This window comes from Chlamydiifrater volucris (genome assembly GCF_902806995.1).
Classification (GTDB): Bacteria; Chlamydiota; Chlamydiia; order Chlamydiales; family Chlamydiaceae; genus Chlamydiifrater; species Chlamydiifrater volucris.
Genome location: NZ_LR777654.1, coordinates 922,743 through 979,518 on the forward strand (window position 1 = coordinate 922,743; position 56,776 = coordinate 979,518).

Below are 56,776 nucleotides of genomic sequence, written 5' to 3' on the forward strand. Positions count from 1 at the left end.
TTGCAGAGGTGTCACTCCTCGAATGACTGCACTATGAGGATAATTACCCGCCTTATATCGACAATCCTTGGAACTTAAGCACTGATAGAAGAGTTCACAATCAGCACCCATAGCCCTCAATCCAGACAAATACTTTAATCGATTTTCATGAACGGTTTCATGAATTACAGAAGATCCTTTTGCTTGAGTTAACAATACAGCAAAGGGTTGTTGCCAATCCGTGAGAAAGCCAGGATGAACATCCGTCTCTACAACAACACCTCCTTTTAAAGTTCTTTCCCGGAAAAACTCTATACCATCGTCCTTAACAACAAACCCTCCACCAATTTCTCTTAATCCATTAAGGAAAGGTAACATATCAGAATGACGAGCTCCTTGTACAAAGATCCTTCCATCAGTTACCACAGCAGACATTCCAAAAGATGCAGCCTCAATCTTATCAGGGATCACTGTGTGATCTACCTCGTTAAAACTTTGGGATCCAAAAATTTCTATAGTCCTATCATTGTCTGTGGTAATAGTTACTCCCATCTTCTGGAAGAACATGATCAAATCTATAATTTCTGCCTCCAAAGCAGCATTTTTGATTAAAGTTCTGCCAGAAGCCCTTACAGCAGCAAATATCAAATTTTCAGTGGCACCTACGGAAGGATATGGCAACTCTATGTGAGCTCCTACCAAACCCTCTTTTGCGTGCGCACAATAACCCCTCTTGTCCAGAAACGCTTCAGCTCCTAGACACTTAAGACCTTCTAAATGAAAGTTGACTGTTCGCTCTCCTATGGCATCCCCACCCACTATAGGAACTATGACTTGCTGCCTTGTTCTTGATAACAAAGCTCCTATAAGCAAAACCGGAATGCGATTAACTTTAGAAAAACATGAGGATATATTAGTTGTAACTATCTTGGGAGTTTGAATTTCAATAACCTGAGATCTCTTATCCCACTCGATCTTGGCCCCCACTTCACGACACAGGTCTACTGTGAACCGCACGTCTCCAATATCAGGAATGTTTCTAAGAACACATTTTTGATCAGACAGTAATGATGCAACCAATAGTTTTGTTGCAGAGTTTTTAGCTCCAGAAACTTTAACTGTTCCTGTTAAAGAACATCCGCCAAACACCTCTAATGTTTTCATAATTTTCAGTTTCTCTCGTTCATCGGCAAGGCCTGCGCAAAACTAAATATCCCTAATTGTCGTGTATTTTTCCATACCAAACTTCTATCACTACTCAAATTATTAAAAACAAAACCTATGAGTTTATTTCGAGTTTTTTCAAAAAAATTAAGGTTTAATTAAAAAAATTAAATTAAATTAAAATCAAATTAATAAAACGTAATTATTTTTTGAAATATGTCATCTCCCATAGGAAATAATCAAGGCGTCAATGTCGATATACCAGTAACTCCAACAACAACAACAGCTACAGGCGGTATTGGCGAACATTCCGTAACAACAACAGCTACAGGACAAACTTCTGAAACAGCAACAACAACAAATACTGTAGCAACAGGATCCTTGGAACAAACCGGGGGAACAGGCAATGTAACCGTCACTTCTTCTGATGGAAATGTTTCAGGAGTGACAGTCAACGGAGAGTCTGTAAAAGTTTCTACGTCCGGTAGCACCGAAGCTACTTCTACAGCCGACAAAACAGAATCAGCATCTAGTTCCGTACTATTCTTTAAAGAAGGCTCTGGGCCACAAAGATCTGAAACCTTAGATGCCATTAACGAAGACCTAGGAGGACCCACAGAGGCTGCCGGAGGACGTCGCGATTCTGTCTCCAGTACAACAAGTGAGGGATCTCTGGATTCCCTATACGGACTCAGGGGATCAGAAATGAGTGATACTGAGGCCGCTCATCAAGTAGGACCAGGAGGACTACCACAAAACGCTATACCCTCCTATGACCCAACCAGCAAGTCCTCCATCATTGAATTTTTAAAAAATCCCAATGTCCAAGGAAAAATGCAAACAAAGGCTGGACACTATGTATACGTAGATGAAGCCAGATCCAGTTTCATTTTCGTAAAAAATGGAGATTGGAGCACTGCCGAATCCATAAAAGTCACTAATGGAAGAACAAAGGCAGATCTTACAAATCCCAAAGTATTGGAAGACTGCATAGCTAAATTCTGTGTTGGATTTAAAGAATTAGAAAGTAGTTGGAATAACGTTGTGAAACCGGGTCTAGAAAGCAAATCCGGAGCCACTGGCGATTATTCCCATTTAGTACTCAATATGAAATTCAAGACGGCTGTTGCTTACGGACCGTGGAATACTAAAGAAAATTCGGCCACCTATACTCCCTCAGCATGGAGACGTGGCGCAGAACTTAAAGTTAATAAAGAAATATTTAAAGATGTTGGTGGATTAAAACCCATTAGCTGGCAAAACACACAACGACCTACGGACGCAGACTTCCACTTCGATTCAGAGACACCATCTCCCCAACAACCTCAGCCTCAACCCTATCCTCCCTTCCAAATGCCCGCTATCAATATCAATATCACTAACACCAATAACAATAATGTTGGTGGTGGAGATAACAATACAAAAGGCAGTGATAATGTCGATAATTCTAATCAAACACAAGAAACAACAAAATCTGAAGAAGTTGTTGAAGGTAAAATAGAAGAAGAAGGAAGCGGTGCAGAAGATGAATCCCCACCACCACCACCAGTAGGAGGAGGAAGAATAAACGTAAACGTGTTGCCTTCTAATGAGTTAAAAACTCTTCTCTCACATGTTCGTCAACATCTTGATACCGTCTACGATGAAAACGGCAATCATCACTTAGGAAGCCAAGATTTAGGTAACGTTGTCAGAACTAGTGAGAACGGAACATGGGTCCCAACAGTAAGACTTCCTGAGGAAGGAAATAATACTTCTGAAGTCAATGGTCCCCAAGATCCCGACACAGATGATGGAGGTGTTGGAGGCGTCGGAGGAAATAATGATGATGTCCAAGAGACTTCTTCTGAAGACGATACATCAAAAGCTGAAGGTACAGATGAAACAGATTCTTCCACAAAAGCCTCCGATGATTCAGGAAAAGGTAAAGGTGTTGGAGGAGACGATAACGGCGCAGAGCTCTTAGATATTTTAAGTAGGGTCCGTAACCACTTGAATGTCGTATATCCCGGAGGCGGTCATGAGGGCCCTGTGAACGTTAACAGAAACTTGGGAGAAGTTATCTCCGAAGCTGAAGCCGGAAGAGCAGATTCTGGAACATTCGCCACAGGAGGTCCTGGAGGTGGAAATGAAGGCTTTGTTACAGCCACAATTTCCGGCGGTATAGCTAAAACAGCCCAGCTGGTAAGAAATGAAGCAACCAATCCAAGCGACGATGGTTCAGGAAAGGGTGTGTCCAACAAAAAGGGTTCCCCACCTCCCGTACCACCAAAACCATCTAACCTTGCAGCAAGAATAGCAAAAGGTGGAACTGGGACTGGTCAAGCAACAGCCACTCCTCCACAGCCTGCCAACACTGCTGTTAAGATGATGGGTAAACAATTTGGATTGCAAACAAACACTAGAGATTTACTAAAAGAAGTCCGAGGGCATCTTGACAGCGTTTATCCAACGGGAGGAAGAGGACAGCCACGAAATGTAGGCTCATCTTTAGGAAGCGTCGTATCCAGATTCAGAGAGGAAACGGGGTCCGGAGGCATCGTACATACGGAAACAGTACGAACTGAAGGACAAAGTAGCGCGCCTTCTACCAACGAACAAATCAACGCTCAAGGAGGAGCGGTAAAGGCCCTCACGAAAATGTTCGAAAACGCTTCTAAAAAGGATCAATAGCTAAGTTAGAGAGATCTCTTTTCAAAAGGAATCTCTCTTTAGAAAATCTTATGCCATATTGTGATAGACGGCATCTACGTCGTCAATTCCTTCTAGCCACTCAATGAGGGCAAGATTATTTCGCCCATCCTCTTCATTGCAATCTATCATCCTTAAAGGCTTGTAAACTAACACATCTTCGGAGACCTTAACTCCTGCTTCAACGAGTTTTTCTTTAACTTCAGAAAGCGCGGACACTTCGGAAAACACTTGGAAAAACTCCTCGTCATCCGAAGTAAGATCTTCTCCTCCCCCTTCTATAACAAGAGAAAGCAAAGACTCTTCATCAATAGAGTCCTTAGGCACACTGCAACAACCTTTCCTTTCAAAATTATATAAAACACTGCCAGGTTCTACTAACGCCCCTCCTCTCTTGTTAACAGCTATACGCATATCGGAAGCCGTTCGATTTTTATTATCTGTCATAGCTTCGACAACAATACCCACTCCACCGTATCCATAAAGCTCATAAACAACGGATTCAAATCCTTTTTGTTCTGAGGAGGAAGCTTTTTTAATATTTCGTTCGATGTTTTCGTTAGGAATGTTTTGATCCTTAGCCTTTTGAATGATCATCCTAAGCCTAGGATTCCCTTTAGGGTCAGGGCCACCAGCTTTCACTGCTGTGATCAGCTCCTTTATGATACGAGAAAAAATCTTACCTTTTTTATGATCGGCTCTTTCCTTCCTATATTTAGTATTAGCCCACTTACTATGTCCTGCCATTACCTACCTAGCTCATTAATAATATGTGTTGGTGTTGCTTCTCCCAAGCTACTGCTTCTTGATATTTCTTAAATAACTTTTCTCTTTCTCTAAACTCTACCGAATGAATGTTACGTCTACCAGAAATTCCTTTGTTAGCACCCACGACTCCATGAACCATTTCGTGATAGATGACAAATTCTAAAAAAAAAGAAGGAACTTCTTCCCGATCTAGAGAACGATGTATCCTTATCATCTTTTCTTCACAATGAAACGTCCCTAGTGTAATGGAATTACGTGTCTTCCCTAAAATTCGACCGAACCACCCAATACGAAACCGCAAATTCCCATCAAAATACTCTTCATTTACTCTCTGATATAACTCATCTAGATTATGAACCCTTCCAGGCGAAGTATCTAGAGGAATAGGCGCAGGATTGGAAAAAACATGTGCTTCTAACTGTTGCTTTATTTTTCTACAAAGTTTTTTCCCTTTAATGAAGTCTGCAATAATCTCTGCCATCCACAACGGAGCAGATAATAGCTTCTCCTGAAGAGAAAGTACTCGTCTACGAAAGCAAAAAGAAAACAAGGTGGAAACCCCCTTATGAGTGCGCACGCGAACAGGTTCTGTCACCAATGAACAAATCTTTCGAACAAACAATTCAGAGGATTTCATGAACCTACAAATCTCTCTCCATAGTTATTTTGGCCAAATATCCTTTTTCATCCTTGTAAAAACGCTTCTGTCTTCCGACTTCTTTAAATCCAAATCGTTCATACAAAGAAATGGCCCGATTTTCCGAGTAGACTTCCAAATAGAGGACCTCTAAATGAAACGTATTTTTAGCAAGATGGATAAGGTTATTTAGTAGCACAGTCCCTATCCCCTTACTTCTATAAGGTTCACCAACGATAATAGAAATCAATGCGTGATGAGCAACCTTGACGTAGGGATTCAAAACTAAAGTAGCAACACCCGCAACTTCTCCGTTCATAAGAGCAGTCAAGCTGCTTTTATAGCGGTAAAACCCGACCCAAAAATTTACTGCATCCCGAATTTCATTTTCTGTCTTGAGGGGGAATCCTCTTAAAATTTTAGGATCATTAAGCCATTTTTTCATGTACTCCCCATCTTCAGCAACGGTGTACCTAATGGTTAAACCTGGGATGCTAAGCCTGAAAGTTTCTTCTTTCATCACGCTATTCTCCAAACATTGTTAAGTATGCGTTTATAAAATCATCCAACAATTCGCCGTCCATCATAGCGCGAACATTTCCCACTTCATAACCAGTCCGAACATCTTTAACGAGCGTGTATGGCTGGAAAACGTAGTTCCGGATCTGAGATCCCCAAGCAATTTCTTTTTTGTCTTTCCTATCCAATGCTTGCTTTTCCATACGCTCCTGAAGTACTTTTCGGTACAACTTAGCTCGAAGCATTTTTATGCAACTTTCCCTATTTTGTAACTGACTCCTTTCATTTTGACAGGACACAACAATCCCCGAAGGAAGGTGAGTAATCCTCACAGCAGACTCTGTGACATTGACATGCTGACCTCCTGCACCAGAAGATCGGTAAGTATCTATACGCAAATCTGAGGGATTAATTTCTATTTCTATCTCCTCGTCAATTTCGGGGAAAACATCCACGGAAGCAAAACTTGTGTGTCTTTTAGCATTGCTATCGAAAGGAGATATACGCACTAATCTATGCACTCCCCTCTCGGCTTTTGCATATCCGTAAGCGAACGGGCCACAAATCTTCAGGGTGATATTCTTAATGCCCACAACTTCCCCGTCCAAGCGATCCAAGACTTCTGTACGCCATCCCTTGGAAGTAGCCCATCGATCGTACATACGCAACAACATCTCGGCCCAATCACAAGCCTCCGTACCCCCTGCTCCAGCATTAATGCTTAAGAAACAATTGTTAGCATCAGCTTCTCCTGAAAGTCTCTGCTTAGCTTCCAATTCTGTAAGTAACTTCCCGCAAACTTCAACCTCTACGAGCAGCTCATTGACGAGATCAGCGTCCTCCAACGAATCGGAATCTTCCAAAAAAAATTTGACCGAATCAAATCTTTTTTGGACCTCTTGGAATGAAGATAATCGACGTTTTTTCTCCGCCAATCCAGAAAGAACATCCTTAGCCCGATGCGGATTATCCCAGAAATTACTTTCTTGAGTTTCTAGTTCTCCCCGCTCTATGTCCTTAGCCATTCTCTCGGGGTCAAAGAGACCTCCCGACTGCATCCAGTCGTTGGCTCAAAACTTGCAACTGCTTAGAAAGTTTGTCATCCACAACCCTTACCCCAAGAAATTTACTATCACGTTAGGAGAGAGGGATTTTAGGAATAGGAATTAATAAAGTCAATCTACGAGGATTCAATATATTTTACTCTCGTGTAAAAGAAAAATTTCTTCCAAATTGCACCGAAATACCTCTAGAAATAAAATTATATCGACTTTTTGCTTTGACGATAAACCATGGCTAAAGATAAAAAGTTTGCGACGAAGGGCTAAGACCTTTCTTACATATTTACTAGGAGCGAAACCGATGAGTCAAAATAAGAACAGTGCTTTTATGCAACCTGTAAAAGTCAGCGCCGAACTAGCTGCAATTGTGGGTAACGGCCCTATGCCAAGGACGGATATCATAAAGAGGCTTTGGGAATACATAAAGAAGAACGGCCGCCAAGATCCAAAGAATAAAAGAAATATTTTGCCTGACGAAAAGTTAGCTAAAGTTTTCGGAACTTCGGCTGCTATCGATATGTTCGAGATGACAAAGCGTTTGTCCGTACATATTGTTAAATAAACGTCATTTCTAAAGATGTATTTGCAAGATAAGAGCAGTCTTGGTTTTTGAGTCTGCTCTTATGGTAATCCCTAAATGTTTTTAAAGTTCTTTTTCCCCACTGCTTCCGTTTGTTTAGGAGCGGCCTTTTGGGCTTCTCTTGTTGAGCCAAATCTTATTCAGGTGACTTCCAAAACGTGGAAGCTCCCTAGGAAATACTCTCAGCTAGATGGGCTCAGGGTCGTTCAAATCTCTGATTTACATTGTGGAGAAGAGGTCCCTCGAGGGTTTTTAAAGAAAGTTGGCAGCATAGTCCGAGGTCTACACCCAGATGTCGTCTTGTTCTCAGGGGATTTCCTGCGGAGAGGTCAGATCGAAGATCGTGATAAGCTTCTCGGCTTCTTATGCTCTTTGGAATCCAAGCTGGGAGCCTTCTGTGTTTTTGGGAACCATGACTATTCCAAATACATCTCAGGAACAGCAAAAGGCTTGATAGATATTATCGCTCCAGACAAGAGTCACGCTGTCCACAGAGCTCTCTCTTCCATATGGGGGTGCTTAAGAAACAGGCAGCAACCGTTGAAGTTTTCTCCAGAAACAGCTCATGTGCCTGTGCATAAAGAACTTTCTTCTTTGCTTAAAGAGACTCCTTTTACCCTGCTACATAATGAATCAGTATTTCTACCTATAGGACTAAATATTGTTGGATTAGGAGATTATTTTGCTCAAAGATGCTTACCCAAAGAGGCTTTCGCTAATTATAAAGAGGACTTCCCAGGGTTCATTCTCACTCACAACCCTGACAGTGCGTTACTACTACAAGATTATCCCGGGGAATGGGTTTTCTCCGGTCACACACATGGCCCTCAAATTTTCCCACCGTTCATCATGAAGAAATTTTTCCAAAGACTTTCTGGCTTGCAAAATATAGAATACTGCCGAGGAAAACACATCCTCCCCGACAGTAAAATTTTATATGTGAATCGTGGATTAGGCGGACTTAAACGAATTCGTTTCGGGTCAAAACCTGAAATTCTCTTCTTAGAATGCAAGCAATAACAACGTTAACAAAGCATGTCTCTCTGGTTCTTCTTGCCGGAGGCAAAGGATCTCGATTCAAAGCAGATATTCCTAAGCAGTTTGTACCACTTCAGGGGGAACCGCTTATTTTTCATTCCCTAAAGATATTTTTGACCATTCCCGAAATTGCAGAAATTATCGTTGTATGCCCACGCGAGTACCAAGAACTTTTTCACACTTTTCCTGTTCTTTTTGCTGACCCAGGCACAGAAAGGCAAGATTCGGTCCTCTCCGGCTTACAAAAAACGACTCACTCCCTCCTACTTATCCACGATGGAGCGCGTCCTCTTGTTTACCCTGACGAAGTAAAGGAACTCATCCTTACAGCACAAAATTGTGGTGCATCCACTCTCGTATCCCCCACTGAGTACACAATAAAAAGGCGGTGCAAAGTTAACGGAAAAGTCCAAACTCTTGATCGTTCAGAATTATTTGTGGCTCACACCCCTCAATGCCTTAAAAAAAATATTCTTTCTTCAGGAATACAAAAGGCAAAAATATTAAATAAAATTTTAACAGATGATGTTTCTGCTGCAGAACTACTTGGTCTCCCCGTGCACTTTGTACTAACTGAACGACCAAATATAAAAGTCACCCATTCTAAAGATCTTAAACTTATCGAGTCGATCTTATGACCGAGGCTAAACCAAAAATTTGCATCCGATTAGAATACGACGGTACACCATTTTGCGGCTGGCAGAAACAACCACGACAATGCTCTATCCAAGAATCCTTAGAAAAATCTTTGCTACAAATATCTAGAGAAAAAATCTCCGTAATCGGCTCTGGGAGAACTGATGCTGGGGTGCACGCTCGCGGTCAAGTTGCCCATTTCTCAAAAGGGAACGCCCCCATCTTTAACTCACCTTCTAAACTCCTATTAGCGCTAAACGCTATTCTTCCTAAAGAAATTTCTATAACATCAATTGCGGAAGCCCCAGCTTCTTTTCATGCTCGGTATAGTGCACAAAAAAAAGAATATCGCTACTACATTTCTTTCTTTAAAAAACCCCCTCCTTTACGTTACAATTTCGTTCATAACCTTCCCATTCAGCCCGATATTCAACTTATGCAAAAAGCTGCCTCCTACTTCTTAGGAAAACACGACTTCGCGGCGTTTGCCAACAGTGGTCGGACATATGCATCCACAGTACGCACCATTTACTTTTTATCCTTGAATTTCATTGATGAAGCTTTACTAGAAATACGTTGCCTGGGGAACGGATTTCTTTATAAAATGGTCCGAAACATAGTAGGCACTCTGATACACATAGGGCAGAAAAAGAGCCCCCCAGAACTTGTTTTGAAGCTTTTGTCTACGAAAGATAGAACACTAACCCCAGAAACAGCTCCAAGCAAAGGGCTCACACTATTCCAAGTTTTCTATTCCCCCGACCCTTTTCAAAAACTTTAACCTACTTCTTCTAAGGAACGTAGGTAGTAAAAATTCCCACTTTTTTTACCAAGAATAGTTTCATCTACTGGATTGTTTCTATTCACACAAACTATATCTGCATCTATATAGGAAAGTGCTTGAACCCCCTTAATAGAATCCTCAAAACCCACTACACGATCATTAGAAGATACATACCTGCTGTAGGCCAGTATATAAGAATCAGGGTGCGGCTTGGGATTGGAATAATCTTCTCTCACTACGCGAAAAGAAAGCTTTCGCAATACTGGGTGGTCTTTTGTTACCTTATCCACAAAATGACCTGAAGAATTTGTGACAAGTACGCTGATCTTTCCTTCAGCACTGATTCTTTCTATTAAATCCTTTGCTCCAGGCATTAATTGCGGTGGAGAAAGCGTAAGTAATTCTCGATAGATTTCGTCTTTTTTACAATAAATCTTATCCCAAAGAGAGTCTGCTTCTGGGAAAAGTTCTACAAGGTATTTTTTTAAAAAAAACCTACCCTTAGAAATAAGCTGATAATACAAAGAAAAGTCAGCTGAAAAAGAAAAATCAAACTCTGAACAGGCTTTCTGAAAAGCAGAAAAATGATGTGTCTCAGTATTTACTAACAAACCATCGAAATCAAATAGAAAAACCTGATAATTCTCCACCTTAATCTTCATAATCGAACCTCAAAAGCTTACCCAGTTGATTTGATTTTCATTCTCTCTAATATTGCCTCACCATCTTATTCGTTTGAAGATATTTTATGAGGCTAAACAAATGAAAAATTTTTAATAATTAAGGATAAAATCTGTGAGGACTCTTTGATTGATCATTTGCATAACATTGCTAGGCGAACTCTTTATTTTTCCTCTTTGCTAGTAGCCTTGTCTTCTCTATCAGGCTGCCAAAATCATTCCCATTTTAGAGGAGTTACTGTAGCCGAAAGAATTACCTCGCAAAAGGGCTCTGGAGTGATTTTTCATCCCGCCATCTACCCCATGCCACTCCCTCAATACACCTGGCAATCTCCTCACTCTCAAATAATTACCAAACATTCCTTCTACTGTAGGGGAGCTGATAGAATATCTGAACATCCTCCTTTCCAAGATTGCAAAGGTCTGTTCTCTCACGGACTCCCTATAAAAAACGGCAAAGAATTTATTAATCCCCAGCTTATTCGTTCGGTATCTATTATATTTCGCACCTTTTGTAAGGAACATACCATAACCATCGAAGAAGGGTATTCTTGCAAACGACACTTCTTATTCAAAAAATCCGTAGGAGATCCTTTACACCCTAAACACCTATCCGGAGACGCAGCTATCTTAACTATTCTTTCCTCCGATCCCGGTAGTGATAACTCCCCACTCTTCTTTATAGAAAAAATGCTTCCCGAGTTGAAAAAAATGTATCCAAAAAACTCCTCTACCGAACATGTATTCTCTTCTTCTCCCCGGCACATCAAGAATAAAGAAATTTCGCTTACCTTTGAGCCCTTGGTAAACGGAGTTAAAGTTTTTATAGAAACCTCCTATGGAGAAGACGCTGTACCCACTGTGTAAAACTTCTCGGCAATTTCCTTAAAAGACCTTGCCTTATATATTGCTAATCTCCTATCCTTGTAGACTCTTTGTGCCGGTGTGGCGGAATGGTAGACGCGGTAGACTCAAAATCTACTCTTAGCAATAAGGTGTTGGTTCGAGTCCGATCACCGGCAGTTTTTTTATCCCTTTACCCCTTTTGTCTCAATAACCTCTGTTTTGTTTCGTTTTTTCAAGTTGCGATAAAATAACAGGTAGTCTTTTCTAAGGGAAGACGATCTCTAGAAGTTCTTTGATACAATGGACGAAGAATCTCCACTATATCTTCTGAAGAAAAAGAAGGGATTCTTCTTAGCTGTATTAAAGCTTACAGAGGCTGAAAGTTCTCTTTCACTCTCAGACCTGGAACAATCTCTACGACAAAAAAGAATACTTCTTTCTTGCATCAAACGTGTCGACGAGGAATTAGAATCTTTCCAGAATTATCTCAAGGAAACCTCTTCTCCAAAAATTCACCAGGAGTTGATAGAGATCCGTCTGCTGATAGAAAAAGTTTTATCTTTGGATGAAACCCATTATACCCAAAGAAGGCAAAGCATTAACTTATGAACGATAATGTCCATTCTACAAAAATATGTTCTCGTTCTCATACACCTAAATCCTCTGACCTTGTTTCAGGAAGAAAAATTAGATCAGAATTAGACTCTATAATCTCCAGGTTAAAAAAATCTTCACGAGAAACAGAATATATTCTCTCGTCTATCCCTGATGGAATTTTCCTAATCTCCGAGAACGGAGCTATAACCGTATGTAATACAGAAGCAAAAACAATCCTTGGATTTCCAGAAAACTACCCCCTATTACATCAATCTTTCTTCGATATTTTCCCTGACTCCTTCCTTGGATTCTCCGTCTCTGAAGCACTAAAACACCTCCCTGCACCCAAGACAGTGGCTCTTAATTTGGAAGATGGAGAGTTATCAAAAGATCTGGAAATTTTTGTTCGAAGGTGCGGAGGAAATGATCTCGATGATTCTCCTTACTTGTTTGTCATGATCAGAGATCGCTCTATGTATAAACAGCTTGAAAACGCTTTAGAGCGATATAAAAATATATCAGAAATCGGTCGATTAGCCGCAACTGTAGCCCATGAAATCCGTAATCCATTAACAGGCATTGAAGGCTTTGCCTCTCTTCTTAGGGAAGAGCTTACGTCCCCCAGACATAAACGTATGGCTCAATCTATTGTCGATGGCACACGATCCTTAAACTCTTTAGTGTCATCTATACTCGAATACACTCGACCCAATCCATTAAATTTAAAAACAACAAATTTATCTGACTTCATATCTTCCCTACACCCTCTACTGTCCTCATCCTTCCCTTCTTACAAACAAGAAATAAAGGTCAGCACCCCTATAACAAAATCTATAGACCCAGACAGAATGAAATCTGTGTTATGGAACCTTGTAAAAAATGCCTGCGAAGCTTCTTACCCCAATGCCCCTGTTGTTTTAAGCTTAGAAGAAAACGGTGATATATCTGTCACCAATCAAGGAGAAAACATACCCCCAGAAGTGCAAAAAAATCTCTTCACTCCTTTCTTCACCACAAAATCTTCGGGAAACGGTCTTGGACTCCCTGAAGCTAAAAAAGTCATCAGCATGCACGGAGGAGAAATTGTTGTTTCTTCGACGAACAACGTAACAGCTTTTGTGATAAAAATACCCTAAGTCTTTGATACATGATCATAGAATCTATTCTCATTGTCGATGATGAACCAATCCTTAGGGATTTCTTGCAGGAGTTGTTGAGTTCCAGAGGATATGTAATTACTACAGCAACAAATACCAAAGAAGCTCGGTCTTTCATTCGTAAAAATACCTTTGATCTTATCATCTCCGATATGAACATGCCTGATGGATCTGGCCTTGATGTTCTTGCTGAAGCTCAAAAGAGCGCGCCAGAAACTCCCGTCCTTGTCATAACAGCTTTTGGAACTATTGAAAATGCCGTAGAAGCTATTCAAAAAGGTGCTTTCAACTACCTAACAAAGCCCTTTTCTTCCGAAGCTTTGATGGCTTATATAGATAAGGCTAAAGAACATAAAGTTATTTTATCACAAAATTCTTTCTTCAAATCACAAGCATCTGAAAATTCCGACTACCCACTAATAGCTGAGAGCGAGGAGATGCAAAATCTTCTTCAACAGGCAAAAAAGGTAGCGCAGACAAAAGCTAATGTTTTTATTCATGGCGAATCCGGTTGTGGGAAAGAAGTTGTATCTCAATTCATTCACAATAATTCCCTCAGAGCCCAGGGGCCTTACATCAAAGTAAATTGCGCAGCAATCCCAGACACTTTGATGGAGTCGGAATTCTTTGGACATGAGAAGGGTGCTTTCACAGGGGCCGCAACAAAAAAATCTGGGCGATTCGAACTTGCTCACCAGGGAACTTTACTCCTTGATGAAATCACAGAAGTCCCTATCAATTTACAACCCAAACTCCTAAGAGCTATCCAAGAGAGAGAATTTGAACACCTCGGAGGAACCAAGACAATTTCCGTGGACGTGAGAATCCTAGCAACTTCAAATAGAGATTTGCAGGAAGCCCTAGAAGATAAATCTTTTAGAAAAGATTTATATTACCGCCTTAATGTCGTTTCTATCCATATTCCTCCTCTCAGGGAACGTCGTAAGGATATCCTTCCCCTTGCCACTTTCTTTCTAAAAAAATTTTGTAAAATGAACGGAAAAAAAATTAAAAACTTATCGCAAGAATCAAAAGAAGCTTTGTTGGATTACCATTGGCCAGGAAATGTCCGCGAACTCTCAAACGTGATAGAACGTGCTATTATTTTAGAAAACTCTGAAACCATAATTCCCGAAAGTTTAGCATTAAACTAGTGGTTTTTAGGAGTTTTTCTTGAGTTTCTCTATTTCTTTGATTACACTTGCTCCCAAGGTTGGTTCTTTGAGCACCGATAGCTCAATTGGATAGAGTACCTGGCTTCGGACCAGGTGGTTAGAGGTTCGAGCCCTCTTCGGTGCGTTTCTTCTGGTCTTAGGGTCAACATGAGTTCTGTTTTACTATCCAAAATTTATTTAACAAGCATAATGAGGGAAACTCTGTTGTTATTGTAAGCCGTATTGATGGAAAGCTCCAGATCTTTATCTTCTTAGTACCCTCCAATTTGACCATGTTCTCAGAACAAAACCCGCTTATCATCCAAACACAGACTTCTGATGCAGAAGGTCAATCCTTAAGACCTGAAGAAGTTGTCAGACAAAAAGTTATTCAGCTGCTCACTACAGAATTGGGCTACCCTAAAAATCTTCTCATCTTGGAAAAAGAGCTACGTACTTTGTCCATCCTTTTCACTAAAAATCAAAACATCAAGCTCCCTCATAGGAGAATGGACATCTTGGTTGTTACTCCTAAATCTTACAATTACCAGGGCGAAAAAAAACTCTGTGTCCCTTTTCAACCTCTATTGTTGATTGAATGCAAGTCAAAGGTGTTAAACAAAAAAACAGTCTTTCAAATTCTGGGGTACAACGCCTTTATTGGTGCTCCTTGTATAGCACTAACATCTTCCAAACAACATTTAACAGGGTTCTTCAACGCAGAAACTCAAACTTTCGAATTTTCTAAAGGACTACCTCATTTTTCAGATTTAATGAATTATTACTTCAGTATAAACCCCAAAAATAACGATGTAGCTTTCTGATTTTCTATGCTCGTAAGAATCCCCGGAATCTCTCTCAAAACGGTCCCTATGGAAAAGCAAGGCTGCATAGCCACCATATTCACCCCCTCAGGACTTATCACTGTGTTTGCCAAAAGCGGACTATCTCCTAATTTTACGGAAAGAGAGACCTTACTTCCCATTACCCAAGCTTACTATACATTTACCTATCACCCACCTAAAATGAGACGCTTTACAGAAGCTGAAATCATTAATCCTTACCTAGAAATTAAAACAAACTACCGAGCGTTACTAGCTGCAGGGAAAATGATCGAAGCTATTCTGACTACCCAGTGGAAAGAAAAACCTTCTAAAGACTTGTATATTCTATTCGCAAATCTTTTGTACCGAATGACAAAAGTTAAATATCCTCAGACTCTAGCATCAGCTTTTTTATTGAAACTCATGAAGTACGAGGGGATCCTAGATGCTTCCCCACACTGTCGTTCTTGTGGGAAACATTTGGCAGATGCAGTACGGCGCTACAAGGGGTACCGGTTTTGCCCGGAACATGGTCCCAGTGGAAGTATCCTCTTTTCTCGAGACGAAGAGCGATTCCTGCTAGCCCTAATTACCAGCAAAAAATTTGCTGACCTTGAAGAGTTAGCAAATTTTGATGTGTGCCTCAAAGACTCTATATCTGAACTTTTTAACACTATCATAGAAGATTAAACTTACAATATCGTGATACTTCCTCCATCACAAGTTTGTATGTCAAAAGTGATCGTCGGAAACGTTCCTGCTAATTCATTATAAAATACTTTATTTCGAAAACCTTTTTTCCTTTGCCGATACTCTTGAGAAATATTCACTTTGCCTCCAAAGGAAGTACGCGTCTGAACTATAACCCCGACAGTTTTAGGTAATCGCAGACAAATGGGCTCCGAACGATTACGGATATTAACTACCGCATCTTTTTTCCATAGCCCCTCAAAACTGAGATTAATCTTGCAGGAAGTACAACGGATGGATAAATAGTCCAAAGCTTCGTAATTTCCAGTAAAATTTCCATTCAGTACTCCGAACGTTCCCTCATAAGAAATCGTTTTCAGAAGAGGAAATTGTCCAGAACAATCTAAAAAAACTCTCTTATTTCTTCTGGCATCAATATCGATGTCCTGTAAATCAGGATATTTTCCTGAAAAATCAAACCTCTCCACATAGAGTTCTTCTTCTCCATAAGAAAAATTTTGTGAGTTTCTAAAGACCCCAACATTGAGATCGCGTCCAGCAACGATATCACCAAAGAGAACTAACGGAGAAAGACTTACACAGAAAATCAGTAAAAAACGTTTGAAACAAGTAACGAAGAACCGGCGCATCTCCAAACAACTCCTGAGACAATCCAAAAGCCTACCATCTCAAGATATCCCGTTATTTGGCAATGACAAAAACACAGCGAAAAGATGCTGCGAGAGAGGGGACTCGAACCCCTAAGGATTGCTCCACTGCCACCTCAAGACAGCGCGTATACCAATTCCGCCACTCCCGCAAAGGAATCCGGGTCTACCGAACTCAGCAAGAAGAAAGCTTACAAAGCTTTACCTGTTTTGAACAAGAAAAAAAACATTTCCGAAGATAAAGAAATCAGGTACATTGGGGGTAAAAAATTTTATAATTCATCATGCGTTGCACAGCTTATTGTACCGCTTCCGCTTATAATCTACATGTCCTCTTTCATTTGCTAAAAGCTCACTACACAACTACTCTTTCGAGAGAATACGTGCTTATAGTTTCTAACGAGAACCCTGACATGATAGCTGTTTTCTTTTCTTACGGAACAGCTGTTTTCTGGGGGTGGAACGAACAGGAGGAAATTCGATTGCTACAGACGCTAACCTCCTCCTCCCAAGAAATTATTAAACACCCAGAGATTGATAAATACGAATTCGATTATGGCGAAAAATTACTAATACGAAGAGATAAGTTAGTTCTATCCGATTCTTCCATTAACACCAAGTTAGCAATTTCTTTTGGATTGGCCCAATCAGTCAAGCTAACCATTTTTGAGGAGACTATTTATAAAACTATAGAAAATTCTAAAAGACTGCCCAAAGATTTGGCCACTAAAGGGCATATCCGAATGTCTAGGAGAACAATAGGGAAAAGGATAGGTCAATTATTCCTGGATAAAGCTTCTGTAAATTTGCACTCAGATATTCTTGATGAGCCTGACTTTTTCTGGGAACATCCAGAAACTCAACCCATCTACCGAGATGTGTTCCTTTGTTTAGATATAGAATCTCGCATCAATGTGCTCAATCATAGGCTTACAGTCCTTGGAGATCTATTAGAAATTTTAAACGATCAACTGAACCACCAACATTCTTCATCTTTGGAGTGGACGATAATATGCTTAATTATGTTAGAACTCTCAGTAGCTCTTTTGAAAGATGTTTTCAATGTTATTTAAAATGAAAAAAATCTTAGTCAGTTTAATAAAGATCTACCGCCAATTACTTTCCCCCTTCTTCGGGTACTCTTGCCGTTTTTTCCCTTCTTGCTCCTTCTATGCCCTACAAGCACTTCATCACTACGAAACCAAAAAAGCCTTATGGTTGATCAGCTGCAGGATAGCAAAATGTGGTGGGTGGCACCCTGGAGGTCCAGATTTTCTCCCTGGAACTTCCGTAGAAGAAGCTCTCCAAGAGGATCCTCCCCTATAAGAATCACCCGCAGGGAATTTTTAAACGATTGCCAGGAAGAATTTTGCTAGTCTTCATTCCATTAGCTTGGGATAGAGCATCAACGCTAACACGAAACTTTTTAGCCACAGACCACAACGAATCCCCTTCCTTGACTATGTATTCCTTCGAGTCCCCAAGGGTATCCCCACTTCTAACATTTCTCTTCCTAACATCTTCTTTCGAGAGCAAAGCTTGAGCAACCACTTTCACCTCTGAAGAACGTGGAGAGGAAAGAATTTGACAACAAAACTTTTCTGCATAAGGAGAACTCATTGGTAATATTCGCAGAAATTTTATCAGCCTTTCATCCGGGAAAGTATGAACAACGTAGTCTGAGTCGTGAACCAAAAAAAGAAGCGAAGCCAAGGGAAATTCTGCTCTAAGATAAGTGGATAAACATTGTCGACGAGCAGCATCAGAAATCAATGTTGCCCTAGACTTTTCCGAACAAAGTGAAAAAAATACCTCTTCTCCCCCCAAAATTACCATACGAACCAAGGATGCTAACGAGGAAACCTTCTCTTCCGCTCCAACAAGTAAATTACGAAGATAAAGAAACTCAGGAGTCGAACAAAATGCTACTATCAATTCTTCAGAAACATTTCCTGACTGTAACCCTTGATTTAGTAAAATAAACAACCCTCTTGAGGTGTAAGGATATTTTTCCTCAGCAAAAAATTTCTTTGCCAAGCTGTACTCCAACTCCTTCAATCCCTCGGGAACGAGAATTTTTTTCCCTTTCTCTTCCAGTTCAACCATAGAAACGGGCTTTTCAACAGCCTTGACTATGTCAAAATGATGAAAAGAAACCGCTGCCCCCAATGCAAACTGTTTCAAGGGCCTCCCGTGAACTGTACCCTCAGAATCCAACAAGGTAAATAAATCTCCAAGAGGGAGGGAAGTCATGATTTCTATAAAATTATCTGGGAATACAGCAGAAGATCGTGTCCTAGCTATCATAGGCCCATTGAAAAGGTTCAGCTTATAAATATCTTTGCGAAAAACGGCCGAGTATAGCAGGAACAAAAAAACGACATTCAAAGCAATGCTAAGAATCAGAGACTGCGACAACCATTTCCCTTGCCCTGACTTGCTCATTCTTTACAAGATCTCCCAGCTTGGAGCACAGAAACATTAAAACTCTTGCCACTATACATTCTCTCTCGTAAAATCTCCTATCAAAAACGTTTGCAGGCTATGCTCATCCCTCTACAGGCATTACAACGCTACTTTAGCTCCCCTATCTCTCTGAAAGAAATCCTCCGTGCCTGCGATGCCATCGGCATAGAGGTCACCATATCAGAAAATCGTGAAAAATCCTTCTCTGATGTTGTTGCTGTCAAAATTTTAGACGTTCAGCCGCACCCTAACGCGGAAAAACTACGAGTAGCGATGATCTATGACGGGGAGAATACTATTCAGGTCGTATGTGGCGCTCCTAACTGCCGGGAAGGAATTGTCACTGCCTTTGCAAGGGTAGGCGCTGTCTTAGTTTCGCCTGAGGGAGAACCTTATAAAATAAAAAAATCCAAAATCCGCGGTGTAGAGTCCTTCGGCATGTGCTGTTCTACTGCAGAATTGGGCATCACTGACGATAGTTCTGATGGAATCTTAGAACTACCTAACAGCACTTTGCTCGGAGAAGACCTCTCCACAATATTAGGGGATGTCTGTCTTGAACTGTCCCTTACTCCAAACCTAGGGCACTGCGCCTCTCTTTTGGGGGTGGCTAGAGAAATGGCCTTTGCCTCTGGAAAGAAGTTAGCAATCCCTCAAGAATGGAATTTTTCTCCTTTCCCAACCTTGCTCTGCCCCTCTTTTGAACGTGTGGATGAGGAGGCTTGTCCGCTCTTTGCTTACGCGGAAATTACGGGTGTTACTAACATGCCCTCCCCTAAGGGACTTCAAGAAACTTTAATTAAGTTAGGACAAAAACCTATCAATGCAATCGTAGACATCACTAACTACGTTATGCTCGGGTTGGGACAACCTCTACATGCTTACGATCAAAGATTCGTCGACGCAGATTCCTTGTCTGTCTCAAGATTAGATACTACACACAACGTGACAACGTTGCAAAACGAAGAAATATCTCTACCCGAATCTACCCTTGTTGTCAGAGACAATGAAAAAATTCTCGCTGTCGCTGGGGTCATCGGTTGTAAATCTTCCTCCGTACAGGAGTCTACAGACTCCATCGTCCTCGAGGCGGCCTATTTTTCCCCGAAGGCAGTTGGTGCAACCATAGCTTCAACAGGGTTACAAACAGAGGCTAGTTACAGATTCTCAAGAGGAATCGACCCAAAGAATGTGTTGCCATCTCTCTACGCAGCAATCCATCTTATCCTGGACATCTTTCCCCAAGCTAAAGTGCGACATGTCTATGTGTTGGAAAATGCCCCTTACGAAGCTAGGTTTGTACATCTAAGAGCTTCTCAGGCCAACCGCCTGTTAGGAATCAATCTTGACCAAAAAGAATGTTCTTCAAAGCTAGAAAGCTTAGGGTTTCAAGTTGTTAAAAAAGAAGAAGATAAACTTGTTATCGAAGTCCCTTCTTACCGTCATGACATCTCAAACGAAGCGGATTTAGTGGAAGAACTTTTTCGTTCTATAGGTTTTGAAGCTATTGCCCCCTCGCAAAAGACTATCACTTCCTCAAGGGTACGCGGGGCTTATCCCCCTAGTTATTCTTTAGCCCGTCAACTTGTGCAATCTCTGACAGGATTCGGGTTACTGGAATTTTACACGGAGGATCTTTTGGATCCTTCTTTCACTCATCTTTGTCCAGAAGCAATATCAAATGTTCACCTGTCAGGCTCAAAAAGTACATTACTACTGAGACCTTCGTTGTTTCCCGGATTACTATCGTGTGCGGCTAGAGCATTCAATCGTCGCCATCCCTTCTTTAGAGGATTCGAAATTGGAAAAATTTATAACAAAATCGACGAACGTTACCAGGAACGAGAAGTTTTAGGTCTAGTTCTAGGCGGAGAAGCCTCTCCTAACTCTTGGATACCCTCCAGCAAAGAACTATCTTTTTTCTCTATGAAGGGGTTAGTAGAAAAACTACTAGCAGATCTTGGCATCAACGGATTGTTGGATGTGGAGCCGTCTGATTCCCCTCTTTTCCATCCTTTTCAACAAGGAGTTCTAAAACTAAGAAAGAATGAATTGGGAATCCTCGGTACGGTCCATCCTAAACACTTAAGAAACCTGAGCATTTCTCAACCTGTGTTTTTTGCCGAGATTGTTTTAGATAAACTTTTGAAATTATCGCCCAAAGAACCCGCGCTTTACAAGCCCGTTCTTCCTTTCCCTTCGTCATTCAGAGACATCACCCTTACAGTTCCTGATAGGATTCTGGCGTCTACTTTGGTAAAAAAACTTTTATCTCTGAACTCTAAATGGCTTGAAAGTGTCACCGTTGTCAGTATATATCGTGATAGTAAGGATATTGATAGCAATGTCAGAAATATTTCCTTGCGATTAACTTTCCGAGGAAATACAAAAACCTTGTCTAATCAAGAAGTTGATGAAGAGTATAATTTACTCGTTACCTCGTTATACCAACAACTTGAGAGAGAATAACTTTATAGAATTTAGAAGATTATGCGTTTATTACTCGTTTTGTTACTTGGCTTGTCCTTCTCATCCCCATCTGCCCTTGGAGCGTCTAAAGATTCTTTGATTATGAAAGAAACATACCGTAACAACTACGGGATCATTGTTTCAAAACAAGAATGGGTAAGAAGAGGTAGGGATGGGACTGTTACAAAAGTATTAAAAGATGGTTCCGTTATTCATGAAGTATACTCCTCTGGGGCGTATCATGGGGAAGTGACTGTCACTTTCCCCCATAGTGAAACTGTAGCCCAAATAAAAACCTATGACATGGGCAGACTCCTATCTATAAAAACCTTTTTTGTAAACGGGCTGCCTGCTCGAGAGGAAGTTTTTAAAGAAGATGGATCCCACGTAACTTCCTTGTGGTCTGAAGGCAATGAAGCCGACACTATTACGACACCTTATTTTATCGAAACAGTCTCCGGAGGAAAAATTGTGGAAGGATTTTATTCCTCAAAGAATGGCAAATATACCTCTTCTATTTCTCAAGGAACTGGAATACGCTCTTCTTTTTCCAATGACAATGCCTTACTAACAGAAGAAGTTTTTAGAGACGGAGAATTAATAAAGTGTATTACTTTTTATTCTAACAGAGATCCTGAATCTATCGTACACTATGTCAATGGCTGCCCACATGGATTACGCCTAACCTACTTGATAGGTGGCATTCCGAATACGATTGAAGAATGGCGCTATGGATATCAAGACGGCATGACGACAGTGTTCAAGAATGGGTGCAAAGTTGCTGAAATTTCTTATGTCAAAGGATGTAAAGAAGGACTGGAACTCCGTTACAACGAAAGTGAAGCTATAGCAGAAGAGGTTTCTTGGAAAAATAATAATTTGCACGGAGTAAGGAAAATATACGCCGGGGATGTTTCCAAAAAGGAATGGTATCATCATGGCAAAGTTGTAACGAAAGCTAAATTTGAAAGGTTGAACAACCTCGCAGGATAACAATGTTTTCTTCTCCTTCGGAATTAGAACTTGTTTCGAAGCAAACCAAAAAGACGTTATTCCAAGCGTGCTCTCAAGGTTTGGTGCTGTCTGCTCACCCTCCTCTCCGAGTAATGGTTCGTTTTGATAGTCATACTCCCATGCGGAGTTTTCTCACAAGATCTCCAGTGTTTGCTTGCCTTTTCTTGGGGAGCTCGGCCCACCAGCCCATGGTTCAAACTGTCGACTGGCTGATCAATTACTCCTGTAAAAAATCTCAGGAACTGCCAAAGTGTTTTGAAAAAATTCCTTTATCTCTCCCACAGAAAACTGTTTTCAAGTTAATTGCTAACATCCCTTTTGGTGACAGTCTTCCGTCTAGGGAGATAGCTTCGAATGTTGGCATAAGCGTCGACGAAGTGGATGTTATCTGTAACACTAATCCTCTTCCCTTGTTTATCCCCTGCCACCGAGTCCACAGGCAATCCTATCCAGAACCTATTAAGAATTTTTACAGCAATCTGCAAACTTTCGAAAAAACAGGCAACTTAGTTAATCCCTGAGTCTTGGATCTAAAGCATCCCGCACACCGTCTCCAATAAGAGCTATAATGACAAGCAGCAGTGTTAACATTATAGCTGGAGGCCACAAAATACGACTCTCTGCAGGGAAAGCTGTTACTCCTTCTCTCATAAGAGCTCCCCAAGACGCAGAAGTTTCCTCACCTAGTCCTAGAAAAGTTAACCCTGCTTCGCAGCTGATCATTGCCATCATAGAAAATGGAAGAAGAGAAATTACAGGGAAAATTGCATTTGGTAAAATTTGACTAAACATAATATGGAGATGGCTACATCCCATACTTTTAGCGCACAACACGTAGGGAAGTTCTCGTTGCTTCAGAGTCTCCATTCGAACGTATCGACTAATCCCCGACCAACCAAACAGCCCCAAAATGATTGTATCAAGAAATAGGGACTTCACCCCTACAACAGACACGATAAGAAGCAAGATGAACAATACAGGCATAGTTTCCCATATTTCAGTAAAACGAGACAAAAGCATGTCTATTCTGCCACCAAAATACCCCGAAATGAGCCCTAAGGGAACACCTATACACAGAGCTAATAAAACTCCTACTCCTCCTACGGTAAGCGCTACACGAACACCAAAAATTAACGAGGCTAACAGATCTTTTTGATTAATACGTGATAACTGCCACCAAGAGACAATTTTATTCATGTCCCTAGATCCGCCTGAATCCTCTTCCCAATGGAAAACCGTTAGGAGGGGATTGATTAAAATTCTTAGCTGGCTAGACTCTTTTTCAATCCAAAGTCGTTTACTCTTAATAAAATCTACAGACCCCTGAAGTTTACCATAATCTTCAAGCACTTTTCTTATGGAGACTAATTTTTTTTGTGTCTGAGAAGAAAGATCAGAGACTTTTTGATACTGAGACTGCAGGTGGTGGAAGTCTCCTTCATGCCTATAGAAAGCCAAGTTCATGTCATGTTGGGCTTTTGACAACTCCATTAAATAGGGACGATACTCGTTAACAGCAACATCCCACTCAACACAAGCGACTTCGTAAGACGGCTTCAATTTTTCTAATCTACCATTCAGACGTTCTAAACAAGTTTTTTCGTTATACAGTTCCATTTGTCTCAATGTCGGCAACATCTTCTTTCCCGTCCTACCCTCAAAAGCTACACAATGCTTTTGTAAAGCAGCATCTTGTCTGATGCGGTACAACGAGCGAATCAGCAAACCTAGCTTTTCGTATGTGCTCATGAAACTTTTTTCGTAATCCCAGGTACGGAGCTCCTTAGGAAGGATAACTAAAGCATCATGACTCTCTACCTCCTTAGATGCATATAACCCTGTTGATCGTAATAACCTCAACTGCTCATCCCCAGAAGGATCTTTGACATACCCAGCATCCACGACAAAAAACAGAGCCAAATGAAGTATTGTCAATATAGCTAACGCTGTTCCTCGAATTTTCCCTCGTAGTAGTTTCCAAGAGAGAATAAAAAAAGGCAGTGAAAGCATCAGTACATTGAAGAAAATATCTATGGATTTTGTGTAATAACCTTTAAACAACAAGTATCGAAAGAGTGGCCAATAATACTCGCCATTCCAGTAAACAAGAACAGGCTTACCTGAAGCAAAAAGTGGGGCGTAAATGCCTACAATAGAAATGATCAGAAATAATTTAAAAGCTAGAGAAGCCAAGAAATTTTTCTTATACGCTCTTACAAAAGATTTTAGTGGAGAATCTACACTTGTCGTTTTGTTCAACTTGCCCATGCCTTCTACCTCCTCGCCTTATCAAATTGCACGCGGGGATCTAAAAAAGCATACGCTATGTCGCCAATCAAATAACCCAGCAAAGATAGTGTGGATCCTGCAAGCACAGAAAAAAGAACCACATTATGGTCTCGATTCAAAATAGCTTGGTAAAAGAACTTACCAAACCCATCTATGTTGAAGAGCGTTTCGACAACGAGAGCGCCTCCTAAAATAGAGCCCAGGGAAGAAGCCAAAGATGTCACTAACGAAGCTGCTGCGTTACGGCCAACATGCTTAACATAAATTTCTACATTGGAAATTCCTCTAGCGTATGCGGACCGAATGTAATCTTGATTCAAAATCTCCAGGAATACAGAGCGACTTAAACGGGACTGAGCAGCCAAAGCCCAATAGCTAACAGCTAGAAACGGCAAAAAACAATGCGTAACTACATCCAAAACTTTCCCCAAAGAAGTTAGTCCAGAAAAAACATCCGGAGAAGACTTGAGACCGCTATATGGCATAGGAATATTCGTGAAAGGAATATTCTTATTGATAACAAATTTATCTATGATCCAAGGAACAGCAACAAAAACAGGTACAGAAAATAAAACCAAAAACACGACGTTGAGAACGTGATCTATCCAACGATTTCTATTGATCGCCATGATCATACCAAATATCTGGCAAAGCACGAAAACCACGATCAGAGGCATTACAGAAAGAACTATTGAACATTGTATCCGAGAAAAAACCTCTGCGAGGACTGTACGATTGGGATCATTTCTCATCGTGCCAAAATCTAATTTCAAAACTCGAGATAAATACCCAGAAAATCGAGTTTCGAAAAAAAACACCTTCCATTTTTGTTTAGAATTGTAAGAAAAAGCCTCTATGCCTCCCTGGTCAGTGAACCACTGTTTCAAGTCTGACACTTTAAATTCCAAATCTTCAAGAGTATCTTGCCCTTTACTGAGTAAGGAAACTAGTTTTGTGTTAGACTCTGCTATCTCCTTGTTACGAGCTTTTTGTTCTGGAGATAATCCCGGACCTGTTATTCCTTGACGCAGCCCTCCTCGAATGAATAAATCTGCAGCAATATTTCGATACAAAAGACTTGCAGAACTATTGGAAGCTTCAAAAAGCAGTATGGGCATAATGAATTTGGCCCTATCCCCCCAGAACACCCTCAATTTTGACAACGAATCCCCTTTATGCTTTTTCTCTGGACCACCTTTGCTAGCTTCGACAGCATCAATTATGGAGTGGATGCCCGCTTGTACCTGTTTCAAAGAAATAGAGGGCCGCGCATTAAAAAGTATGGGTAAAGTTAAGCCATAGTGCTCACGAAACTGCAAATACCTATCAGGCCCTTTACACACACGAATCTTTTCAGATTTGCCCGCTTCTCCAGATCCATCAATAGCCTTATCCTCTAGGACATCCCCCGGAGCTAAATTTAAAATCACAAAGTTAACCAGGATAATTGAAAACAATGTGATAGGGAAAAAAAGAAGTCGTTTTAAGATATACCTAAACACCCTTCCTCCTTGCTAAGCCACGCCATAGAAAGATTCACAACGCCATCTTGGGCCTCAGGAATTAAATCCGTGTGCATTTTAGGAACAAAAATATTCTTCACGTAGTCTCTGTAAAGCAGTATGCTGTTCCTGGAGTACAAGAAAGTATAAGGAGCCTCCTCATGAATGATCTCATGAAATCTGTGATATAACTTCAGCCGCTTATCTTTATCATATTCGTAGCTTAGCTTTTCTATAATCTCATCTGCTTCCGGATTTTTAAATCCTACAGCATTCGCGGAGCCCTTCTCTAAAGCTCCCTCAGAATGCCAAAGAGCTCTAGGATCCTCGGGGGGAGGGCCTAAACACCACCCCATCAGGATGGCATCAAAATTTTTTTCTTCAAAAGCAAGGGAAAGGTCGGCTACATCAAGCCCTAAAAGACTGCAATCAACACCTATCTCCTTGCATGCAGTGGAAATATACTCTGCTATAGTGCGCGAGGTTACACTCTTCACGTAATAGCACAGACGAAACTGAAAAGGAACTACAACTCCATCTATCACTTTCTCTCGAATGCCATCTCCGTCCCTATCTATCCATCCAGACTCCTCCAAGAGTCGAGAGGCTTCTTCCGGAGAATAAGGCCACTCCTGCACGTTATGATTGTAAGACGGAGAATGTATAGAGAAGGGACCACTAATTGTGAACCCTTGTCCTCCAAGCACTTGATCTATAATGCGATTCCTATCTATGGCCATATTCATAGCCCTACGAACATCGCTATCCTGGAAGAATAAAGAAAAACAATTCCACCCAACATAAGAGTAGGCCTTATCCAGAGAAGACACCATACGAATCCCTTCGCCTTTCTCTGCTTGAGCCTGGTAAGAAGGACTTTTCATGAAGGATTCTAAATTATCCTTGTGGTTGGGAGGAAGATAAGCAATATCTATGTTCCCAGCTTTAAAATCTTGGAACAAAGAGTCTGTGCTGTCCCGCAAAAGTATTACTTTTTCTTCAACAAGAGCAGCCAATGGGTTGTAATAATCGGGGTTTCTTACAAATCGGATACGCTCGCTATCCATTCCAGAAAATATGTAAGGTCCGCAACTAACAATATAATTCAATGCCCAATGGGAAGAAAAATTTTGCGCCCAAACGGAGTTGACCCTATAAGTATCCTCACTCTCATCTTCAGGGATAATTTTTTCTCCTGAGGAAAAATATTTATATACAAAACTGGGCAGCGGCTGCAAACAAAGCGTGTTGATAAATGCAGCGTACTGGACTTTATTAGTAACTTGACCTTCTTCCCCAAGGACTGCATGTGCTTTCCAACGGACACTAAACTCTAAATCATTGTGAACAACAAAAGAGACTATGTCTTCGAAACATGCTCTTAAAGAAACAGCCCTCATATCAGCAATATAGGGATTCATCACCACGTCATAGAAAAATTTGAAGTCTTCCGCAGTAACACGCTTCTTCTCAAAAAACATTGGGTGTAAAGAAAAGGTCTTAGGAAATAAATTGGGATTGATAGGGTGCCAAAATACATCTGGGCGAAGATAAATATGAAATTCCTTATCACCAGAGCCGTCCTCCAAAAGCCTTTCCTCTATTTTGACAGCTAGCTCAGGAGCAAACTTCTCGTATTTACCCACGTGCTGAGCAGCCAGGGAAGGTACACACATTTCGTACATGCGTACAATGTTCTCGAAGCCATTGAAAGGACTAAGATTATCCGGACGGCACACATTGGCTGAACGCAACACTCCCTTAGGAAGAAACTTCTCCCCTAAAAGGGCTGGAAGAGTAGATGAAACATAGGGGTCTGGGGATAACAAGTTGGGAAGCTTTGGGTTCCCTATGTTTTTGCCATCAAAACCACAGGGAGAGGTTAAATTCCATAACTCTTTTTTCTGAACATTTCCTGATGAAGACCTGTAACTGTCTAGTTGATTTTGTTTGATGAGCGAAACTATATCACGGACATCTGATTTGATATCTGTCACGCTCCCTTTCACAACCTTAATGTCTCTTTCCAAAAGATCTGAAGACCAATAAAGAAGGAGCAACGCTCCAAAAAGAAGGATGCTTAAAACTCTATCGAAAAAAAAGTGTTTTTTCATCATATAGATGCTTCCCTAATAAAAAACATAGCCGCCCCGCTCGCAAACGTTTGGGCTTTTTACAGCTCAAAATATTTACATTCAAGATTTTGTTACAATTTTTTTTAATGCATGGTGCAGAAAAGAGGAAGCGGAGAAGAGTCACGTCGAAGGGAATTTTTAAAAAAGCTTTTAGCTTTCCTTGCAAGTTTAGTGGGGATACTCACCCCCACCAAACAATTGCCTAACACTATATGGAGGTTTTATCCATTTTTCTCCACCCCTACCCAATTGTCGAGGCTCTTTAACCATGGGTACTTGCTTGAGGTAAAAGAAGAAGAAACGTTACCCTCTTCGGGGGATTTTTCTTCGTTTTCGCCTTCTTCTTTGTTGTCTTCACAAGATTCTTTTTCGTCTGTAACAGCGTTGAAAACAACGGAGCTGTCTCCGAAAACTTGAGGAGCTGCAGCAAAAGCCGATAGAGCCAAAGCAGCAAAAACGATTCTTTTCATAATTATCTCCTTTTTATGCGTAACGACAAGGCCCTCGAACAAGGGATGAGCTCAACACAGGAGCCTCGACACAAAGCCGTCACAAATGAGTTTCGGCGGATTATACAGAAGCAAAGTTTGTTGGGCAAGAAAATAAACCCATCTTACTAAATGCAGGATCTTTACTATCAACAAACTTTAACAATCGTTTCTCTCTAAAAAGCCTTTAAGAAGCCCTGAAAACCATTTTAAATGGCAAATTCTGCAGTTAATTTTGGCAATAAATACAACCCACAAAGCAACAAAATTGCTCCCATAACAAGAACCACTAATGAGAAACAAAACGGGTCTATACCTATACCACAACACCATCTGAAAAAACTTTCTGAAAATACCGGAATGGGCACTCGCGTAGCATGTAACAATCCAGTTCCTGTCAAGAAGAGAACTACACCCAAAATCCCAAAGGCACAGCCAACATCATACCTGGCTCCTGCAGACATTGAATGCTTCCAAGAACTACTCACTCTAGAGAAAAAGCCCTCCGAAGACTGCAATGGAACGAAAGACTGTACTTTTATGCTCATAAAACAAAAAAAGAAAACTATAACCTATTAATGATCTGTTAATTATACTCGATTCCGTAAAACTTGATAAGACTTTGTGATTTCTTATAATCTATTTTTTTTAATTCTTCATAAATCCTAAGTCCTGCAGCGTTCATCCCCTGCTGGAAATACAATACCCCCAACTTAAACATCGTCTCACAATCTTTGGGCTTCAACTTCAGCACTATCTCGTATTCCTTAATTTCCTCTTGGGGCATCTGCAGGTCATGATAGCTGTAGGCCAGTTGAGAATGTACCCAAGCATTCCCGGGAGCGTATTCATTTAAAATTTTAAATTCTTCTATAGCTCTCCTAGCAACAGAGAAAAACTTTTCTTCAATTTCTCCATCGTACTTCTTCGAAGGAACCCAAAACATCGTATCAAACTCTGGGTACTTTCTCGGATCCGCGTATAAGCCCGACAGTGTGACATACGCATTTGCTAATGCCACGTGTGCTTCCAAATTTGTGGGAATAGTCTGAACTACCTTTAGGTAAGCCTCCACCGACCTTTCCAGCAACATTTCTCGAATTTTGAAGTAATCTTGCCAAAAACAAAAGCAACTTACCTTTCTCAATAACGATTTTGAAAGGTATCTATAAGCAAAAGAAAACAAATCATATTCCGAATGTTGTAGCTCAGAAGACAGTTTTGAAGCTGCAACAGCAATACTAGACTGTTCACCAATAACGCCCGAAAAAGAGGCGCACTGCAAAGCTTGATCCAGATACTCAGAGCAAAGAGCCTCATAAAAGTCATTTTTTTTAGAAAGAAGATACAGACGAATAACAAGAAAAACAAACAAAGAAAGAAAGAAACAAGAAAGGATAAATGCTGGCAGCAACGTTTTCCCAGAGAACAAAAACATGTAGAGAAATATCGATATCTCTAGAACCATTAAAAGGGAAAAACCTGCCAAGTATGCGCTCTGCATATGTAAAAATCTACGCAACCTACAGGAAACTTTTTTACATAAAGGCTCCAATACGTTCTGAAAACTTTCAGAGCTAGTTGTTCCCTTTTCCTGATATGTCTGACCAAACGTCGACATGAAAACCTCGACCAATTTTAATGGAATTTTAAGGTCTTACTTGATTTAATCCAAACTTGCGGAAAACTCTTCCTTTCCCAGTCAGCTGAGGTCCTTGTTTATGTCCCGGGTGTATGTCTTAGCAAATTTTGGCGGCCCTAGATCTTTAGACGAAGTGGAACCATTTCTAACAAGCTTACTGACGGATCCTGATGTAACGGGAAAAATCCTCTCCGAGAAGTTAACGAAAAAGTTATTTACATGGATAGCCAAAAAACGAACGCCCAAAGTTATCCCTCAATACGAAGCTATAGGAGGGTTCTCTCCTATAGCTAGCGACACATTGAAAATGGCTCACCAATTACAAAGAACTTTTCAAACTCCTGTTATCCCTTTCCATCGTTATTTGCCTTCAACTCACCAGGAAACACTATCCCACCTCCGAGATTCAACTAACCAAGAAGTTATCGGCATTCCCCTCTTTCCCCATTTCACTTACTGCGTAACAGGCAGTATCATAAAATTCCTATCTAGACATCTTCCTAATATCAAATGGCGCTGGATTACTAACTTCGGATCTCACTCGTCATTTATCCAAACTTGGATTTCACACCTTAAAGAATTCTTCAAAAAGAATAAAATCCCTGAGGACGATTGTGTTCTGTTATTTTCCTTCCATGGAATACCTGAGAGCATGTCCAAAAAAGGCGACCCTTATGCCAGCCAATGTCTAGAATCTTTCGGCATCTTAAGGAAGGCCTTTCCCTTTAGTACGACTATGTTGTCTTTCCAGTCCCGTTTTGGCCCTTTTAAATGGCTAATGCCTTACACACAAAAAGTATGCCAAACACTCATATCCCCTAAGAAACACGTAGCTATAGTACCTCTGGGTTTTATTTCGGATCACCTGGAAACTCTTTTCGAAATAGAAAACGAATACCTCCCTACTTTACGTGAAAGAGGCTACAAAGCACACCGCGTGCCAGCTATTTTTGAATCTCAACACTGGATGCCGGCTCTACACGCAATTGTTCAAACTTCCACGCAAACCCGCCCTGAGCAAATATTCTCAAGGAACTTTGGAACGACAACATGAAAGTCTTAAGGCAACCGATATTGTTTTTTTATAGCGTCATACTTACCTTGACGACGTAGCTTCACCAACCCGGAATTAAAGCTGTCTATGAGAGTGTCATTTTCACCTTGAAGAGCGATCATCCGAAGCCCTTCCTCCGTCAAAGGTTTAGAAATAATTTTCAATCTTCCTTTGTAGACACTCTCTACTAGCGAAGATGCTTCTATAACAGGCACCAATAAAGCATCGTAACACCCAGAAGATAAGGATTCTAAAGCTACTGGAACGTGCTTATACGCAGAAATGATAGCTCCAGGAATATCCTGAGCCACTGATGCTGACGAGTCAAATTTGTAGACCCCTATGATTTTGCCCTTCAGAGACGTTATGTCTTTGTAAGGAGAGTTCTCCTGCACAACCAAAACGGGTCCCGTCAAAAGAAACGGCTCAGAAAAACTGTACCTAGAACGATTCTCTAGCCCAGGATACAATGACGTGAAAGCCCCTGAAGTCTTTCGATCATCGAGATTTTCAAAAAGGTGAATCCAATCTTGATTGACCAATACTATGTTCGTGTGCTCCCTTTCATTAATTTCCGAAACTAAAGCATTGAGAAAAGCATTGATGTTCGCATTGTACACACCAAACTGTACAGGGAACCATGTAGCATCTCTACCGACAAGAATCTCCCTTTTCTCTCTTGAACATCCAGACGAAAGAACCGTCAGTAACAAAGCAATACCTAGTGCGACGCTTCTTAAAATTCTTTTGTTCTTCACGTGACTCAGCCTCAAGAAATGAAACCTCTTCATTCTCCACATATTCCGAAATAAAAATTTTTATATCTAGATATTTTCGGTTTCTGCCAATTGATACTCGAATAAAAAACTATCCCCAAATTTTCGCTGGTTTTTTGAAATCAATCCGTTAACTACAATTTCCTTAGAGGAAGCTTTTTCCAAAAAAATTCTCGCATTACTTTCTAAGAGATTGGTATTCACTAGCTCAAGAAGCACTTTCTCCAAAAATGTATCCGCAATTACATAGGGAGGGTCCATATAAATTATGTGAAACTTTCTACCCTGGTGCTGCAGTCGCCTAAATCCTGCAATCACATCTTTATTCAGAACGATTACCTGATCCTCTGTCTGCAATAACTTGGCATTAGAACGGATGATTTTTATAGATTTGATGGACGAATCAATAAACGTTGCTGAGGCTGCACCTCTACTCAAAGCCTCAAAACCCATGCTGCCACTTCCAGCGAAAGCATCCAGAAAACAACACTTCTGAACAACATCACGGCAAATATTAAATACGGCCTCTTTCACAACACCCAAGGTAGGTCTAACGGATTTGTCTTTGAAAGATACCAAACTCTTACCTTTAAACTTTCCTGAAAGAATTTTCATAACCGAGCACTATAAAATTCGTTGAGGACAAAAATTTACATAGTCTGCAGCGACCAGCCTATACTGAACAGAATTACCAGGAAATTCTTTTGGAAAAATAGATTTTAATCCATGAATATGACCAAACACACAAACGTCTACATCATAATCGCTTAACAGTTCAGAAACAGGTCCTGAGGATCCATCGAAAGATATCGGTGGGTAATGAGTCATAGCTATAATTTTTTCACTATCTAAGGGAAGCTGTTTACATGCCTCTTTCAACCTAAGATATTCTCGTTGAAAAATCTTTTCATTGTGAACAATTTGCTCTCCCGTCCATATTTTGTTTCCCTTAGGAGACTTAAAAACACTGGAAGGAATATTTATAGAAGAATGATCCCACAAGCGAGTCCCTATAATATCAATCTTAGTTCCAGGAATCCGAAATACTCCGCCTCTGAGATAAGTAATGTTACTTGGAAGAGCAGCTGACAACTTACTAGCTGAAGAAGAGCTCCAATAATCATGGTTTCCTTTAATGACAACCTTGTTCCCAGGGAGCTCCCCTATGAAGGAAAAATCCTCTTTCGATTCATCCAAACTCTTTCCCCAGGAAATATCTCCGGGAAGAAGAACCCAATCCAAATCAGAAACCGTAGAACACCAACCCTTCCGAAGCTTCTCTAAATACCCCGTCCAAGGATCACCAAAAATCTCCATAGTTTTTTCCGGGACACCCAAGCACAGATGTAGATCAGCCAATGCGTACAACTTCATAACGTACTCTCCATCGCACGCATATTACAATATTAGTAAAAAAACCACTGCTAAAAGGAGCTGATACGAAAATATTGCGCGAAGGAAAAAAATTTCAACCATGCTTCAAAAAACATAGTTATCCGGAATTTCTGTCCCACTGGGTATAATGATTATACCATCTCTGACTGTTACTTTACCGTCTGGAGATTCATAATTTAGCAGCTCTTGACTGTTTGTTAGTATCACACCGTTACCAATGGAACAATTCTCATCTATGATCGCTTTCTGAATCAGGCAATCTTGACCAATTCCAACTTTTCGCGAATTTTTGAAAGAGTACCCACTATTCCCTATGAGAACAGAATCCTGAATCACTGTGTTTTGCCCAATAACGGAGCGTATTCCCAGCACACTACTAGAAATCTTCGAAGAATTAATTATAGCTCCTTCACACAATAAAGAATCTGAAATTAAAGAGTTAGAAATCATTGCTCCTGGCAAATGGTGATTCTTACTGAAAATCTTTCCAGCATCTCTGTAGCAACTAAGACCTTCGTCAGGATTCAATGGAAGTCTTGTTAAAGAGAGATTTGCTTCGTAATAGGATTCTATGGTCCCTATATCCGTCCAATAACCGTCGTAAACAAATACCTTAACATCTCCCTTCTGCATCTGCGTTTGTATAAGATGCTTCCCAAAATCTTCCCGATTATCGTTTTTTAATAAGTGAACTAACTCTTCTTTACGAAACAAGTAAATGCCCATGGAGCCCCAAAAAAATCCTTTATCTCCAAACTTTTGTTTTTTTCGACCACATGTAGATTGTGATTTAAATTTATCTAAAACTGCTGGAGACTGGGGCTTCTCATAGAAATCTTTCAAAGAATACTCATCATCAAAAAGCATGACCCCCATTCTAGTGGCATCCTTCTCGGGGATAGGCTGAGCAGCTATGACCATACTTGCATTTGTAGATTGTGCGTAATCAACCATTTTCTGAAAATTAATGTTGTATAGTTGATCCCCAGAAAGAATAAGAAAATATTCTACATCTACGTCTTCTAAATATAATAAATTCTGACGGATGGCATCAGCCGTGCCTTGATACCAAATTTTTTCACCATTTCTTTCTTCTGGAACTAAAAGATGTATCTGATCCTGTACTACGCCATGGTAAAAATAGGTCTTAAAAAGATGCTGCTGAAGAGTATATGTTAAATACTGCCCAATTACAAAAATCTTAGAAAAACCCGAAGTTATGGCGTGAGAAATAGGTATGTCTATTAACTTGTACCTTCCGCCAAAAGAAACTGTAGGTTTACAACGATTCTTAGTTAGGGGAGCAAGTCTTTTGCCTTCTCCTCCGCATAAAATTATCACCCCAACCTTATCTCGATAGGAGCATCCAAAATAGCGACCTGCGTTGTTAAAAGAAACCATCGAACCTTCCAGTTAATATTAATTTTAATATTAAAAAACTAATAAAACAAAACAAAAGTTTCGATTCTCGATTCTATTTTCAATCAATATTGATTATAAGCAATATAGCCTCGATTTCTGTACTCTCTAGAAATAATTTCTGGATCTCCCGATCCCAAAAAACTATCATCTATCAGAATAACATCTCCTCCACAAGCACCTATAACATGCTCTGGAGAGAGCTTTATGGAACAAAAAGTGTCTTCAATTAGAGACTTACGAATGGAAGTGAAATGCAAAAAACCTTCATTTAAACAAAGTCTTCTAGAACATTCAAACCCCATAATGAAATCTGGCCTCTTCTCAGCCCATCGTATGGCCACCAAGGAACTGTCACAGGAAATATCTTCCATGCTGCTATCTGCTAGTAAAACAATACCCCGCCCCTTATCCTTCCCTACTAAACTTAAGGAATCTATAATCTTTTCCCCCGAAGAAAGATGTACACTAACCAAATCTGCCCAATCCACCACCTTATATAACCCACCACCATACTGACGCTCTACAACCTCTCCTAATTCAGAATACTTTCTGTCCTCAAAAATCAAAAATTGATGTTTGTCAGCTATGCTCCGGAGGTTTCGCGAAAAATCTGGAGTAAAATCCTCTAGAATATCTACATGCGTTTTCAATATGCAGATATTAGGACCAATAGTTTCTGCTAATTTTAATATTTCGTGACTCTTAGAACTATTTGCGATTACACCTAAGTTTGTTTGCTTACTATGCATTAAAGAAAATAATTTCCTGGAAAGAGGATGCTTAGTTAAGTTGGCCCTTTCCTCATAAGATTGCCTCTGCATGATTTTTTCTTCCCCTCTACTGCGTCTATTGGTTAGAACCTTTCTTTACAGCTTTCCTCTTCGAGGCGTAACAAACTCACGAAAAGTTCAAGCAGTAAAACGTTCATTATTCGAACGCCTTCCACCACTTTTATCTACTAAAATAACTCTTCTCGATGCTCTAAGAATTTTCACGCTCTTAATTTTATAAGTTGCAATATTCGTTAATCTTTGAATTAATGAAACAAAAAACCCTCTCCTCAAAAATTTGTAAAAAAATAGTGCAAATGATTATTTCTTGCAGAAAAACAATTAACGATGACGTATACGCAAAGACCTATGTGTTACTAGCAAACTTATCACAGAAATAGAGTATGATCATCCAGGTATTCGTGGGGATCCCCTATAAAGAAACTCCCCCTCTTCTTCCAACACACTGGCATCGCACAATTCACCAGGGAAAAAAATTCGCAGGAAAGCGCCTACCATCACCGCACCCAACAACACAAGAAATCCAAGATTCTGTGCAAGAGCTCCTGGCAGAAATAACTAACAACTATCCATCGGGAACTAATTTATACTCAAAAATTGTGATATTCCCAGAAATTCTCTCAGGAATTATGACATCCTAAAAAAACTTCTGAACCGTGGTTGTGAATCCCATAAGCAACTCCGTCTATAACGATAAAAACGGGCCAACCAGAAAAACTACGACCTGCCAAAAATTTCCGTTCATATTCACTAGAAAACTCTTTCCTCGCAAAGTTACCTTTGAGTGAAGGGTCTACTAAGATAAAATCATCTTTGCTGATAGGTGTTTGAAAAGCGGACACTTGATTAAAGAGAAGCTGCTTGATTCTATCTAAAGGCATTATCTTCTGGGAAACTACGTGCATCATGAAGGGAATATAGAATTTGGCATCCAAGTCCTTGCTTCCTCCTAAAAAAGCGATCGTACTTATAGAATCCACAGTTCCATCCATTACAGCTTCCCAAAAAAAGTTTTCTTCTTCAGAAAATTCTAAGCATAGATCTTGAGAATCAACAAGAATTCTACCGCTACTTCTTAGGAAAAAACAACTTAAATGCACCTCCATAATAATCCTGATCCCTGAATTTTTCGCAGATCGGATCAGTTTCAACCCCTCAAAAGACCTTACTCCTGATATACGCAGAACGGTCCCATGCTTAGCAGAAAATTCCAAAGATTCTTCTACTGCTTTTTTTTCTAACTGCTCCTCAACCTGTATTCTCCTTCCTTCCATAAAAAAATCTAGGCGAAGTGCTACTTCTATCTCTTCCTCTGCAGCAAAATGAAATATTCTATCCATCATTCTGCTTGACAGGCCCTCTTCAACAAATAATTCTATTCCACAGCAGAGATTCCGATAGTGCCGGATAAGTTCTATTTCACTCAAATTTTCCGAAGAACCGCAAAAAAACAATCTATGCTTAATACGGACCTTATTTCCGACAAATAACTTGCCTAAAATAAGATGCTTCTCCAACAACTGAGAGACCGTCGTTATGGGAGAGTGTTTGTCATTAGAATAAAGAACAGTCGAAATACCCCTGGAAATCAGAGACTCTACGGCAAATGGCTCACACTTACCATCAACCCATGTTCCTGTTATCGCCGGTAATGCTAATAACGATGCTCCGTCCACGTCCTCGGGGAGGGAAGGGCACAAAATATCTGCTCTAGAGTCATTCAGGCAACAAACATTCTTGATAAACACAGCTACTTCCCTTAAAAACCCGTACACCCCTCCGGAAGACGAGCACCATTAGACCTTTCCCTACCTCGTATGAGGCATTCTGTTTCGGGAAACTTTTATAGACTATAAGTTATTCCTTCAAAGATAGTAAAAATTCTGCATTACTGTTGGTTTTCTTTAATCGACCAAGCAACAAGTGCATCGCATCAATTGCGGTCAGATCCGCAATTGCTTGTCTAAAGAGGTATACTTTTTCTAACTCCCCGGGGTGATATAACAGCTCCTCCTTCCTCGTTCCACTCTTGATGAGATCGATAGCAGGATATGTTCTACGATCAGCCAGGCGTCGATCTAGCACCAACTCCATATTCCCCGTACCTTTAAATTCTTCGAATATCACCTCATCCATACGGGAACCCGTTTCTATCAAAGCCGTGGCCAAAATAGTCAACGACCCACCATTTTCAATATTCCTTGCTGCCCCAAAAAATCTTTTTGGTTTATGTAAAGCACTGGCATCAACACCACCCGTCAAAATCTTCCCTGAATGAGGTTGCACAGTATTGTAGGCCCTAGCTAGTCGGGTGATAGAATCTAAAAGAATCACGACATCCTTTCCATGTTCAACTAACCGACGAGCTTTTTCTATGACCATCTCTGCCACTTGAATGTGTCTTTCCGGCTGCTCATCAAAGGTTGATGCTACAACTTCTCCCCGCACCTGACGAATCATATCTGTAACTTCTTCCGGACGCTCGTCTATGAGAAGAACTATCAACACAACATCGGGATTATTTACCGCTATTGCGTGGGCTATACTCTGCAAAATTACTGTCTTACCAGATCTAGGCGGAGCTACAATCAATCCCCTCTGTCCTTTCCCTATGGGAGCTGTCAAATCCAACACTCTTTCCGCCAACTGCTCTCTACTAGTCTCCATGACTATCCTTTCATTGGGGTACAGCGGAGTGAGGTTCTCGAATAATACTCTTTCCTTAGCCTTATCTGGAGTAGACCCATTGATTTTATCAACTTTCAACAAAGCAAAGTACTTCTCTTTTTCTTTAGGAGAGCGAATGGTCCCTACAATGGTGTCTCCCTTTTTCAAATCAAATCTACGAATCTGTGCGGGAGAAACATAAATATCTTCTGCTGAAGGCAAATAATTGTAAGTTGTCGACCTTAAAAACCCAAAGCCGTCAGGAAGAACTTCCAAAACGCCTTCTCCAATTAAGAGTTCATTGGGCCTTTCAGACTTCGCTTTAACAATCTCAAAAACTACTTGGGATTTCGTCAAAGAACCTATATTCTTGACTCCATATTGCCGAGCCAAAACGTTTAGCTCATCTATACCCATACGTTGCAAACCAGAAATTTTCGTTATAGCAACGGGCTCAGCCTCAACGTTAGGTGTGTTAGCAGATTCCCCTGTTGAGGAAGTTTCCGGACGAGGAGTTGTACAACATTTATTATCCTTCATCTTCGGCGAGACTGTTGAAGACTGCTCTTCTTTCATATAGCTCCTAGAGAGTAATAATATTCTTCTACTTTTTGTCTTAATTCTTCTATCGTACCGTTGTTCTGAATGATAACGTCTGCCACTGCAGCTCTCTGTTCATAAGGAAAAAACCTAGAACACCGCTGATAAAACTCTTTCTCCGAACAACCCATCTTCTGCAAGAAACGGTCCCTACGTATCCCCTCATCTGCTTGAATCAGCACCACAGAATCATATTTGTCTGCATAACTGATCTCATATAACAACGGCACTTCTGCGACAAATACTGGATGCTTACCAGATAATGCCACTTGCTGATACTCAGTTTCTATAACCCTACAAATCTCTGGGTGTAGTATGCTCTCTAACTCACATAAGAGTCCGAAATCATTAAAAACTTTCTCAGCAATCAATCGCCTATCAAATGCATTCCCAACAAGAACATCGTCTCCTAACAAGTTTACAACTCGCTTACCTATTGGTGTATGAGGAATAAGAAGACTGTGGGAAACCCGATCAGCGCTGACAACGTACGCGCCTAACCTGCGAAACACTCGGCATGCTTCCGTCTTTCCAGAGGAGGGATCCCCCGTCACGGAAACCTTCACTGATTCTAACATTCTGACCAATTTTTTCCAATTAAGATATTTGTTACCAACGGCACAGACAGCTCCATAGCGGACTCCATGACACTTACCACAATACTTTCGAGCTCTCTCAATTCGATATCCGGAGCCTCAAAAAGCAGTTCATCATGGATTTGCAAAATCATCCGACTTTCCATGTACGGCCTTTTTTTCAATTCCTCTGCCATATTACACATAGCTGTCTTAATTAATTCCGCTGCACTGCCTTGGATGATAGTATTCACGGCAAGACGCCCGGAGGCTGCTCTAGCTCCTTGCACCTCACTCCAATCTTCTATGATTCTCTCTCTCCCCATTAAGGTTTTTACTTTCTGATCTACTGAAGCTTGTTCTACGGTTTCATCTATGAACTTCTTCACCCTTGGATATTTAGAAAAATAGGCTTCTATCAAATCTTTAGCTTCTTGAAGACTTATTTTTAAAACCTTTGATAATCCATAAGCCTGCTGCCCATAAACCAATCCAAAATTGACTACCTTAGCTACCCTTCTTTGCTGTTCAGACACTTTGTCTACAGGAATACTGAAAACATTAGCTGCCGTAGAAACGTGCACGTCTTCGCCAGAACTAAAAGCTTCGCATAATCTTTCATCTTGACTTAAGTGAGCTAGAAACCGTAATTCTATCTGAGAATAATCTGCAGCAAGAAAACTTCCTGCAACAATGTCTTTTGGTTGAAAAGCTCTCCGAACTTCAAACTCTTTATCCGACTTGACAGGAATATTTTGCAAGTTTGGGTCTCGACAAGATAGTCTTCCTGTAGCCGTATTGGTTTGGTTAAAGGTAGGGTGAATTCTTTGAGTCCTTTCTGATACCAACTTAGGAAGCACATCTACGTATGTGGACAATAATTTATCATAGGATCGAAAAAGCAAAATCTTATCTATGACAGGATGAGCTCCTGAAAGCGCTTCCAAAGCCTCGGCCTTTGTCGTCATTTTCCCTGGAGATTGTAGCCCTAATTCAGTAAATAAAATGTGAGCTAATTGCTTCGGAGATTTAATATTAAACCTTTCTCCTATCAAGGAATAGATTTCTTCCTCAACAGCTTTTTGTTTTCTATGTAGTGCTTCGGAGAGAGCTCCCATTTGCTCTGTATTTACGAAGATACCTACCCGTTCCATTTCTAAAAGAACTTTCTCCAAAGGCATCTCCAGATCTTGAAATATTTTGCCCAATCCTTTTCTATTCAACTCCTTAGACAAGAATTCTTTAATCTCTGGAAGACGTCTAACTATTCGAGAAAAAAACTCCTCTGGATTATCCGGCAAATTCTCTATCGGTAGAGAAAGTTTCCAAAATTCTTTAGACGTTAACTTATTCGCATCTTCAAAAAAATTATATTTTATTAGTAGAGATGGGAAGGTTTCCTTGGCACCTCCACTAACTAAGTGCTCGGCCAAAGCCAAATCAAAAGAAACTTGAGGAATAGGGAACCCAGAGGATATCAATGCATGTAAGTCTCTCTTTACATTATACCCAATAAAACAAGTTTCAGGATCCAACAACAAAGAGGATATTGCTTCGCGAGCAAATGTTTGTTTTTCAGAAAAATCACAATAAAAGACGTCCCGTGAATTTTTTGTAGCCAAAGCAATGCCTTGAAGATTAAGAGAGGGTATATCTCTTCCCGTGTAAGCGCAGCTGAAGGCTATTTCGCGACCTCTCAAAGCTTCCACCATTTGAACGATCTGGTTGGAACTTGAAACAATTATAGGAAGAAAAGATTCCTCCAAAGAAACTGATTTAGTGACTAAGGTCCTGAACCCCTGTTTCATGTAAAAAAGTTGCAACTCTTCATTAGTTTCATCATGAGAAAACAAGTAATCATCTAATGATCCAGAAACAGGTAGAGAATCTTCCAAGATTGCCAATTTTTTACCCAAAATCAAGATATCCTTTTGATTTCTTAACTTTTCACCTCTGGCACCAGAAATTTTATCAATGTTCTCCACGATAGTTTCAACGTTCGTGTAAACCTTCAATAAATCTACAGCTCCCTTAGGACCAATACCACTTACTCCTGGAATATTATCTGAAGAATCCCCAACTATTGCCAAATAATCCGGTATAGATCTAGGGAGGATTCCATAAGATTTTTCGACATCCTTTTCTCTATATTGGACGTAATCCTTCCAGGGATTCATAGTATAAACACCATTCTGAACAAGCTGTAATAAATCCTTGTCTGCAGTGCAAACACAAACATTTATTTCTCGAGCCTTCATAGTCCTGGCAACACTGGCTATAACGTCATCTGCTTCGACCTCAGCCACCTCCAAAATCGGCAACCCTATGAGAGAGCAAAACTGCTTTATTTTTGCCTGTTGTTCTGGATAGTCTGGGAATTTTTGTATTCTATTGGCCTTATAGTTGGCATATAACTCTCGACGACTTTTTTTGTTATCTTCACCATCGAAAACGGCCACCATATATTTGGGAGAAAAATCTTTTATAAGCTTCTGTATGGACCGAACAAAACCGAATACAGCCTTCGTACCTTCTCCTGCAGGATTTGTCATGTCAGGCAATGCAAAATACGCCCTGTAAATAAAGCCAGAGGCATCTAGAACATAGAGAGTTTCCTGCTCCATCATTCCTCCTTTATATTCCAGCATACCAAGACAGCGTATTCTGTTCAGAAGGCACTACCTGATGATGTATTCTTCCAGAAACAAGTGGAGAATTCTGAAATTGAACCATAAACTTTTTCCACCACAATTCTCCGCAAATCCCCACAACACGATAATCACCGGCGATATCACATTTAGGTAATATTTCCTGGATTACCTGGTTAAAAGTGACATTAATTTCGTCAACAAAACCTTCTTTCTTAGCTTGCAGAGGGGGATAAACTCGTGCTCCTAGAGAATTTACTAACTTCGATTCCGTTAGTAGAGGTCTATGCTGAGAGACAAGAGAAACAAAACTTTGATAGAAAAAATCTACTATTTTTTGCCTTTCTTCCTTTTGGCTAGCATCCCAATCGGTGAAGGGATTTAAAGGAGCTTTATCTTTTCCACCACTCAACAATTCTGTTTTTATCCCGTAACGATTAAGACTATCTTTAACGTTGAAAAAAGGTCCCGTTAGAACCCCAACTGATCCTGTAAGGGATACAGAGCTAGCAAAAATTTTATCTCCCAAACAGGAAACATAATACCCACCAGAGGCACATAACCCTTCTATAAATACATAGACCGGGACAGACGTTCTCTCCTTCCATTCTTTTAACAAGGTGTACATTCGATGCACTTCAAAAAGCTCCCCACCAGGACAATCTACTTTCAGTATTAATCCCTTTACTCGATTCGTCAAAGGAGGTTTATCTAAACTTGCCAAGGCCGTCCGAAAAAATTCTTCGCTATGCCTAGAAGGACATATAACTCCTTTCAAATCAAAAACTGCAACAACAGGAGTTTCCTTACCTAAGGGCTTTACTTTTCCTTGAGCATCTGGAAGCGAAACCAACATGTTTTGGGAACTGGCCCCTACAATGGCTATGGCTCCCCCAAAAAGAACTACTATTGCAAGAAATAGTCCTGTTGAAATCCCCAAAAAAGAAATAAATGTCTTAGAACAAATTCGAAAAAAATATTTCACCATAAGAATATAAATTAAAATTTAGTTTTTAGTTTCCAAAAATGAAAAGATAAAGAAACAAAAGAAAAGCTTAAAGATGAATTTTTAAAAGACAGTCACAATAACCAACTTTTTATGACAGAATTGCTTTTGTGCCAGCCACTGTCTCCTGGGGGGAGCTCTCTTCCTGCTTACCTAAAGCTGTTGCTTCTCGAGATTCGGAGAAAACGTCAATCTGTCGCCCTAAATAAATTGTCACGACAACCCATGCCAATAGAATTACGAAGAGCGCTGTGGCTATGATGTGTAAACTAGCCGCCACGGAAGAGAAAAACACCAGCAAGCACTGGTATATTAAAGATCCTCCAGATTTCCCAACTCTAGAAACAACTCCATCGATAGCGGCTTTACCTTGCCGTTTTTCTTCTGCGCCCAATGGGATAAAAGCCATCTCTTTAATCTGATCAAAAAAGGTGAATTTCGCTGATCGGGTGAAAACATTGTGGAGCCCTCCCAGCCAAGCAGAAAGCGCTAAAGGAGTAACGTGCCAGAAGGGAACTAAATTGATGTCTCTTTTAGCTAAGAAAATAGCAAGGAAAAATACTATCCCAAAACCAGCGGCTACGACGGGAGTGACTAGGGCTCCAAAAGTCCACCCCCAAACCCTAATTGTTTGTCCTGTCAGTAAAATGGCCACGACCACAGAAAGCACGCCTATAAGGGTAGAAATTCTTCCCATGTAAGCATTATACTCTATGGCCGTAGAATAAATTTTACTAACCTGGTCTTTCCAAACTACTTCAAACAAGTGATTGACCAAGTTATATGCCAACACAATGAAGGCTAATCCCAAAAGATATTTCGAACGAAGAACGTAAGAAAACAAGTCCTTGAGGGAGGATTTTCCTTTATCTTCACTTTTCTTTTTAGAAGAAACTAATTCCGAGGCGTCTACAAAAGCCTCAGCTAGACCAACATAGTGCACTCGACGATAAAGATAGAAGATAGCTGCACTTGCCAAGCAGATCATCATTACTAAGTTAATCATAGCGCCATGCCACTCATCTTTAGCAAAGGGAACGTGTATGAAAGACTGTCTCCCAACCCAAACGGACAGCTCTCCGGCAACCACAGAGGAAAAATTCAATCCTGTATTAATGAGAGCATAGAATCTTCCGGCTTCTCGTATAGTCGTAACATCGTTAGCCAATCCCCAGAAAAACACAGAGAGCACTATAGAACTCCACAACTCGGAGATGACGTAGAATAGAGTGTAGCTCCAATAACGAATCATTACTATGAATCCTCGGAGACCTTTGGGCAAAATACCAGCAAGCTTGTTTCCCAATCCATGCAGATGCAGCGAATCACCGCTTGGGTAAATCAAAAGAACAAAAATAGCGAAAAAAGCTACGAAAAAAGAAAGGAAAATGTAAAAAACGACGTCCTTAGGATACCGGGCACTCAAAGCCCCATACACAGCCGTTACAACCACGGCTCCAGGAACAATTCCCCAAACCTTGATAAACGGTATGACTTCGGCCCCAGCACCTGCAGCAGCCACCATCAAGGCGTCTTTCATATTTTTTAGGAGACTATAGTTAAAACCAACGAAGAAAGCTAATAAGAACAGAGGAAGAAATTTATGCAGTTCCGAGCGATAGACCGGCCAAAAATAGGCTCTCAGTCTAGAAAAATCCTTTAAGTCCGACTGCATTCTCCCCTTCCCGTTTCAGGGTTTCGATAGTTCGAAAAACCCAAACACTCTACCCTCTCAGAGAGACCCGACCTATTCCTGTGAGTTATCTTGAAAAACATACTTTATGCACTATAAAGAGGTTGACCAGGAGAATACCTCATTTCAAAGAAAAAAACAATGATTTTGTGAACAAAACTTATCAGAAGAGGAGGATTTTAAGTTACTTATCAAAGCAGCCACTCTCGACTACTCCGAATGAATGAGACTTCTTTTATATCCGAGCAGCCTTTCAAAAAAAGCAGGAAAAACCAAGACACAAAAAGGCAGAAAGCAAAAAATTGGAAGCACTGGGCCGAAAAGAGTTACTCCAAAAAGAACTATAAATTGAAGCAAAGTAAAAACTTTCCCCCAAAGCATTGCTCGACAGTCATAACCTTTCCACCCTCTCTTGAAAGAGAGGTACGCACCAAAGACACATAAGGCAAAATCTCTGGAAAGCATCACCATCAGCTGGAGCGCGCTAAGAGTCCCTTCTAGATAAAGAACCGTCACACTGATTACAACAAACAATTTATCCATGAGAGGGTCCAAGACGGAGCCTATCTTCGTTGCAGCCTGGTACCGCCTAGCCAGATATCCATCGAGAAAATCACTCGCCATGGCCCCCATAACAGCAATTATTCGAAAAGGGAGCCGACTATACGCAAACACCAGCGCGAAGCCCAGCCGTGACACAGAGAGTAAGTTGCAAAAATTTCCCATTTGCTTTGTAAGATTCTTCCGAAGCTCCCGCCTGGCCGAAACTTTCACCTTCCGAGCGAGAGACCCCATTATAAGACAACGAGTCCAGCCTGGCAAGCAGAGATTTCAACATGTCTCCAAGGAACACACCCAAGGAAAGCCACAGAAAAGCCCTCAAGCGCCTTCGCGAACTACTATCGGAAAGAGAGGGATTCGAACCCTCGGTACCCTTTAGGGGTACGCGTCCTTAGCAGGGACGTACTTTCGACCACTCAGTCATCTTTCCATTAAGAAAGCTAGAAGATACCTTGGATCTGGAAAAAGAGCAATAACTCTTTGTTTTGTTCCTTGATTGTCTCCCCAAAAAATCAAAGATTCTTACAAATGAGTTTGTCTTGAAGGTTTCTAATCAAGAGTTTATTCTGAACTCTAGATTGATTTAAAAGGCTGTTCTGTTTATTCAGCAAGCCTACCCCAAAGTTTACTGGAAAATTATCTATCTTATGACAACAACATCTTCGCAACCCAGCTCTTCTAAAACCTTCGTAGCACCTAACTCTAAGGAATCCGAAATGATGGTGTTAGGGTGTATGCTAACAGATGTGAACAGCTTGAACATGGTAGCTAATCTTCTGAACAGCAACGATTTCTATTACCTAGAACATAAGATCATCTTTCATGTCATGCAAGAAGCGTTTCGACAGGACCGTTCAGTTGATGTGCATCTAGTAGGTGAGGAGTTAAAACGCCAAGATAAGCTAAATACTGTTGGTGGTTATTCCTACTTACTGGCCCTCGCTGAGTTTTCTGGGACTGCCGCCCACGTCGAGGAGTATGCAAAACTCGTAAAAGCAAAGTCTGTCTTAAGACAAATAATATCAACGGCTAAAGATATAGAACGCAAAGCGCTCGAAGAACCTCAAGATGTCTCTGCTGCTCTAGATGAGGCTCAAAACGCTTTTTTTCTTATTAGTCAAAAAACTTCTAAACATCAATACGTTCTGGTCTCAGAAAGACTAAAAGGATCCTCTCCCTCCTATCCAAAACCCTACTTAGTAGAGCTTCAGGAAAAGCAAGAACTTTTTCTAAAACAACAGAAGGACACAAGTAAGCCATACCAGCCTATCACCGGAATCCCAACTCATTTCATTGATCTAGATCGGTTAATCCACGGTTTTAATCCTTCTAATTTGATGATTCTAGCCGCCAGGCCTGCCATGGGAAAAACAGCCCTCGCCCTAAACATTGCAGAAAATGTGTGCTTCAAAAACAACCTGCCAGTCGGCATCTTCTCTTTAGAAATGACTGCAGACCAACTCATCCACAGAATGATTTGCTCGAAATCAGAAGTTGAGTCTCAAAAAATTTCTATGGGAAACCTTTCAGGAATAGACTTCCAAAGAATAGTTTCGGCCGTTAACGAGATGCAAACACATACGCTGTTAATAGATGATCAGCCTGGATTAAAAATTACAGATCTCAAAGCCAGAGCTCGAAGAATGAAAGAAAGCTACGACATTCAATTCCTTATCATCGACTATCTTCAGCTTCTCTCAGGGTCTACGCGAACGGTTGAAAGCCGGCAAAATGAAATATCCGAAATCTCGAGAACATTAAAAACTTTAGCTAGAGAACTAGATATACCAATACTGTGTCTATCTCAGCTCTCAAGAAAAGTAGAAGATAGGGCAAATCACCGCCCTATGATGAGCGATTTAAGGGAGAGCGGTAGTATAGAACAGGACTCCGATCTGGTTATGTTTCTATTACGTAGGGAGTATTATGACCCCCACGACAAACCAGGAACAGCTGAACTAATCATCGCAAAAAATCGTCATGGATCTATAGGCTCTGTTCCGCTAGTTTTCGAAAAAGAATTGGCTAGATTTCAAAATTATTCCGCATTGGAACCTTTAGCTTAGATCTTCTTGATTTTTATCTAGGAAACCCGTAATCTCTAGCTTTTTATAAGTCTGAAAAAACGAAACTCATGTCTTCTGTAAAGAAAAAACGAAAGTGTAAAATAGCCAAGCATAAGCGCAAGAAACGCAGACGAAGAGACCGGCATAAGAACAAGTAGGATTGGGGGTGTTCTATGTGGGCCTACCCGGTCGAGTACGATGTTATCGTTGTGGGAGGGGGACACGCTGGGTGTGAGGCCGCATATGTGGCCTCCAAAATGCGGGCCTCTGTCCTCTTGCTTACCTCAAATCTCGATACTATAGCTAAAATGAGCTGTAATCCGGCTATAGGGGGCATAGGGAAAGGACACATCGTTCGAGAGATAGATGCTCTTGGTGGCTTGATGGCACAAGTAGCAGATGATTCTGGCATACAGTTCAGGATTCTCAATCGAGCGAAAGGGCCAGCTGTTAGGGCTCCTAGAGCTCAGTCTGATAAGCAGTTGTACCATATCAACATGAAACGGGCCCTGGAGGAAGTACATAACCTTCATATCATGCAGGGGACCGTTGATTCTCTTATTGTTCAGGATGATCAAGTTAAAGGGGTTTCCACAAAGGAGTGTATTTCCTATCGCGGCAAAACTGTGATTCTTTCCTCTGGAACCTTTATGCGTGGACTTATCCACATAGGAGATAAAAATTTCCCAGGCGGTCGCTTGGGAGATGCAGCAACTCAAGGTTTATCAAAAGCTCTCCAATCTTTAGGTTTTCCTTTGGGAAGGTTAAAAACAGGCACTCCGCCAAGGGTACTTTCCTCCTCTATAGATTTTTCTCAAACAGAAGAACAGCCGGGTGAACCAGGGGTTTGTTTTTCTCATAGAGAAGAGTTTTTTACCCCAAAATTGCCTCAAGTCTCTTGCTATATTTCACGAACGACGCCTCAAACAAAGTTAATTGTTGAAAAAAACTTAGATAGATCAGCTTTATATGGAGGATCCATAGAAGGAGTTGGTCCTCGTTACTGTCCTTCTATTGAAGACAAAGTAGTCAAATTTGCAGATAAAGAGACTCATCATATTTTCTTGGAACCGGAAGGAATATACACAAAAGAAATATATGTAAACGGTGTTTCTACTTCCCTTCCGTTTGATGTACAGTACCAAATTATCCGTTCCATTGTCGGATTGGAAAACGCTGTAATCTCTCGCCCGGCCTATGCTATAGAGTATGACTATGTCTATGGAAATGTCATTCGAAGAACTTTAGAAAGTAAAATAGTTGAGGGTTTATTCCTTTGCGGTCAAATTAATGGAACTACGGGATACGAAGAAGCCGCTGCTCAAGGGCTTGTTGCTGGAATTAATGCTGTGAATAAAATTTTAGGAAATCCTGCTTTTATTCCGTCTAGGAGGGAGTCTTATATTGGAGTCATGTTGGACGATCTGACAACACAAGTTTTAGATGAGCCTTATCGTATGTTCACTGGAAGAGCCGAACATCGTTTAGTTCTAAGGCAAGACAATGCTTGTTTCCGTTTGATGCATTATGGAAAAACTTTAGGTACGCTGTCCCCAGAAAAGTGTGCCTTGTTTGAGAAGTATATGGCCACCCTTGAGGAAGAAAAAGTTCGTCTCAGCAAACTGCATAGGAAGATAGGCGATTCTGTTCTTTCTCTATCCAAAATATTGTGCCGACCAGAAGTCTCCTACGAGCGTTTAATGCAGATGTTCCCCGATGATGTGCAAGATCTAGGACCATTTCTTAACGCATCTCTTGAGATGGAGATCAAATATGCCGGTTACGTAAATAGGCAACTGGCTGTCATAAAGAGCTTGGAGAAATCTGAAAATATCCCTATCCCTCAGGGATTTGATTTTTCTTCCATCTCTGCTCTAAGCTTGGAAGCTCGAGAGAAACTAGCGAAGTTTTCCCCAGAAACCGTCGGATCTGCGTCACGTATTTCTGGGATTGCTTCCGCAGATATTCAAGTGCTAATCGTAGCCCTAAGAAAGCATGCTTACCAATAAATGCTTCCTAATCTACTTAAAAAATACTCCAATTTACCAGCAACTTCTTGTAGAAGAAGCTTTGTTACGTTGTGACTCCAGAAATATATGCTTAATTAATATTAATCCTCCGAGTTCGATCGTGCTTGGAATATCCTGTAACCCTATTGAGGACTTATTCATAGAAAACGTTCTCGAAGACAACATTCCTGTTGTTCGACGCTACAGCGGTGGAGGAACCGTTTACCTAGACCAGGATACCATTATGGTTTCTTGGATAATATCTGAAAATAAACCCTCACTCAGCCCCCAAGACATTCTTCTTCGTTCCTACACAACTTATGCCCCAATATTCCCCCCTTCTTTTGCTATACAAGGAAACGATTACGTCTTCGACTCTAAGAAATTTGGCGGGAATGGACAATACATGCAAAAAGGCCGATTTGTCCATCATACAAGTTTTTTGTGGGACATGAATCTTGAAAAAATTACCCGCTACCTAAAGCTACCACAAAAACAACCTGACTACAGAAAGAATCGCTCGCACTCAGACTTTTTAACAACGCTAAAGCCGCTCTTCACTAAAAAAGAAACTTTCGTAGAGGCCCTAATCGAAAGAATTTCAAATTGCATCCCCTTAGAAAAAGTCAAAGAAGAAAGTCTTTCCCCTTTTTTAGAGAAGGAGCACCGTGTAGCAACGGCACTCTTACACCTAGATCATTGTCGTTAAGAGGCATTAACAATTTCTGTACTAGCAAAAAAATAAGCCACTTCTATTAAAGCGTTTTCTAAACTATCAGACCCATGCACCGCATTAATCCCTACGGACTCACCGTAGAGAGCTCGAATGGTACCTTCAGCCGCATTTTTAGGATCTGTTGCTCCCATTAACTCCCTATTGCGAGCTATGGCATTTTCTCCTTCCAAAACCATGACAACAACAGGCCCTGAAATCATAAAATCTACTAATTCTCCAAAAAATGGCCTAGATTTATGAACAAAATAAAATCCCTCTGCTTGTTTTTTAGACAAGTGCATCATCTTCATTGCCGCTATTTTCAATCCAGCCTTTTCAAAGACGGAAACTATAGCCCCTATATTTGCTTTAGCAACAGAATCCGGTTTGATAATAGATAACGTTCTTTCCAACGCCATTGAAAGACTCCTCTAATTTTTAGTATTTTCAAGAGGGGCGATTATACACAAAAGAAACCTTTTTGCTTTACAAGGAAATATCTTTTGTAAAAACCAGTAATGCTTGTTGCGAAGCAATAAATTAGAAAGCTTTCTTTAAAGCTACCGGGATAATTTTCTCTAAAGAACTTTCTTCCGGTAATTCTTGGAGAGCTTCTGTTATCATCTTTTCTGCTAAAATTTTTGAATAACCCAAGGAAATCAATGCCAAAATTCCATTTTCCTTTAGACTGGAACCAGATTTTCTTAGCATAAGACCGCGATCTTTCCCAATTCCCCCCAAAGAATGAATCAATGCTGGCAATTTTTCTTTTAAATCTACCATTAACTTCTCTGCAGTTTTCTTCCCTAACCCAGGGACGGAAGCTATTGTCTTACTGTCCTCAGACCGAACAACAGAGGACAATTGTGCTAAAGAAAACGAATTCAAAATTGAGCAAGCTAACTTAGGACCAATCCCAGAAGACGCTATCAAAAGTCGAAAACATTCCCTCTCCTCCCTGGAAGAAAACCCATACAAAATATTTTCTGTCTCCCTAACAATGGAATGAACAAAAACGATAACTTCCTGCTCTATTTTGGAAGACAACTCTATAGACAAACGTTCTGGGACGTAAATACAATACCCCAAACCACCCACGTCAACTACTAAATAGGTAGGGAAAGCATTAGACAACGTCCCTCGAATGTACTCAAACATAGACTCTCTACTCTACAAAACTACTCTGGATGTTAATCTATTTCGAGACTGCGCATGACAAATAGCCAAAGCAAAAGCATCTGCAACATCTTCGTTGGACGGTTTTTGCAAGTCCGGCAATCCTAACAATCGGCTAGTCATCAATTGGACTTGTTCTTTCCTTGCATTTCCTTTCCCTACCACGGCTACCTTAGCCACAGCGGGAGGGTACTCAAACACCGGAATTTCGTTCAGAGAAGCTGCTAAGACCAACACACCCCGAGCCATGCCTAACTTTATAGTACTTTGAGGATTTTTGTGAACAAACTGTGTCTCTAATACGACTACAGAAGGCTTGTTCTCTGTAATGAGATCCCTCATGTTTTCAAAGAGAATACGGTACCTTTGAGTCAAAGATAATCTAGGAGAGGGTTCTATTTTTCCAAATTTATAGGGAACGAAGCGATACCGTTTTTCAACATATAAAAAAGCATAACCCGTAGTTGCTGTCCCCGGATCAATCCCTAATATAAGATCTTTTGTAGAAAACGCATCACCCAAAAAACTTCTCTCGTGTTCTCTTTTCTCAACCAACTTTATCAAAACCTTAAGTTTCTTCTTCAATAGAACTCAAGGAATTACATTCCTGCATAGGGACTTTTTCCAAACGATCTTCTAACACCTTAATTCTATATTCATAACAAAGTCGTCTGCTTTCCCCGATCTCTGCTTCATTAGCTAACTTAGCTATCTCTCTTTTAAGACCATCAATCACTTCCCCTCGATACTGACTTAATCTCAACTTCTCTTCGAGACGATCCCTTAACCAGCTGTTCTCACCAGCCAATTTCTCAATCTCAGCGTTTTTATTATCTTCTAAGTCACGCATTTCCGCACGTAATGAAAAAATTTCTTGCCTATGGAGGATACTCTCATCTTCAGATATTGTCGAAGATAAATGCTCTTCAGAAAAATGTTGAATATCTTCAGTCATTTTCAGCATGGCTGATAAAAATTCTTTTAAAATATCTTCTAAACTTTCCATCTCCTGATCTTTGCTATAACAAAGAAAGGCAAGAAAACTTGAAGGAAGTTTTTCATAGAAAAGAGAGCTTTCTATTTTCGCAAATCGCTTGAAAAAGAAAGTCTTTTTTATTAGGGAGGTTTTTTGTTTTAATAACGACATCAGTCGCAAAACGACCACCTCTACAAAGGATTTTCGCTACAAACGGATATATAACAAGGAAACCTTTTCTTGTCCTATAGAGAAACACAAAGAAAGCTCCGCCCTGAAGTAAGGGGCTAAAAAAGAAAAAGAAAGAAAACAAATTTTTTAGGGAAAGTGGCGAAGCTTAAAACGCCCCACAGCTAAGAGCAACATCCCGCCAACCACGTGAGACATAAGAAATTACTGCTCGGAACAAGACTCGAACTTGCACGGGCCCACGCCCAAGGGATTTTAAGTCCCTAGTGTCTACCATTCCACCATCCGAGCAAGAAGAAGAGAGTACAGATATGAATGTTAAGAGTCAAGTAGATAGACTAGAAGATCTTCTAGGAAAAAGAATCCTCCTGGTGTTCCAAGCCTTCAGGCTCAAGAGCAAACATCTCGTTAACGGATTCTCCTTTCTCCAAAATCGAAGCCACTCCGCTATTTCCTTCTGAAGCCAAAACATCCAAGGAGTCTTGTAAATTAAGGTCAACATCAACGCCGACAACCGAAGACTCAGAACCTACAGAAGTTGAAGACTCTCCCTTGGAAAAAACCTCAGAAATTAACTTAGAAGGAGGCGGAAGTAAAGAAAATTTCTTTTTACCCGAAACAACACTTTCCTCAGCTGCTTGCTCTTCAAGAACTTCTTCAACTACAGTCTCAAGAACCTCTTTCGAAGAATCAGCGACCTCTGCTACATCTTTGCTAGATTTTCTTTTCCCCTGCCGTTTTTTTTCCTTCCACTTGTCTGATTTAGAAGAAAACTCCTTTTTTGACTTTTTAACTGCATTTACGTCTGCAACTAAATTATCAACACTCTCTTCAGAAGAAATCTGATCCTGAGAATCTTCTGACTCCACAACAGTCTTTGGTACCGGTCTTGAAAGTTTCAACAGCGCCTCTCTCCCTCCGGCTATCTTGACTCCTTTTTCCAGCCCTACAGCCTTTAAGTTGATTCTTGCATCTCGAATTTCCATGACCTCATAGTCACTGACAGGCACAAGAAAAGGCTTCGTTCTGTCGCAGTTCCTGAAAAAGCCCATCTTTCCCACAGACACCACTTCCACTGCTTCGACAACAAAAGGATCTTGGGAAACATGTTTACTATTGCGAATCGATAACTTATATCCTTCTCTAGCTGTAATTACCGTCTCTATAACGGGATCTCTAGTAAAGTACACTATCTCTCAAACCTTTATTTAGCTCTTCTTGGACATGTATTCTAATAAATCAACCACACGGGTTGCATAGCCAATCTCATTATCGTACCAGGAAACAAGTTTAAAGAACCTGTCATTCAACCCGATACCTGCCCCAGCATCAAAAACAGAAGAAAATACAGACCCCTTGAAATCTGACGAAACTACTTCGTCTTCCGTGTATCCTAATATTCCCTTCATCCCGCCTTCAGAAGCAGACTTCACAGCCTTGCAAATTTCTTCGTAAGAAGTACTCTTCGCCAATCTCACGGTTAAATCTACTACAGAAACATCTGCCGTAGGCACTCTAAAGGCCATACCTGTCAACTTTCCCTTCAACTCCGGAAGGCATAACGTAACAGCTTTTGCGGCTCCTGTAGAAGCTGGGATGATATTTTGCAAACAACTCCTCCCTCCTCTCCAGTCCTTTTTAGAAGGGCCATCAACAACCGGTTGAGAAGCTGTGACAGCGTGAACAGTAGTCATTAGTCCTTCTTCTATACCAAAACAATCGTTAACAACCTTAGCCAAGGGAGCCAGACAGTTTGTAGTACATGAAGCATTAGAAATTATGTGATCCACAGATGGATCATACTTTTCGTGGTTAACCCCCATTACAAAGGTGGGAATCTCTCCCTTACCAGGAGCTGAAATAAGCACCTTTTTCGCTCCGGCCTCTAGATGTTTACTTGCAGCCTCCTTCTGAGTAAAAAGCCCCGTACTCTCAACGACTACGTCAATCCCTAGATCTTTCCAAGGTAGCTTCGTTACATCTCTCTCTGCAAGAAACTGGATCTTATTGTGCCCTTCAATAACCAGATGCTCATTTTCACAAGAAACGGATTTAGAAAACTTCCCGTGGGTGGAGTCATATTTAAAAAGATACGCCAGCCCATCACCTGGAACTAGATCATTTATAGCACAAACCTCCAGGCCAGAATTTCTACTAAGAAGCTGTCTTAAAACCAAACGGCCAATACGACCGAACCCGTTAATCGCAATTCTCATCTGTCAATTCCTGTATTACTGATTCTTAGGCAACCTATCTAGTTGCTTAAAAACTCTATAATACACTTTTGAGCATTATCACCAACTCTATTTTGCAATCTCAAAATCCTAGTGTAACCGCCTTGCCTATTACTGAACCGAACCCCCAAATCCTTAAATAGCTTATTTATGACTCTTCGGTCAGTATTGTAACAAGAAACATCCCCAGCTTTTGCCTTCCTAGCCTCTTTTGGGGACAATTTGTTGTACCGAATCATCAGCCTAGCCGAAGCTAATCTCACACCAGCTAAGGTATTCTTCTTTGCCAAGGTGATCATCCGATCAGCATGTCGACGCAGTTCCTTTGCTTTAGGCAAAGTCGTTTCTATCCTTTCCAGGTCAATCAACGACTTCAACATATTCGCTATCATACAACGGTTATGAGAAGAAGTCCTTCCGACCCTAAATTTCTTACTAGCATGCTGCATAAAAATAACCCTTACCCTTTTGTATTCTTAGACCGGATCTTCTCCGCATACCATTTCATTTTTTCCTTCACATTATCGAGACCAACTCCAAACGAGCTTAGATCCATTCCTAACTCTAATTTCATCTCCTTCAACTTATTTTTAATTTCGGAAAGAGATTTTTTACCAAAGTTTCGGAATTGCAACAAACGAGGCTCTGGCATAATAACCAGCTCACCTATTGTCTCTATATTTGCGTTAGACAAACAATTCGTAGAACGAACAGAAAGCTCTATTTCGTTAATGCCAAGAACTAGCTTATGCAACATATCGTCTTTACTTTCCTTCTCTATTGAGACCGTTTCCTCAAAGACCAATTTGCGCTCGTCCATTTTCTCGAAAATAGCAAAGTGTTTCACTAATATCTGAGTTGCAAAGGAAACCGCTTCCTTAGGAGATATTCGACCATCGGTTTCCACATCTAAAATCAATCTATCAAAATCTGTATCCTGCCCTACGCGAGTATCTTCAACGAAGTAATTAACCAAAGAAACAGGGGAAAAGGCGGCATCAAGAACTATTTCGTTAACTCCCTTACTTTCAAGCTGAATCCTTTCCGAAGTAATATATCCTCTTCCGAAAGCAACTTTCAACTCAATGTCCACCTGCATAGGCTTTGTCACAGAAAAAATGACATGTTCTGGATTAACCGCCTCGAATTCTCCACCTTTCAATAAATCAATAAGCCTGACTTGGTAACACCCATTACTCTCAGCTAAAAGTGAGGCGTCCACATTAATTTGGGAGCGAACATTTCGTATACTCCTTCCTTCTTCGCTACCTCGCATCGGAAGCATCCTGAGCAAAGAACCTTTCAAATTTAAGACTATGTTAGTTACATCCTCAACAATCCCCTCAACGGACATATACTCGTGCAAAACTCCCGTCATGGAGAAGGAAACAATAGCTGGAGCCTCAAGGCCAATCAAAAGTATGCGACGCAAAGCGTTTCCTAAAGTGTGTCCCACACCCTTCTCTAAAGGCTCAGCAACAAACCGAACTTTTTTATCCGAAGACTGCCCTTCTATAGCCTTCACTCTAACACATTCAGGGAGTTCGAATTTATCGTACAGTAAAGCTGGTTCTTCTTGTTCTGTCATAGTCAACCCATTCCCCCAAAATTAAACTCTTCGTCTTTTTCTAGGCCTGCACCCGTTGTGCGGCACTGGTGTAGCATCCCTGATAAGAGAAACAACTAAACCAGACCCTATCAAAGCTCGGACCACGGACTCTCTCCCTGCCCCTGTGCCTTTCAAG

General features: G+C 40.7%; 58 protein-coding genes and 5 tRNA genes (2 of these 63 only partly in view). 24 read left to right on the top strand and 39 right to left on the bottom strand.

The window, feature by feature from the left end:
* Positions 1 to 1,143, bottom strand: partial view of a UDP-N-acetylglucosamine 1-carboxyvinyltransferase gene (gene murA, locus KJA62_RS03810; RefSeq protein ID WP_213318690.1) — the 5' portion only. It extends 210 nt beyond the left edge of the window; only the first 1,143 of its 1,353 coding nucleotides appear in the window; it begins with the start codon at positions 1,141 to 1,143; the stop codon falls past the left edge of the window.
* Positions 1,144 to 1,359: 216 nt separating this feature from the next.
* Between murA and tarP the strand changes: the two genes are divergently transcribed.
* The gene (gene tarP, locus KJA62_RS03815) at positions 1,360 to 3,816 is read left to right on the top strand and encodes a type III secretion system actin-recruiting effector Tarp (protein ID WP_213318691.1); all 2,457 of its coding nucleotides are present in this window, start codon (positions 1,360 to 1,362) and stop codon (positions 3,814 to 3,816) included.
* A 48-nt stretch (positions 3,817 to 3,864) separates the two neighbouring features.
* Here the strand turns inward: tarP and KJA62_RS03820 are convergent, their stop codons facing one another.
* The 4 genes from KJA62_RS03820 to prfB all read right to left on the bottom strand — a co-directional run bounded on the left by KJA62_RS03820 (position 3,865) and on the right by prfB (position 6,865).
* Complete coding sequence (locus KJA62_RS03820) at positions 3,865 to 4,581, bottom strand: YebC/PmpR family DNA-binding transcriptional regulator (RefSeq protein ID WP_213318692.1); 717 nt, start codon at positions 4,579 to 4,581, stop codon at positions 3,865 to 3,867.
* A 7-nt stretch (positions 4,582 to 4,588) separates the two neighbouring features.
* Positions 4,589 to 5,239, bottom strand: a complete 651-nt coding sequence (locus KJA62_RS03825) for a SprT-like domain-containing protein (RefSeq protein WP_213318693.1) — start codon at positions 5,237 to 5,239, stop codon at positions 4,589 to 4,591.
* Positions 5,240 to 5,243: 4 nt separating this feature from the next.
* Entirely contained in the window at positions 5,244 to 5,759 is a 516-nt protein-coding gene (locus KJA62_RS03830) for a GNAT family N-acetyltransferase (protein ID WP_213318968.1), read from the bottom strand.
* Between the two features lie 4 nt (positions 5,760 to 5,763).
* Positions 5,764 to 6,865 (bottom strand): peptide chain release factor 2 gene (prfB, locus tag KJA62_RS03835; protein ID WP_246481895.1). Its coding sequence is split into 2 segments (ribosomal slippage): positions 5,764 to 6,802 and positions 6,801 to 6,865, totalling 1,104 coding nucleotides; the frame shifts between segments, so codons are not numbered across the junction.
* Positions 6,866 to 7,120: 255 nt separating this feature from the next.
* Between prfB and KJA62_RS03840 the strand changes: the two genes are divergently transcribed.
* The 4 genes from KJA62_RS03840 to truA all read left to right on the top strand — a co-directional run bounded on the left by KJA62_RS03840 (position 7,121) and on the right by truA (position 9,854).
* Complete coding sequence (locus tag KJA62_RS03840) at positions 7,121 to 7,381, top strand: SWIB/MDM2 domain-containing protein (RefSeq protein WP_213318694.1); 261 nt, start codon at positions 7,121 to 7,123, stop codon at positions 7,379 to 7,381.
* Positions 7,382 to 7,456: 75 nt separating this feature from the next.
* Entirely contained in the window at positions 7,457 to 8,419 is a 963-nt protein-coding gene (gene lpxG / locus KJA62_RS03845) for a UDP-2,3-diacylglucosamine diphosphatase LpxG (RefSeq protein ID WP_213318695.1), read from the top strand.
* Positions 8,407 to 9,075, top strand: a complete 669-nt coding sequence (gene ispD / locus KJA62_RS03850; RefSeq protein WP_213318696.1) for a 2-C-methyl-D-erythritol 4-phosphate cytidylyltransferase — start codon at positions 8,407 to 8,409, stop codon at positions 9,073 to 9,075. Before lpxG ends, ispD begins: the two co-directional genes overlap by 13 nt.
* On the top strand, positions 9,072 to 9,854 hold the full coding sequence (gene truA, locus KJA62_RS03855; RefSeq protein ID WP_213318697.1) for a tRNA pseudouridine(38-40) synthase TruA: 783 nt from the start codon (positions 9,072 to 9,074) through the stop codon (positions 9,852 to 9,854). Before ispD ends, truA begins: the two co-directional genes overlap by 4 nt.
* Here the strand turns inward: truA and KJA62_RS03860 are convergent.
* A complete protein-coding gene (locus KJA62_RS03860; RefSeq protein ID WP_213318698.1) occupies positions 9,851 to 10,519 on the bottom strand; it encodes an HAD family hydrolase in 669 nt (222 codons plus the stop codon). The two genes, truA and KJA62_RS03860, sit on opposite strands and share 4 nt — an antisense overlap.
* A 144-nt stretch (positions 10,520 to 10,663) precedes the next feature.
* Here KJA62_RS03860 and KJA62_RS03865 point away from each other — a divergent pair, with 144 nt between their 5' ends.
* The 8 genes from KJA62_RS03865 (at position 10,664) to recO (ending at position 15,805) form a co-directional block, all read left to right on the top strand.
* Positions 10,664 to 11,404, top strand: a complete 741-nt coding sequence (locus KJA62_RS03865) for a hypothetical protein (protein WP_213318699.1) — start codon at positions 10,664 to 10,666, stop codon at positions 11,402 to 11,404.
* Between the two features lie 72 nt (positions 11,405 to 11,476).
* Positions 11,477 to 11,559 (top strand) — tRNA-Leu (locus KJA62_RS03870).
* 124 nt (positions 11,560 to 11,683) lie between these two features.
* A complete protein-coding gene (locus tag KJA62_RS03875) occupies positions 11,684 to 11,992 on the top strand; it encodes a hypothetical protein (protein WP_213318700.1) in 309 nt (102 codons plus the stop codon).
* Entirely contained in the window at positions 11,989 to 13,116 is a 1,128-nt protein-coding gene (locus tag KJA62_RS03880) for a two-component system sensor histidine kinase NtrB (RefSeq protein ID WP_213318701.1), read from the top strand. Before KJA62_RS03875 ends, KJA62_RS03880 begins: the two co-directional genes overlap by 4 nt.
* 11 nt (positions 13,117 to 13,127) lie before the next feature.
* A complete protein-coding gene (locus KJA62_RS03885; RefSeq protein ID WP_213318702.1) occupies positions 13,128 to 14,291 on the top strand; it encodes a sigma-54-dependent transcriptional regulator in 1,164 nt (387 codons plus the stop codon).
* A gap of 71 nt (positions 14,292 to 14,362) precedes the next feature.
* A tRNA-Arg gene (locus KJA62_RS03890) sits at positions 14,363 to 14,436 on the top strand.
* A 148-nt stretch (positions 14,437 to 14,584) separates the two neighbouring features.
* Entirely contained in the window at positions 14,585 to 15,115 is a 531-nt protein-coding gene (locus KJA62_RS03895) for a type I restriction enzyme HsdR N-terminal domain-containing protein (RefSeq protein ID WP_213319120.1), read from the top strand.
* A 6-nt stretch (positions 15,116 to 15,121) separates the two neighbouring features.
* A complete protein-coding gene (recO, locus tag KJA62_RS03900) occupies positions 15,122 to 15,805 on the top strand; it encodes a DNA repair protein RecO (RefSeq protein ID WP_213318704.1) in 684 nt (227 codons plus the stop codon).
* Between the two features lie 2 nt (positions 15,806 to 15,807).
* Here recO and KJA62_RS03905 read toward each other — a convergent pair whose 3' ends face one another.
* Both KJA62_RS03905 and KJA62_RS03910 read right to left on the bottom strand, forming a co-directional pair.
* Positions 15,808 to 16,455, bottom strand: coding sequence for a hypothetical protein (locus tag KJA62_RS03905; RefSeq protein WP_213318705.1), 648 nt, complete (start codon positions 16,453 to 16,455; stop codon positions 15,808 to 15,810).
* Between the two features lie 88 nt (positions 16,456 to 16,543).
* Positions 16,544 to 16,625, bottom strand: a tRNA-Leu gene (locus KJA62_RS03910).
* A gap of 132 nt (positions 16,626 to 16,757) precedes the next feature.
* Here KJA62_RS03910 and KJA62_RS03915 point away from each other — a divergent pair.
* Complete coding sequence (locus KJA62_RS03915; RefSeq protein WP_213318706.1) at positions 16,758 to 17,546, top strand: RMD1 family protein; 789 nt, start codon at positions 16,758 to 16,760, stop codon at positions 17,544 to 17,546.
* A gap of 1 nt (position 17,547) precedes the next feature.
* Entirely contained in the window at positions 17,548 to 17,799 is a 252-nt protein-coding gene (gene yidD / locus KJA62_RS03920) for a membrane protein insertion efficiency factor YidD (protein WP_246481896.1), read from the top strand.
* Between the two features lie 3 nt (positions 17,800 to 17,802).
* Here the strand turns inward: yidD and KJA62_RS03925 are convergent, their stop codons facing one another.
* Entirely contained in the window at positions 17,803 to 18,918 is a 1,116-nt protein-coding gene (locus tag KJA62_RS03925; protein ID WP_213318708.1) for a LysM peptidoglycan-binding domain-containing protein, read from the bottom strand.
* Positions 18,919 to 19,017: 99 nt separating this feature from the next.
* Here KJA62_RS03925 and pheT point away from each other — a divergent pair, with 99 nt between their 5' ends.
* The 3 genes from pheT to KJA62_RS03940 are packed head-to-tail and all read left to right on the top strand — an operon-like array spanning position 19,018 to position 22,943.
* Positions 19,018 to 21,408: a phenylalanine--tRNA ligase subunit beta gene (gene pheT, locus KJA62_RS03930; RefSeq protein ID WP_213318709.1), complete on the top strand. Its 2,391-nt coding sequence runs from the start codon at positions 19,018 to 19,020 to the stop codon at positions 21,406 to 21,408.
* 21 nt (positions 21,409 to 21,429) lie between these two features.
* Entirely contained in the window at positions 21,430 to 22,401 is a 972-nt protein-coding gene (locus KJA62_RS03935) for a toxin-antitoxin system YwqK family antitoxin (RefSeq protein ID WP_213318710.1), read from the top strand.
* 2 nt (positions 22,402 to 22,403) lie between these two features.
* Positions 22,404 to 22,943 (top strand): MGMT family protein, encoded by a 540-nt coding sequence (locus KJA62_RS03940; RefSeq protein WP_213318711.1) that lies wholly within the window; start codon positions 22,404 to 22,406, stop codon positions 22,941 to 22,943.
* Here the strand turns inward: KJA62_RS03940 and KJA62_RS03945 are convergent.
* From KJA62_RS03945 to KJA62_RS03970, 6 genes are all read right to left on the bottom strand, one after another.
* Positions 22,933 to 24,690, bottom strand: coding sequence for an ABC transporter permease (locus KJA62_RS03945; protein ID WP_213318712.1), 1,758 nt, complete (start codon positions 24,688 to 24,690; stop codon positions 22,933 to 22,935). The two genes, KJA62_RS03940 and KJA62_RS03945, sit on opposite strands and share 11 nt — an antisense overlap.
* Positions 24,691 to 24,695: 5 nt before the next feature.
* Positions 24,696 to 26,213 (bottom strand): ABC transporter permease, encoded by a 1,518-nt coding sequence (locus KJA62_RS03950; RefSeq protein ID WP_213318713.1) that lies wholly within the window; start codon positions 26,211 to 26,213, stop codon positions 24,696 to 24,698.
* Entirely contained in the window at positions 26,195 to 28,327 is a 2,133-nt protein-coding gene (locus KJA62_RS03955; protein ID WP_213318970.1) for an ABC transporter substrate-binding protein, read from the bottom strand. The genes KJA62_RS03950 and KJA62_RS03955 overlap by 19 nt, the downstream gene beginning before the upstream one ends.
* Positions 28,328 to 28,569: 242 nt before the next feature.
* Positions 28,570 to 28,818, bottom strand: a complete 249-nt coding sequence (locus KJA62_RS03960) for a hypothetical protein (protein WP_213318714.1) — start codon at positions 28,816 to 28,818, stop codon at positions 28,570 to 28,572.
* A 227-nt stretch (positions 28,819 to 29,045) separates the two neighbouring features.
* Positions 29,046 to 29,384, bottom strand: coding sequence for a hypothetical protein (locus tag KJA62_RS03965; protein ID WP_213318715.1), 339 nt, complete (start codon positions 29,382 to 29,384; stop codon positions 29,046 to 29,048).
* 38 nt (positions 29,385 to 29,422) lie between these two features.
* On the bottom strand, positions 29,423 to 30,457 hold the full coding sequence (locus KJA62_RS03970; protein WP_213318716.1) for a tetratricopeptide repeat protein: 1,035 nt from the start codon (positions 30,455 to 30,457) through the stop codon (positions 29,423 to 29,425).
* A gap of 100 nt (positions 30,458 to 30,557) precedes the next feature.
* On the opposite strand from KJA62_RS03970, the gene hemH reads away from it, so the two are divergent.
* Positions 30,558 to 31,532, top strand: coding sequence for a ferrochelatase (hemH, locus tag KJA62_RS03975; RefSeq protein ID WP_213318717.1), 975 nt, complete (start codon positions 30,558 to 30,560; stop codon positions 31,530 to 31,532).
* A 5-nt stretch (positions 31,533 to 31,537) separates the two neighbouring features.
* Here the strand turns inward: hemH and KJA62_RS03980 are convergent, their stop codons facing one another.
* The 5 genes from KJA62_RS03980 to KJA62_RS04000 all read right to left on the bottom strand — a co-directional run bounded on the left by KJA62_RS03980 (position 31,538) and on the right by KJA62_RS04000 (position 35,946).
* The gene (locus tag KJA62_RS03980) at positions 31,538 to 32,323 is read right to left on the bottom strand and encodes a transporter substrate-binding domain-containing protein (RefSeq protein ID WP_213318718.1); all 786 of its coding nucleotides are present in this window, start codon (positions 32,321 to 32,323) and stop codon (positions 31,538 to 31,540) included.
* A gap of 33 nt (positions 32,324 to 32,356) precedes the next feature.
* Positions 32,357 to 32,923, bottom strand: coding sequence for a 16S rRNA (guanine(966)-N(2))-methyltransferase RsmD (gene rsmD / locus KJA62_RS03985; RefSeq protein WP_213318719.1), 567 nt, complete (start codon positions 32,921 to 32,923; stop codon positions 32,357 to 32,359).
* A 9-nt stretch (positions 32,924 to 32,932) separates the two neighbouring features.
* Positions 32,933 to 33,682, bottom strand: a complete 750-nt coding sequence (locus KJA62_RS03990; protein ID WP_213318720.1) for a metallophosphoesterase — start codon at positions 33,680 to 33,682, stop codon at positions 32,933 to 32,935.
* A 105-nt stretch (positions 33,683 to 33,787) separates the two neighbouring features.
* Positions 33,788 to 35,104, bottom strand: a complete 1,317-nt coding sequence (locus tag KJA62_RS03995) for a sugar phosphate nucleotidyltransferase (protein ID WP_213318721.1) — start codon at positions 35,102 to 35,104, stop codon at positions 33,788 to 33,790.
* Positions 35,105 to 35,187: 83 nt separating this feature from the next.
* The gene (locus KJA62_RS04000) at positions 35,188 to 35,946 is read right to left on the bottom strand and encodes an orotidine 5'-phosphate decarboxylase / HUMPS family protein (RefSeq protein WP_213318722.1); all 759 of its coding nucleotides are present in this window, start codon (positions 35,944 to 35,946) and stop codon (positions 35,188 to 35,190) included.
* A 353-nt stretch (positions 35,947 to 36,299) separates the two neighbouring features.
* On the opposite strand from KJA62_RS04000, the gene KJA62_RS04005 reads away from it, so the two are divergent.
* Positions 36,300 to 36,557 (top strand): hypothetical protein, encoded by a 258-nt coding sequence (locus tag KJA62_RS04005; RefSeq protein ID WP_213318723.1) that lies wholly within the window; start codon positions 36,300 to 36,302, stop codon positions 36,555 to 36,557.
* Here KJA62_RS04005 and KJA62_RS04010 read toward each other — a convergent pair.
* The 9 genes from KJA62_RS04010 to KJA62_RS04050 form a co-directional block, all read right to left on the bottom strand.
* On the bottom strand, positions 36,537 to 37,664 hold the full coding sequence (locus KJA62_RS04010) for an amidohydrolase family protein (RefSeq protein ID WP_213318724.1): 1,128 nt from the start codon (positions 37,662 to 37,664) through the stop codon (positions 36,537 to 36,539). The two genes, KJA62_RS04005 and KJA62_RS04010, sit on opposite strands and share 21 nt — an antisense overlap.
* A gap of 109 nt (positions 37,665 to 37,773) precedes the next feature.
* Positions 37,774 to 39,159, bottom strand: coding sequence for a transcription termination factor Rho (gene rho / locus KJA62_RS04015; RefSeq protein ID WP_213318725.1), 1,386 nt, complete (start codon positions 39,157 to 39,159; stop codon positions 37,774 to 37,776).
* The gene (coaE, locus tag KJA62_RS04020; RefSeq protein ID WP_213318726.1) at positions 39,156 to 39,761 is read right to left on the bottom strand and encodes a dephospho-CoA kinase; all 606 of its coding nucleotides are present in this window, start codon (positions 39,759 to 39,761) and stop codon (positions 39,156 to 39,158) included. Before coaE ends, rho begins: the two co-directional genes overlap by 4 nt.
* Complete coding sequence (gene polA, locus KJA62_RS04025) at positions 39,755 to 42,406, bottom strand: DNA polymerase I (protein WP_246481897.1); 2,652 nt, start codon at positions 42,404 to 42,406, stop codon at positions 39,755 to 39,757. Before polA ends, coaE begins: the two co-directional genes overlap by 7 nt.
* Positions 42,393 to 43,394 (bottom strand): S49 family peptidase, encoded by a 1,002-nt coding sequence (locus tag KJA62_RS04030; RefSeq protein ID WP_213318727.1) that lies wholly within the window; start codon positions 43,392 to 43,394, stop codon positions 42,393 to 42,395. The genes polA and KJA62_RS04030 overlap by 14 nt, the downstream gene beginning before the upstream one ends.
* Before the next feature lie 109 nt (positions 43,395 to 43,503).
* Positions 43,504 to 45,087, bottom strand: a complete 1,584-nt coding sequence (locus KJA62_RS04035; RefSeq protein ID WP_213318728.1) for an Npt1/Npt2 family nucleotide transporter — start codon at positions 45,085 to 45,087, stop codon at positions 43,504 to 43,506.
* 228 nt (positions 45,088 to 45,315) lie between these two features.
* Complete coding sequence (locus KJA62_RS04040; protein ID WP_213318729.1) at positions 45,316 to 45,831, bottom strand: CDP-alcohol phosphatidyltransferase family protein; 516 nt, start codon at positions 45,829 to 45,831, stop codon at positions 45,316 to 45,318.
* Positions 45,767 to 45,943, bottom strand: a complete 177-nt coding sequence (locus tag KJA62_RS04045) for a hypothetical protein (protein WP_213318730.1) — start codon at positions 45,941 to 45,943, stop codon at positions 45,767 to 45,769. The genes KJA62_RS04040 and KJA62_RS04045 overlap by 65 nt, the downstream gene beginning before the upstream one ends.
* A 65-nt stretch (positions 45,944 to 46,008) precedes the next feature.
* Positions 46,009 to 46,096: transfer RNA gene (locus KJA62_RS04050), tRNA-Ser, on the bottom strand.
* Positions 46,097 to 46,313: 217 nt separating this feature from the next.
* On the opposite strand from KJA62_RS04050, the gene dnaB reads away from it, so the two are divergent.
* The 4 genes from dnaB (at position 46,314) to KJA62_RS04070 (ending at position 50,450) form a co-directional block, all read left to right on the top strand.
* Positions 46,314 to 47,732 carry a replicative DNA helicase gene (gene dnaB, locus KJA62_RS04055; RefSeq protein WP_213318731.1) on the top strand — a complete coding sequence of 473 codons (1,419 nt, stop codon included), beginning with the start codon at positions 46,314 to 46,316 and terminating at the stop codon, positions 47,730 to 47,732.
* A 68-nt stretch (positions 47,733 to 47,800) separates the two neighbouring features.
* Positions 47,801 to 47,890 carry an AURKAIP1/COX24 domain-containing protein gene (locus KJA62_RS05215; RefSeq protein ID WP_213318732.1) on the top strand — a complete coding sequence of 30 codons (90 nt, stop codon included), beginning with the start codon at positions 47,801 to 47,803 and terminating at the stop codon, positions 47,888 to 47,890.
* Between the two features lie 15 nt (positions 47,891 to 47,905).
* Complete coding sequence (mnmG, locus tag KJA62_RS04065; protein ID WP_213318733.1) at positions 47,906 to 49,741, top strand: tRNA uridine-5-carboxymethylaminomethyl(34) synthesis enzyme MnmG; 1,836 nt, start codon at positions 47,906 to 47,908, stop codon at positions 49,739 to 49,741.
* The gene (locus KJA62_RS04070; RefSeq protein WP_213318734.1) at positions 49,728 to 50,450 is read left to right on the top strand and encodes a lipoate--protein ligase family protein; all 723 of its coding nucleotides are present in this window, start codon (positions 49,728 to 49,730) and stop codon (positions 50,448 to 50,450) included. The genes mnmG and KJA62_RS04070 overlap by 14 nt, the downstream gene beginning before the upstream one ends.
* Here KJA62_RS04070 and ndk read toward each other — a convergent pair.
* The 10 genes from ndk to rpsK form a co-directional block, all read right to left on the bottom strand.
* Positions 50,447 to 50,869: a nucleoside-diphosphate kinase gene (gene ndk, locus KJA62_RS04075; RefSeq protein WP_213318972.1), complete on the bottom strand. Its 423-nt coding sequence runs from the start codon at positions 50,867 to 50,869 to the stop codon at positions 50,447 to 50,449. The genes KJA62_RS04070 and ndk overlap by 4 nt on opposite strands.
* A 127-nt stretch (positions 50,870 to 50,996) precedes the next feature.
* Positions 50,997 to 51,614: a Holliday junction branch migration protein RuvA gene (gene ruvA / locus KJA62_RS04080; protein ID WP_213318735.1), complete on the bottom strand. Its 618-nt coding sequence runs from the start codon at positions 51,612 to 51,614 to the stop codon at positions 50,997 to 50,999.
* Between the two features lie 12 nt (positions 51,615 to 51,626).
* A complete protein-coding gene (gene ruvC / locus KJA62_RS04085; protein WP_213318736.1) occupies positions 51,627 to 52,154 on the bottom strand; it encodes a crossover junction endodeoxyribonuclease RuvC in 528 nt (175 codons plus the stop codon).
* A 46-nt stretch (positions 52,155 to 52,200) separates the two neighbouring features.
* Positions 52,201 to 52,638, bottom strand: coding sequence for a hypothetical protein (locus tag KJA62_RS04090; RefSeq protein WP_213318737.1), 438 nt, complete (start codon positions 52,636 to 52,638; stop codon positions 52,201 to 52,203).
* A gap of 367 nt (positions 52,639 to 53,005) precedes the next feature.
* A tRNA-Leu gene (locus KJA62_RS04095) sits at positions 53,006 to 53,088 on the bottom strand.
* Positions 53,089 to 53,147: 59 nt separating this feature from the next.
* Positions 53,148 to 53,987 (bottom strand): hypothetical protein, encoded by an 840-nt coding sequence (locus KJA62_RS04100; RefSeq protein ID WP_213318738.1) that lies wholly within the window; start codon positions 53,985 to 53,987, stop codon positions 53,148 to 53,150.
* An 18-nt stretch (positions 53,988 to 54,005) separates the two neighbouring features.
* Positions 54,006 to 55,013: a type I glyceraldehyde-3-phosphate dehydrogenase gene (gap, locus tag KJA62_RS04105; protein WP_213318739.1), complete on the bottom strand. Its 1,008-nt coding sequence runs from the start codon at positions 55,011 to 55,013 to the stop codon at positions 54,006 to 54,008.
* 38 nt (positions 55,014 to 55,051) lie between these two features.
* Positions 55,052 to 55,480 (bottom strand): 50S ribosomal protein L17, encoded by a 429-nt coding sequence (gene rplQ, locus KJA62_RS04110; RefSeq protein WP_213318740.1) that lies wholly within the window; start codon positions 55,478 to 55,480, stop codon positions 55,052 to 55,054.
* Positions 55,481 to 55,491: 11 nt separating this feature from the next.
* Complete coding sequence (locus KJA62_RS04115; RefSeq protein WP_213318741.1) at positions 55,492 to 56,619, bottom strand: DNA-directed RNA polymerase subunit alpha; 1,128 nt, start codon at positions 56,617 to 56,619, stop codon at positions 55,492 to 55,494.
* Between the two features lie 21 nt (positions 56,620 to 56,640).
* Positions 56,641 to 56,776, bottom strand: the final stretch of a protein-coding gene (gene rpsK / locus KJA62_RS04120; RefSeq protein ID WP_213318742.1) for a 30S ribosomal protein S11. The gene runs 266 nt beyond the window's last position; only the last 136 of its 402 coding nucleotides appear in the window; its start codon lies beyond the right edge, outside the window; its stop codon occupies positions 56,641 to 56,643.

Excerpts from the sequence above, each read along its gene's own strand:
- tarP (WP_213318691.1), top strand. The coding sequence starts at position 1,360 with ATGTCATCTCCCATAGGAAATAATCAAGGCGTCAATGTCGATATACCA.
- KJA62_RS03820 (WP_213318692.1), bottom strand. The coding sequence starts at position 4,581 with ATGGCAGGACATAGTAAGTGGGCTAATACTAAATATAGGAAGGAAAGA.
- KJA62_RS03825 (WP_213318693.1), bottom strand. The coding sequence starts at position 5,239 with ATGAAATCCTCTGAATTGTTTGTTCGAAAGATTTGTTCATTGGTGACA.
- KJA62_RS03830 (WP_213318968.1), bottom strand. The coding sequence starts at position 5,759 with ATGAAAGAAGAAACTTTCAGGCTTAGCATCCCAGGTTTAACCATTAGG.
- KJA62_RS03840 (WP_213318694.1), top strand. The coding sequence starts at position 7,121 with ATGAGTCAAAATAAGAACAGTGCTTTTATGCAACCTGTAAAAGTCAGC.
- lpxG (WP_213318695.1), top strand. The coding sequence starts at position 7,457 with ATGTTTTTAAAGTTCTTTTTCCCCACTGCTTCCGTTTGTTTAGGAGCG.
- ispD (WP_213318696.1), top strand. The coding sequence starts at position 8,407 with ATGCAAGCAATAACAACGTTAACAAAGCATGTCTCTCTGGTTCTTCTT.
- truA (WP_213318697.1), top strand. The coding sequence starts at position 9,072 with ATGACCGAGGCTAAACCAAAAATTTGCATCCGATTAGAATACGACGGT.
- KJA62_RS03860 (WP_213318698.1), bottom strand. The coding sequence starts at position 10,519 with ATGAAGATTAAGGTGGAGAATTATCAGGTTTTTCTATTTGATTTCGAT.
- KJA62_RS03875 (WP_213318700.1), top strand. The coding sequence starts at position 11,684 with ATGGACGAAGAATCTCCACTATATCTTCTGAAGAAAAAGAAGGGATTC.
- KJA62_RS03880 (WP_213318701.1), top strand. The coding sequence starts at position 11,989 with ATGAACGATAATGTCCATTCTACAAAAATATGTTCTCGTTCTCATACA.
- KJA62_RS03885 (WP_213318702.1), top strand. The coding sequence starts at position 13,128 with ATGATCATAGAATCTATTCTCATTGTCGATGATGAACCAATCCTTAGG.
- KJA62_RS03895 (WP_213319120.1), top strand. The coding sequence starts at position 14,585 with ATGTTCTCAGAACAAAACCCGCTTATCATCCAAACACAGACTTCTGAT.
- recO (WP_213318704.1), top strand. The coding sequence starts at position 15,122 with ATGCTCGTAAGAATCCCCGGAATCTCTCTCAAAACGGTCCCTATGGAA.
- KJA62_RS03905 (WP_213318705.1), bottom strand. The coding sequence starts at position 16,455 with ATGCGCCGGTTCTTCGTTACTTGTTTCAAACGTTTTTTACTGATTTTC.
- KJA62_RS03915 (WP_213318706.1), top strand. The coding sequence starts at position 16,758 with ATGCGTTGCACAGCTTATTGTACCGCTTCCGCTTATAATCTACATGTC.
- yidD (WP_246481896.1), top strand. The coding sequence starts at position 17,548 with ATGAAAAAAATCTTAGTCAGTTTAATAAAGATCTACCGCCAATTACTT.
- KJA62_RS03925 (WP_213318708.1), bottom strand. The coding sequence starts at position 18,918 with ATGAGCAAGTCAGGGCAAGGGAAATGGTTGTCGCAGTCTCTGATTCTT.
- pheT (WP_213318709.1), top strand. The coding sequence starts at position 19,018 with ATGCTCATCCCTCTACAGGCATTACAACGCTACTTTAGCTCCCCTATC.
- KJA62_RS03935 (WP_213318710.1), top strand. The coding sequence starts at position 21,430 with ATGCGTTTATTACTCGTTTTGTTACTTGGCTTGTCCTTCTCATCCCCA.
- KJA62_RS03940 (WP_213318711.1), top strand. The coding sequence starts at position 22,404 with ATGTTTTCTTCTCCTTCGGAATTAGAACTTGTTTCGAAGCAAACCAAA.
- KJA62_RS03945 (WP_213318712.1), bottom strand. The coding sequence starts at position 24,690 with ATGGGCAAGTTGAACAAAACGACAAGTGTAGATTCTCCACTAAAATCT.
- KJA62_RS03955 (WP_213318970.1), bottom strand. The coding sequence starts at position 28,327 with ATGAAAAAACACTTTTTTTTCGATAGAGTTTTAAGCATCCTTCTTTTT.
- KJA62_RS03960 (WP_213318714.1), bottom strand. The coding sequence starts at position 28,818 with ATGAAAAGAATCGTTTTTGCTGCTTTGGCTCTATCGGCTTTTGCTGCA.
- KJA62_RS03965 (WP_213318715.1), bottom strand. The coding sequence starts at position 29,384 with ATGAGCATAAAAGTACAGTCTTTCGTTCCATTGCAGTCTTCGGAGGGC.
- KJA62_RS03970 (WP_213318716.1), bottom strand. The coding sequence starts at position 30,457 with ATGTCGACGTTTGGTCAGACATATCAGGAAAAGGGAACAACTAGCTCT.
- hemH (WP_213318717.1), top strand. The coding sequence starts at position 30,558 with ATGTCCCGGGTGTATGTCTTAGCAAATTTTGGCGGCCCTAGATCTTTA.
- KJA62_RS03980 (WP_213318718.1), bottom strand. The coding sequence starts at position 32,323 with ATGAAGAGGTTTCATTTCTTGAGGCTGAGTCACGTGAAGAACAAAAGA.
- rsmD (WP_213318719.1), bottom strand. The coding sequence starts at position 32,923 with ATGAAAATTCTTTCAGGAAAGTTTAAAGGTAAGAGTTTGGTATCTTTC.
- KJA62_RS03990 (WP_213318720.1), bottom strand. The coding sequence starts at position 33,682 with ATGAAGTTGTACGCATTGGCTGATCTACATCTGTGCTTGGGTGTCCCG.
- KJA62_RS03995 (WP_213318721.1), bottom strand. The coding sequence starts at position 35,104 with ATGGTTTCTTTTAACAACGCAGGTCGCTATTTTGGATGCTCCTATCGA.
- KJA62_RS04000 (WP_213318722.1), bottom strand. The coding sequence starts at position 35,946 with ATGCAGAGGCAATCTTATGAGGAAAGGGCCAACTTAACTAAGCATCCT.
- KJA62_RS04005 (WP_213318723.1), top strand. The coding sequence starts at position 36,300 with ATGATCATCCAGGTATTCGTGGGGATCCCCTATAAAGAAACTCCCCCT.
- rho (WP_213318725.1), bottom strand. The coding sequence starts at position 39,159 with ATGAAAGAAGAGCAGTCTTCAACAGTCTCGCCGAAGATGAAGGATAAT.
- coaE (WP_213318726.1), bottom strand. The coding sequence starts at position 39,761 with ATGTTAGAATCAGTGAAGGTTTCCGTGACGGGGGATCCCTCCTCTGGA.
- polA (WP_246481897.1), bottom strand. The coding sequence starts at position 42,406 with ATGCTGGAATATAAAGGAGGAATGATGGAGCAGGAAACTCTCTATGTT.
- KJA62_RS04030 (WP_213318727.1), bottom strand. The coding sequence starts at position 43,394 with ATGGTGAAATATTTTTTTCGAATTTGTTCTAAGACATTTATTTCTTTT.
- KJA62_RS04035 (WP_213318728.1), bottom strand. The coding sequence starts at position 45,087 with ATGCAGTCGGACTTAAAGGATTTTTCTAGACTGAGAGCCTATTTTTGG.
- KJA62_RS04040 (WP_213318729.1), bottom strand. The coding sequence starts at position 45,831 with ATGGGAAATTTTTGCAACTTACTCTCTGTGTCACGGCTGGGCTTCGCG.
- KJA62_RS04045 (WP_213318730.1), bottom strand. The coding sequence starts at position 45,943 with ATGTTGAAATCTCTGCTTGCCAGGCTGGACTCGTTGTCTTATAATGGG.
- dnaB (WP_213318731.1), top strand. The coding sequence starts at position 46,314 with ATGACAACAACATCTTCGCAACCCAGCTCTTCTAAAACCTTCGTAGCA.
- KJA62_RS05215 (WP_213318732.1), top strand. The coding sequence starts at position 47,801 with ATGTCTTCTGTAAAGAAAAAACGAAAGTGTAAAATAGCCAAGCATAAG.
- mnmG (WP_213318733.1), top strand. The coding sequence starts at position 47,906 with ATGTGGGCCTACCCGGTCGAGTACGATGTTATCGTTGTGGGAGGGGGA.
- KJA62_RS04070 (WP_213318734.1), top strand. The coding sequence starts at position 49,728 with ATGCTTACCAATAAATGCTTCCTAATCTACTTAAAAAATACTCCAATT.
- ruvA (WP_213318735.1), bottom strand. The coding sequence starts at position 51,614 with ATGTTTGAGTACATTCGAGGGACGTTGTCTAATGCTTTCCCTACCTAT.
- KJA62_RS04090 (WP_213318737.1), bottom strand. The coding sequence starts at position 52,638 with ATGGAAAGTTTAGAAGATATTTTAAAAGAATTTTTATCAGCCATGCTG.
- gap (WP_213318739.1), bottom strand. The coding sequence starts at position 55,013 with ATGAGAATTGCGATTAACGGGTTCGGTCGTATTGGCCGTTTGGTTTTA.
- rplQ (WP_213318740.1), bottom strand. The coding sequence starts at position 55,480 with ATGCAGCATGCTAGTAAGAAATTTAGGGTCGGAAGGACTTCTTCTCAT.
- KJA62_RS04115 (WP_213318741.1), bottom strand. The coding sequence starts at position 56,619 with ATGACAGAACAAGAAGAACCAGCTTTACTGTACGATAAATTCGAACTC.